The 57505-nt window shown below is 49.9% G+C and carries 59 protein-coding genes (2 of these 59 only partly in view); 25 read left to right on the top strand and 34 right to left on the bottom strand.

The genetic code is table 11. The features are described 5' to 3' along the window. From PV02_RS01440 to PV02_RS01490, 9 genes are all read left to right on the top strand, one after another. Positions 1-916, top strand: partial view of a transglutaminase-like domain-containing protein gene (locus tag PV02_RS01440; RefSeq protein WP_256621595.1) — the 3' portion only. The gene continues 14 nt to the left of window position 1, outside the view; 916 of the gene's 930 nt are visible here — the last part of the coding sequence; its start codon lies off the left edge, out of view; it ends in the stop codon at positions 914-916. Positions 917-1473: 557 nt separating this feature from the next. Beyond that, the gene (locus PV02_RS13185; protein ID WP_305891097.1) at positions 1474-3891 is read left to right on the top strand and encodes a PGF-pre-PGF domain-containing protein; all 2418 of its coding nucleotides are present in this window, start codon (positions 1474-1476) and stop codon (positions 3889-3891) included. A 450-nt stretch (positions 3892-4341) separates the two neighbouring features. Further along, complete coding sequence (locus PV02_RS01460; protein WP_256621597.1) at positions 4342-4788, top strand: MarR family winged helix-turn-helix transcriptional regulator; 447 nt, start codon at positions 4342-4344, stop codon at positions 4786-4788. Between the two features lie 54 nt (positions 4789-4842). Next, a complete protein-coding gene (locus tag PV02_RS01465; protein ID WP_256621598.1) occupies positions 4843-6186 on the top strand; it encodes an MATE family efflux transporter in 1344 nt (447 codons plus the stop codon). A 95-nt stretch (positions 6187-6281) separates the two neighbouring features. Further along, complete coding sequence (locus PV02_RS01470) at positions 6282-6596, top strand: Rieske (2Fe-2S) protein (protein WP_256621599.1); 315 nt, start codon at positions 6282-6284, stop codon at positions 6594-6596. A gap of 35 nt (positions 6597-6631) precedes the next feature. Continuing rightward, entirely contained in the window at positions 6632-6937 is a 306-nt protein-coding gene (locus tag PV02_RS01475; RefSeq protein ID WP_256622126.1) for a Rieske (2Fe-2S) protein, read from the top strand. A 6-nt stretch (positions 6938-6943) separates the two neighbouring features. After that, entirely contained in the window at positions 6944-7201 is a 258-nt protein-coding gene (locus PV02_RS01480; RefSeq protein ID WP_256621600.1) for a glutaredoxin family protein, read from the top strand. A gap of 6 nt (positions 7202-7207) precedes the next feature. Continuing rightward, the gene (locus PV02_RS01485; RefSeq protein WP_256621601.1) at positions 7208-7561 is read left to right on the top strand and encodes a ferredoxin-thioredoxin reductase catalytic domain-containing protein; all 354 of its coding nucleotides are present in this window, start codon (positions 7208-7210) and stop codon (positions 7559-7561) included. A 97-nt stretch (positions 7562-7658) separates the two neighbouring features. Beyond that, a complete protein-coding gene (locus PV02_RS01490) occupies positions 7659-8255 on the top strand; it encodes a nitroreductase family protein (protein ID WP_256621602.1) in 597 nt (198 codons plus the stop codon). A 43-nt stretch (positions 8256-8298) separates the two neighbouring features. On the opposite strand, the gene PV02_RS01495 is transcribed toward PV02_RS01490, so the two are convergent. From PV02_RS01495 to PV02_RS01540, 10 genes are all read right to left on the bottom strand, one after another. Continuing rightward, complete coding sequence (locus tag PV02_RS01495) at positions 8299-9717, bottom strand: nitrogenase component 1 (protein ID WP_256621603.1); 1419 nt, start codon at positions 9715-9717, stop codon at positions 8299-8301. Further along, the gene (gene nifE, locus PV02_RS01500) at positions 9714-11222 is read right to left on the bottom strand and encodes a nitrogenase iron-molybdenum cofactor biosynthesis protein NifE (protein ID WP_256621604.1); all 1509 of its coding nucleotides are present in this window, start codon (positions 11220-11222) and stop codon (positions 9714-9716) included. Before nifE ends, PV02_RS01495 begins: the two co-directional genes overlap by 4 nt. 31 nt (positions 11223-11253) lie before the next feature. Further along, on the bottom strand, positions 11254-12624 hold the full coding sequence (gene nifK / locus PV02_RS01505) for a nitrogenase molybdenum-iron protein subunit beta (protein WP_256621605.1): 1371 nt from the start codon (positions 12622-12624) through the stop codon (positions 11254-11256). 25 nt (positions 12625-12649) lie between these two features. Further along, positions 12650-14224, bottom strand: coding sequence for a nitrogenase molybdenum-iron protein alpha chain (gene nifD, locus PV02_RS01510; protein ID WP_256621606.1), 1575 nt, complete (start codon positions 14222-14224; stop codon positions 12650-12652). Next, a complete protein-coding gene (locus tag PV02_RS01515) occupies positions 14221-14601 on the bottom strand; it encodes a P-II family nitrogen regulator (protein WP_256621607.1) in 381 nt (126 codons plus the stop codon). Before PV02_RS01515 ends, nifD begins: the two co-directional genes overlap by 4 nt. A gap of 20 nt (positions 14602-14621) precedes the next feature. Further along, entirely contained in the window at positions 14622-14939 is a 318-nt protein-coding gene (locus tag PV02_RS01520) for a P-II family nitrogen regulator (protein ID WP_256621608.1), read from the bottom strand. A gap of 10 nt (positions 14940-14949) precedes the next feature. Next, a complete protein-coding gene (nifH, locus tag PV02_RS01525; protein WP_256621609.1) occupies positions 14950-15771 on the bottom strand; it encodes a nitrogenase iron protein in 822 nt (273 codons plus the stop codon). 481 nt (positions 15772-16252) lie between these two features. Then, the gene (locus PV02_RS01530) at positions 16253-18304 is read right to left on the bottom strand and encodes a methyl-accepting chemotaxis protein (protein WP_256621612.1); all 2052 of its coding nucleotides are present in this window, start codon (positions 18302-18304) and stop codon (positions 16253-16255) included. A gap of 621 nt (positions 18305-18925) precedes the next feature. Then, positions 18926-19264, bottom strand: a complete 339-nt coding sequence (locus PV02_RS01535; protein WP_256621614.1) for a P-II family nitrogen regulator — start codon at positions 19262-19264, stop codon at positions 18926-18928. Positions 19265-19270: 6 nt separating this feature from the next. Continuing rightward, on the bottom strand, positions 19271-20680 hold the full coding sequence (locus PV02_RS01540; protein WP_256621615.1) for an ammonium transporter: 1410 nt from the start codon (positions 20678-20680) through the stop codon (positions 19271-19273). Between the two features lie 259 nt (positions 20681-20939). Here PV02_RS01540 and PV02_RS01545 point away from each other — a divergent pair, with 259 nt between their 5' ends. Beyond that, positions 20940-21917, top strand: a complete 978-nt coding sequence (locus PV02_RS01545) for a DNA-methyltransferase (protein ID WP_256621616.1) — start codon at positions 20940-20942, stop codon at positions 21915-21917. Between the two features lie 21 nt (positions 21918-21938). Here PV02_RS01545 and PV02_RS01550 read toward each other — a convergent pair whose 3' ends face one another. Both PV02_RS01550 and PV02_RS01555 read right to left on the bottom strand, forming a co-directional pair. Then, positions 21939-22916, bottom strand: coding sequence for a DUF128 domain-containing protein (locus PV02_RS01550; RefSeq protein WP_256621617.1), 978 nt, complete (start codon positions 22914-22916; stop codon positions 21939-21941). 82 nt (positions 22917-22998) lie between these two features. Beyond that, positions 22999-24678 carry an ABC1 kinase family protein gene (locus PV02_RS01555; RefSeq protein ID WP_256621618.1) on the bottom strand — a complete coding sequence of 560 codons (1680 nt, stop codon included), beginning with the start codon at positions 24676-24678 and terminating at the stop codon, positions 22999-23001. A 199-nt stretch (positions 24679-24877) separates the two neighbouring features. On the opposite strand from PV02_RS01555, the gene PV02_RS01560 reads away from it, so the two are divergent. Further along, positions 24878-25147, top strand: coding sequence for a DUF3303 domain-containing protein (locus PV02_RS01560; RefSeq protein ID WP_256621619.1), 270 nt, complete (start codon positions 24878-24880; stop codon positions 25145-25147). Positions 25148-25168: 21 nt separating this feature from the next. Here the strand turns inward: PV02_RS01560 and PV02_RS01565 are convergent, their stop codons facing one another. The 5 genes from PV02_RS01565 to PV02_RS01585 form a co-directional block, all read right to left on the bottom strand. After that, positions 25169-25783, bottom strand: coding sequence for a hypothetical protein (locus tag PV02_RS01565; protein WP_256621620.1), 615 nt, complete (start codon positions 25781-25783; stop codon positions 25169-25171). A 27-nt stretch (positions 25784-25810) separates the two neighbouring features. Continuing rightward, positions 25811-26176 (bottom strand): phasin family protein, encoded by a 366-nt coding sequence (locus tag PV02_RS01570; RefSeq protein ID WP_256622127.1) that lies wholly within the window; start codon positions 26174-26176, stop codon positions 25811-25813. A 116-nt stretch (positions 26177-26292) separates the two neighbouring features. Next, on the bottom strand, positions 26293-28011 hold the full coding sequence (locus PV02_RS01575) for an ATP-binding cassette domain-containing protein (RefSeq protein ID WP_256621621.1): 1719 nt from the start codon (positions 28009-28011) through the stop codon (positions 26293-26295). 64 nt (positions 28012-28075) lie between these two features. Beyond that, entirely contained in the window at positions 28076-28819 is a 744-nt protein-coding gene (locus tag PV02_RS01580) for a phosphoglycerol geranylgeranyltransferase (RefSeq protein WP_256621622.1), read from the bottom strand. 9 nt (positions 28820-28828) lie between these two features. Next, the gene (locus PV02_RS01585; RefSeq protein ID WP_256621623.1) at positions 28829-28978 is read right to left on the bottom strand and encodes a 50S ribosomal protein L40e; all 150 of its coding nucleotides are present in this window, start codon (positions 28976-28978) and stop codon (positions 28829-28831) included. A gap of 219 nt (positions 28979-29197) precedes the next feature. On the opposite strand from PV02_RS01585, the gene PV02_RS01590 reads away from it, so the two are divergent. Next, positions 29198-29548 carry an ArsR family transcriptional regulator gene (locus tag PV02_RS01590; RefSeq protein WP_256621624.1) on the top strand — a complete coding sequence of 117 codons (351 nt, stop codon included), beginning with the start codon at positions 29198-29200 and terminating at the stop codon, positions 29546-29548. Between the two features lie 94 nt (positions 29549-29642). Here the strand turns inward: PV02_RS01590 and gatB are convergent, their stop codons facing one another. From gatB to gatC, 3 genes are read right to left on the bottom strand one after another with little or no spacing between them, the layout of a single operon-like run. Then, entirely contained in the window at positions 29643-31064 is a 1422-nt protein-coding gene (gene gatB / locus PV02_RS01595; protein ID WP_256622128.1) for an Asp-tRNA(Asn)/Glu-tRNA(Gln) amidotransferase subunit GatB, read from the bottom strand. Continuing rightward, a complete protein-coding gene (gatA, locus tag PV02_RS01600) occupies positions 31064-32494 on the bottom strand; it encodes an Asp-tRNA(Asn)/Glu-tRNA(Gln) amidotransferase subunit GatA (RefSeq protein WP_256621625.1) in 1431 nt (476 codons plus the stop codon). Before gatA ends, gatB begins: the two co-directional genes overlap by 1 nt. Positions 32495-32503: 9 nt before the next feature. Then, positions 32504-32785: an Asp-tRNA(Asn)/Glu-tRNA(Gln) amidotransferase subunit GatC gene (gene gatC / locus PV02_RS01605; protein WP_256621626.1), complete on the bottom strand. Its 282-nt coding sequence runs from the start codon at positions 32783-32785 to the stop codon at positions 32504-32506. Between the two features lie 216 nt (positions 32786-33001). Between gatC and PV02_RS01610 the strand changes: the two genes are divergently transcribed. The 3 genes from PV02_RS01610 (at position 33002) to PV02_RS01620 (ending at position 36291) form a co-directional block, all read left to right on the top strand. Beyond that, entirely contained in the window at positions 33002-34312 is a 1311-nt protein-coding gene (locus PV02_RS01610) for an erythromycin esterase family protein (protein WP_256621627.1), read from the top strand. Positions 34313-34450: 138 nt separating this feature from the next. Beyond that, positions 34451-35548 (top strand): hypothetical protein, encoded by a 1098-nt coding sequence (locus PV02_RS01615; RefSeq protein ID WP_256621628.1) that lies wholly within the window; start codon positions 34451-34453, stop codon positions 35546-35548. Between the two features lie 53 nt (positions 35549-35601). Then, positions 35602-36291 carry a class I SAM-dependent methyltransferase gene (locus PV02_RS01620; protein WP_256621629.1) on the top strand — a complete coding sequence of 230 codons (690 nt, stop codon included), beginning with the start codon at positions 35602-35604 and terminating at the stop codon, positions 36289-36291. 36 nt (positions 36292-36327) lie between these two features. Here the strand turns inward: PV02_RS01620 and PV02_RS01625 are convergent, their stop codons facing one another. Continuing rightward, on the bottom strand, positions 36328-36933 hold the full coding sequence (locus tag PV02_RS01625) for a DNA-3-methyladenine glycosylase family protein (protein WP_256621630.1): 606 nt from the start codon (positions 36931-36933) through the stop codon (positions 36328-36330). Positions 36934-37252: 319 nt separating this feature from the next. On the opposite strand from PV02_RS01625, the gene PV02_RS01630 reads away from it, so the two are divergent. Both PV02_RS01630 and PV02_RS01635 read left to right on the top strand, forming a co-directional pair. Continuing rightward, positions 37253-38056, top strand: a complete 804-nt coding sequence (locus tag PV02_RS01630; RefSeq protein WP_256621631.1) for an ATP-binding protein — start codon at positions 37253-37255, stop codon at positions 38054-38056. Positions 38057-38070: 14 nt separating this feature from the next. Continuing rightward, entirely contained in the window at positions 38071-38271 is a 201-nt protein-coding gene (locus tag PV02_RS01635) for a CooT family nickel-binding protein (protein WP_256621632.1), read from the top strand. Positions 38272-38422: 151 nt separating this feature from the next. Here PV02_RS01635 and PV02_RS01640 read toward each other — a convergent pair whose 3' ends face one another. Genes PV02_RS01640 through PV02_RS01650 form a run of 3 tightly spaced genes read right to left on the bottom strand, consistent with a single transcriptional unit; the run spans position 38423 to position 41479 of the window. Then, on the bottom strand, positions 38423-39118 hold the full coding sequence (locus PV02_RS01640) for an ABC transporter ATP-binding protein (RefSeq protein WP_256621633.1): 696 nt from the start codon (positions 39116-39118) through the stop codon (positions 38423-38425). Between the two features lie 2 nt (positions 39119-39120). Then, positions 39121-40323, bottom strand: coding sequence for an ABC transporter permease (locus PV02_RS01645; RefSeq protein ID WP_256621634.1), 1203 nt, complete (start codon positions 40321-40323; stop codon positions 39121-39123). Continuing rightward, positions 40310-41479, bottom strand: a complete 1170-nt coding sequence (locus PV02_RS01650) for a COG1361 S-layer family protein (protein ID WP_256621635.1) — start codon at positions 41477-41479, stop codon at positions 40310-40312. Before PV02_RS01650 ends, PV02_RS01645 begins: the two co-directional genes overlap by 14 nt. A gap of 130 nt (positions 41480-41609) precedes the next feature. Here PV02_RS01650 and PV02_RS01655 point away from each other — a divergent pair, with 130 nt between their 5' ends. Next, on the top strand, positions 41610-42449 hold the full coding sequence (locus PV02_RS01655) for a TrmB family transcriptional regulator (protein WP_256621636.1): 840 nt from the start codon (positions 41610-41612) through the stop codon (positions 42447-42449). Between the two features lie 40 nt (positions 42450-42489). Here PV02_RS01655 and PV02_RS01660 read toward each other — a convergent pair whose 3' ends face one another. The 3 genes from PV02_RS01660 to PV02_RS01670 all read right to left on the bottom strand — a co-directional run bounded on the left by PV02_RS01660 (position 42490) and on the right by PV02_RS01670 (position 44878). Further along, on the bottom strand, positions 42490-43296 hold the full coding sequence (locus PV02_RS01660) for a methyltransferase domain-containing protein (RefSeq protein WP_256621637.1): 807 nt from the start codon (positions 43294-43296) through the stop codon (positions 42490-42492). Positions 43297-43342: 46 nt separating this feature from the next. Then, a complete protein-coding gene (locus tag PV02_RS01665; protein ID WP_256621638.1) occupies positions 43343-43636 on the bottom strand; it encodes a hypothetical protein in 294 nt (97 codons plus the stop codon). 81 nt (positions 43637-43717) lie between these two features. Then, complete coding sequence (locus PV02_RS01670) at positions 43718-44878, bottom strand: Coenzyme F420 hydrogenase/dehydrogenase, beta subunit C-terminal domain (RefSeq protein ID WP_256621639.1); 1161 nt, start codon at positions 44876-44878, stop codon at positions 43718-43720. A 78-nt stretch (positions 44879-44956) separates the two neighbouring features. Between PV02_RS01670 and PV02_RS01675 the strand changes: the two genes are divergently transcribed. Both PV02_RS01675 and PV02_RS01680 read left to right on the top strand, forming a co-directional pair. Then, complete coding sequence (locus PV02_RS01675; RefSeq protein WP_256621640.1) at positions 44957-45184, top strand: hypothetical protein; 228 nt, start codon at positions 44957-44959, stop codon at positions 45182-45184. After that, complete coding sequence (locus tag PV02_RS01680) at positions 45181-46164, top strand: radical SAM protein (protein ID WP_256621641.1); 984 nt, start codon at positions 45181-45183, stop codon at positions 46162-46164. Before PV02_RS01675 ends, PV02_RS01680 begins: the two co-directional genes overlap by 4 nt. Positions 46165-46192: 28 nt before the next feature. On the opposite strand, the gene PV02_RS01685 is transcribed toward PV02_RS01680, so the two are convergent. The 5 genes from PV02_RS01685 to PV02_RS01705 form a co-directional block, all read right to left on the bottom strand. Beyond that, a complete protein-coding gene (locus PV02_RS01685) occupies positions 46193-46435 on the bottom strand; it encodes a hypothetical protein (protein ID WP_256621642.1) in 243 nt (80 codons plus the stop codon). 22 nt (positions 46436-46457) lie between these two features. Beyond that, on the bottom strand, positions 46458-49229 hold the full coding sequence (locus tag PV02_RS01690; RefSeq protein ID WP_256621643.1) for a heavy metal translocating P-type ATPase: 2772 nt from the start codon (positions 49227-49229) through the stop codon (positions 46458-46460). A gap of 41 nt (positions 49230-49270) precedes the next feature. Further along, positions 49271-49480 carry a heavy-metal-associated domain-containing protein gene (locus tag PV02_RS01695; protein ID WP_256621644.1) on the bottom strand — a complete coding sequence of 70 codons (210 nt, stop codon included), beginning with the start codon at positions 49478-49480 and terminating at the stop codon, positions 49271-49273. Between the two features lie 96 nt (positions 49481-49576). Continuing rightward, complete coding sequence (locus PV02_RS01700; protein ID WP_256621645.1) at positions 49577-50602, bottom strand: restriction endonuclease; 1026 nt, start codon at positions 50600-50602, stop codon at positions 49577-49579. Continuing rightward, complete coding sequence (locus PV02_RS01705) at positions 50599-50805, bottom strand: hypothetical protein (protein WP_256621646.1); 207 nt, start codon at positions 50803-50805, stop codon at positions 50599-50601. Before PV02_RS01705 ends, PV02_RS01700 begins: the two co-directional genes overlap by 4 nt. A gap of 171 nt (positions 50806-50976) precedes the next feature. Here PV02_RS01705 and trxA point away from each other — a divergent pair, with 171 nt between their 5' ends. Together trxA and PV02_RS01715 are read left to right on the top strand one after the other, a co-directional pair. Then, positions 50977-51369 (top strand): thioredoxin, encoded by a 393-nt coding sequence (gene trxA, locus PV02_RS01710; RefSeq protein WP_256621647.1) that lies wholly within the window; start codon positions 50977-50979, stop codon positions 51367-51369. Positions 51370-51378: 9 nt separating this feature from the next. Beyond that, positions 51379-52809 (top strand): methanogenesis marker 14 protein, encoded by a 1431-nt coding sequence (locus tag PV02_RS01715; protein ID WP_256621648.1) that lies wholly within the window; start codon positions 51379-51381, stop codon positions 52807-52809. A gap of 403 nt (positions 52810-53212) precedes the next feature. Here PV02_RS01715 and polX read toward each other — a convergent pair whose 3' ends face one another. Together polX and PV02_RS01725 are read right to left on the bottom strand one after the other, a co-directional pair. After that, a complete protein-coding gene (polX, locus tag PV02_RS01720) occupies positions 53213-55003 on the bottom strand; it encodes a DNA polymerase/3'-5' exonuclease PolX (protein WP_256621649.1) in 1791 nt (596 codons plus the stop codon). A gap of 4 nt (positions 55004-55007) precedes the next feature. Then, the gene (locus PV02_RS01725; RefSeq protein WP_256621650.1) at positions 55008-55679 is read right to left on the bottom strand and encodes a DUF166 domain-containing protein; all 672 of its coding nucleotides are present in this window, start codon (positions 55677-55679) and stop codon (positions 55008-55010) included. A gap of 95 nt (positions 55680-55774) precedes the next feature. On the opposite strand from PV02_RS01725, the gene PV02_RS01730 reads away from it, so the two are divergent. From PV02_RS01730 to PV02_RS01740, 3 genes are all read left to right on the top strand, one after another. Continuing rightward, positions 55775-55903 carry a hypothetical protein gene (locus PV02_RS01730; protein WP_256621651.1) on the top strand — a complete coding sequence of 43 codons (129 nt, stop codon included), beginning with the start codon at positions 55775-55777 and terminating at the stop codon, positions 55901-55903. 48 nt (positions 55904-55951) lie between these two features. Next, on the top strand, positions 55952-56557 hold the full coding sequence (gene tmk / locus PV02_RS01735; protein ID WP_256621653.1) for a dTMP kinase: 606 nt from the start codon (positions 55952-55954) through the stop codon (positions 56555-56557). Positions 56558-56710: 153 nt separating this feature from the next. Beyond that, positions 56711-57505: the 5' portion of a sensor histidine kinase gene (locus PV02_RS01740; RefSeq protein WP_256621655.1), read on the top strand. Its footprint extends 723 nt past the window's final position; the window shows 795 of its 1518 coding nt (coding positions 1-795); it begins with the start codon at positions 56711-56713; its stop codon lies beyond the right edge, outside the window.

A 57505-nucleotide genomic window follows, 5' to 3' on the forward strand; every position in this document is an offset into this window, starting at 1 on the left:
ATTGTCTTTCCTGATGGCAATGATCTTACTATGTTCGGTCTACACGATCGCGCAAGAACAAGCCACAGCAAGCCAATTGATTGCAGATGAATTCTCCTCTGCATCATTTCAGGGCAGCCACAGGGCCGCACCTGGTTCAAATATGCAAAGCATGCATCAGTCCCGCAATAGCAGGATACCGGCTCCGGGTAACTTTCCAGATTCAGATGAAAAGAACGGCATTATCCGACAGCCTGCAGTGGTTGTGCAGGATAGCATGCTCTACAGGGAAGAACTTGCAGATTTCCTGAAGTGGAACGCTCCCCGGATGAATGGCATCTCATACTTCCAGGAGTATGTCACTCCGTATGATGATGTAATAACCTCCTATCTGGAAGAGGAAGGCCTGGAAGACAAATATAGTATCTATCAGGCTGCCGTTTCATGGATATGGGTGTCTGATATGACCCTTACGGGAAAGCAGGAGACATGGCTGTATCCGTCACAGTTCCTGTACGAAACTCCGTCCAGCAGAACCAATCCTGTTCCGGGTGCCATAGTAAGCGACTGCGAGGACCAGGCCAACGCACTGGCTTCACTGCTGATAGCATCAGGTGAATATGATGAGAGCACCGTCAGGGTTGCCGTAGGGGAAGTGAGTCTTTCCGGCATGAGCGGAGGTCATGCCTGGGTGGAGGTTTATGAGAATGACGACTGGTTCCCTCTGGATCCTACTATAGGGCCTTACTACGATGATGAAGCCGGTTGTGTTGCAGGTACTGATGAGTCTAATTCAGACTTCTATTACTTCAGGGACAGGCAGTATTCTGTCAAAAGCCTCTGGTACTACTACAACAACGAGTATTTCATCGATATGGTTGCCGGAAAAGGAAATGCTCCCGATAGCTGGAAGGCACAGCCTTCCAGTTATTTCTGATTTTCCGGCCCTTTTGAATACTTATAGCTTGGTTTTTACCACAAGAGTTCACAGAGGACACAGAGAATGAAGTAGTTTTCAATACCCATCTGTGAACTCTGTGGCCGAGGTTTAGTATGCTTCATGAGCATTTCTATAGAACCGGTTTTCTATCTCTTTTCAGGATATTCCAGCAAGCATTCAAATAAAGGATGCACAAGGATTGTTTTTACGCTATGGGATATTGATGGCAGGTCCATGTGTTTTTGATATTTCCTTTTATGCAATGCAAAGTATATATGTTGTAATATTATATTTATAATAGTATTTACAGCATTATTAGAATTGTTACTGCATGTTCGAAACTTGTGGTATTGACGCCGCCACTGTGGATGTGGTTTCGGTACTCACATGTTGCAGACCATGAACATTAACTGTCATCAGGATGCATATTTATGATGGGATTACAGAGACATTGCATAATTTCAATACTTTTTGCATGCATATTACTAACATGCACAGGAACAGCTACAGCAGTCGCTTACTCCGGCGGCAGCGGGACTAATGGAGATCCGTATTTGCTTTCAACTGACAGCGATATTGATACATTGTCATCAACTTCCGCTGACTGGGGCAGTTACTTCAGACTTATGCAGAACATCACGCTTGAGGGAAATCACACTCCGATTGGTAATGGCACCATACGTTTCACCGGCAATTTTGACGGAAGCGGATTTGTAATAAAGAACCTGACTATTTATCATACCACTGACCATGCCGGGCTCTTTGGCTATGCAAACGATGCTGATATCTATGATCTTGGAGTAGAGACAAGCCTCGATGGTGTTGTTTCAACAGGAGACTTAGTCGGCGGTCTGGTTGGCTATATTGCATATAGCAATGTAAGGAACTGTTATGCCACCGGCAATGTCACCGGTCGTTACGATGTCGGTGGTTTGGTTGGTTATATTGAGAGTTCCACTGTGAGCAACAGTTATATCATTGGTAATGTCACCGGTGATTCCGGTGTCGGTGGTCTTGTCGGATCCAATTATGGTGGCGCTGTGAGCAGCAGTTATGCCACTGTTAATGTCATTGGTGCAAGCTCTGTCGGTGGTCTTGTCGGGTCTAATGGCGTCGGTACTGTGAGCAACTGTTTTGCCACCGGCAACGCCACTGGTACTTACTATGTCGGCGGTCTGGTTGGCCGTATTGAAAACGGTGCTGTGAGCAGCAGTTATGCCACTGGCAATGCCATCGGTGATTCCTATGTCGGTGGTCTTCTCGGGAGTAATGGTGACACTGTGAGTGTGAGCAACTGTTTTGCCACTGGCAATGTCATCGGTGATTCCTATGTCGGTGGTCTTGTCGGGCTTAATATCAGCGCTGTGAGCAACTGTTATTATTCCGGCACTCCGGCTTCTGGTGCTGGCATTGCTACTTCCTATGGCAACTTCACCAGTTTCACATTTGTTTCCGGAGATACGGGCCTTGCCTGGAATGCAGGCGGCAATATCATTACAACGGCTGATAATTCCGTTTTCGTCTGGAAAATAGATGATGGTTTCTCTCTTCCGTACTTCCAGAATCAAAACATTCCGGGTACCCTTCCTGTGAACTCATCGGTAAGTGGTGCATGGGTTTATGTAAATGGTACCAATCAGACGGTGCAGACCAACACAATCCTTAGCCTAAGGCCGGGATACTATAATATAACGATAATGAAGCAGTATTATGAGACACCTGCCACCCAGACGGTGAATGTAACTGAGGGTGAAAATACAGGAATTGAATTCACTCTGGTTCCTTCTCTGCCGGTTACAGGCTTTATGTCAAATGTAAGTTCCGGTATGGCCCCGCTATCAGTTAATTTCACAGACCAGTCTGTGGGTATTGTAGATTCATGGTTCTGGAACTTCGATGATGGCAACACATCAACCGACCAGAATCCGACCCATATCTACATGGATGTAGGCACTTATGATGTCAGCCTGACTGCAACAAACATTGCTGGCAGTAATATCAGCACTCAGCTCTCGTACATCACGGTTGCCATTGCCCCGGTTGCCAACTTCACGGCTTCCGCAACTTCAGGGACAGCACCGTTTGCGGTCACTTTCACTGATAATTCAACCAATACCCCCACTTTATGGGCATGGAACTTCGGTGATGGTGCGACCTCTTCGGTTCAGAACCCAAGCCACACCTATACAAGTGCAGGTACATACACTGTAAGCCTGAATGCGTTAAATGCAGGTGGCTATAACATAAGCACGCAGACCGTTTACATCACTGTTGCCCCGGGCAGTTCAGGCAGTTCCGGTTCAAGCACCCGTGTCTCTGTTAGCCCCGGCCAGCCTCCCGAGAGCGTCACTTCCACCTACACAGCAGTAAAACATGTACTGGGCGGCTCAAGTGTTGAGTATGATCTCTCCGGCACCGGCAGTCCGGTAATTGGTATCAGCTTTTATGCAAAGGACAATGAAGGTCTTGTGGTTGCAAAGGTACAGGTGCTCTCAGACAAGCCAGAAGGCATTCCCAACCCGCCAGGCAACTCATACCAGCTCATGAGCATCGATGTGGGAAGCCAGGGTACTATATCAATCCATAATGCAGACAACATCCTGATCCTTTTCAAGGTTAACAGGCAGTGGATAGAGGAGAACAACATCGACGTATCTACTATCCGCATGACCAGATTCCACGAAGGTCAGTGGAATAATCTGCCTACATATAAGGAGAGAGAAGAAGACGATTACATCTACTTCTATTCTGAAACACCAGGATTCTCTATTTTTGAAGTTGTAGGGGACGGCATCTATATACCACCTGAGGATGCTCCTTTTCATGTGAAGTCTCCTGTATCTTTTAAAGAGGAGACACCTGTTGAGGATAAAGACGGTTTCGGATTTGCCTACCTGATACTCGGTATCATGGTCGTGATAGGTGTTGGGTATGTGGTAATGAAGAAACAGAAAAGTGGTGGGGAGCAATAAGCTCTCATCCTCTCCTTTTATTTTATCTCTGCATTTTTATAACCTTATTTGACTGTCAAAGTGGGGCTAAGTGTCCTGCCAACCGTGACAACTATTTATATTTTTCAATACATGCTTTCTCGTCGGATGCCACGACAGACTCGTATTATGACGGCGAGACAGGCAGTGTTGCAGGTAACGACTTATAAGCTACTGGTTTCTTATTACTTCAAGGACAGAAACTACTCTGTTTCAAAACAGTGGTATTACTGCAGCAATAACTACTTCGTTGATGTAAGTTCAGGAACATGAAATGCACCCTATAACTGGAAGTTTGTGCCTTCAGGTTGTTCTTATCTTTGACTTTTTCAGGACACTTATGATACTGGATATGGCAGGAGTCTTTTTATAATAGTTTCACGTTAAACAGTTTTGTTTCAGATGAAACTATTATATTCACAGGTGCATTCCATGATACCGCCCGAGACCATCGGCAAAAGGATAGGCTTCATCGCCTCACATAACCACCTCTATATTGACAGAGTGCTTGAACCCTATAAGCTGAAAGGGCCGATGTTCGCATTCCTGCTGACGCTTTCCCGCTGGGATGGATGCTCACAGGAAAGCCTCGCCAGGCATCTGAACCTCAGCAAGGCTACTGCAACAAGAGCTGTCAGGGACCTCGAAGGTGAAGGATATGTCACCCGCACGAGGGACAGGGATGACCGCAGAATATACAGGGTTTTCATTTCTGACAGTGGAAGGCAGCTCATTCCGGTGATACATAAGGCTCTCAGCAAGTGGAACGGGGTCCTCCTGTCTGCTTTTTCGGAAGGCGAAAAAGAGATGTTTGCCAGGCTGCTTGACAAGGGCCTGGCTACCCTGGAGAAATTTGATATAGGCTCTGATACGGAATAAGCAGAAATCGGCATCTCATCTCAGGATATCTATATGAACGGTAAAAGCGAATTTTTGGGAACTCAAAATATTAACAGCCTGCTCTGGAAGCTCTCCGCCCCGGCTATCATAGGCTTGCTGGTCCATGCATTCTATAATCTTGTGGATACCTTCTTTGTGGGAAGGGCTCTGGGCGAACAAAGCGTGCTGGGAATTGCGGGCATATCCATTGCTTTCCCTCTGCAGATGATCATCATGGCAGTGTCTATCGGTATAGGTGTCGGAGGCTCTTCTGTGATCTCGCGGATGCTTGGTGCAAAGGATGTGGATAAAGCCGAGAAGACCTTGGGAAACGTCTTCCTCTATACCCTGGCGGCCAGCATACTTCTTCCGATCCTGTTCTTTTCCAATGTGGATGCCATCCTGAATCTGTTTGGTGCAACAGCGGACAACCTGCCCTATGCAAGGGATTACTCGGTTGTCATACTTCAGGGCACTTTCGCTTTCACTTTCGGATTCGTGCTGAACAACCTGGTACGGGCGGAAGGCAATGCTAAAGTTGCCATGAACAACATGGTGTTCTCCGGGCTTCTTAACATAGTCCTTGACGCCATCCTCATATTCGGTTTTGATATGGGCATCCGCGGCGCTGCCATAGCCACAGTGCTCGCACAGCTGGCAGGCACGGCATATCTTGTGCACTACTACATTGCAGGCAAGAGCCCCTTAAAACTCAGAATGCGCAATATTGTTCCTGAGTATGTGGCACTGCGGGAGATCACATTCATCGGCTTCGGTTCCTTTGTCATGGGTGCATCGAGCAGTCTTATGATGCTGGTGCTGAACAACGTGCTCGCTTTTTACGGAGGGGACCTGTCTATTGCCGTATTCGGGATAGCCAGCCGTATGCTGATGCTTATTCTCATGCCCATCATAGGTGTCTCCCACGGACTGCAGCCGATAGTGGGCTATAATTACGGGGCGCAGAATTTCACAAGGGTCAACGAGTCAATAAAGCTGTCACTGAAGATCACTACAGTGATCGGTTTTCTTGGATTTGCCGTGCTGTTCATGTTCCCGGGGACATTCTTCAGGATATTCAGTACGGACACTGACCTGATAACAAACGGGGAGACCGCCCTGAGGATAATGGTCCTCGCAACCCCGGTGATAGGGATGAATGTTATCAGCACCACAGTGTTCCAGGCTATCGGGAAAGCAAGGCCTTCATTTATACTCTCCATGTGCCGTCAGATACTTTTCCTCATACCGCTGGTGATACTCTTGCCGCGTTATCTGGACCTTTCCGGCGTGTGGATGGCTTTCCCGCTATCCGACATCATGGCAGGTCTTCTGAGTGCTTTCCTGATCACGAAAGAGTACAGGCATTTCCAGAGTAAGGCAGGTCATTTATCCTGACCGTGTTCTGCTGGGCACCTTGAAATAGTTGTCCTGTTAAACCACGACAATTATTTATATTTTTGACTCCCTGCTTACCTATGGGAGGTTAACGTATGCCGGAGAAATCCTGGTTCTTTGCGCTAAAGGAAAAAGACCTGACTGACAACAGCATAGAGTTTGTCAGGGTAAAGGATACTCCCATAATTCTGTTCAGGAAAAACGGGAACATATATTCTCTTTATGGCAAGTGCAGTCATATGGGCTGCCGGCTTTCCAAGGGCGCCTTCATCGACGAGCACACTCTGAAATGCGGATGCCATGGATGGGAATATGATACAAGGACTGGTAAGCACCCCGGAGACAAGGATGCGACCCTTGAGACATATCAGAACAAGGTCGAAGGAGGAGAGATCCTTGTCATGGTTTAATGGAAGGTGCCCTACTGACGGAGGTATCAGGCTTGGTGTGGTTCTTCGCAATAAATGAAAACGAGCTGGATGATGGCGGAAAGAAGCCTTTGCTGGTGGAGGGGGAAAAACTGCTGCTGATCAGGCAGGAAGGCGGTTTCTATGCAATATCCAACAAATGCCCTCATATGGACTGCCCTCTCTCGAAAGGAAGCCTTGAGGGGTTTGTTATAAAATGTCCCTGCCACGACTGGCTCTTTGACATACGCAGCGGTGAGTTTCTCAATGCCAGGGAGATAAAGGTCCCGGCCTACGGTACGAAGGTGACCGAAGGCAAGGTTTACGTTAATATGGAACGGTGAGTTTCAATGAAGAAAGTGGTAATGTACACTCTCAGCACCTGTCCCTGGTGCATGAGGGCCAAGAAGTTCTTCAGGGAAAGAGATATTCCCTTTGAGTACATCGATTATGATAAGGCTGACGAGGAGACACGCAGGTCTATCCGTGAGGATTGCCTGTCCCATGGGGAGGAGATGTCCTTTCCCTTTGTCAAGATAGGGGAGGACGTGGTAGTGGGCTACAATCCCCAGAGATATTCCAGTTTGTTGAATCTCCCTGAAAGGTGAGTGTCCATGGATACTGAGAAGCGTATGCAGCAATTCAGGACAATGTTCCAGAGGGTCATCGACCCCCTTGGATATAAATTCAGTCCGGACACGGAACTCGTGGATTTCCTGCTGGAGCAGGAGGTCATGCTGGAAAAGGAGAAGGGCAGCCCTTATTGTCCCTGCCAGGGATTGACGGGTGAGCGTGAGCACGATATGCAGCTGGTATGCCCGTGCATACCCTTCCACAGGGAGCACTTCGATGCGATGAAGCGCTGCTGGTGCGGTCTTTATGTCCACAAGGATGTGGATGACCCCGATTCACTGGTGCAGATCTCGAAAAAGGAATTCGAGGCATCGAGAGATAAAGGGCAGGCATAAAAGGTCCCACGTTAAGAAAGGTAAGGGCAGGGGAAGTACTAAGCCGATGATGATAAAACGAAAAAAGAGAAGTTAAGGAATAAAGAAGAGTAAGTTTATGGGAGTGAGGTCAATGGCGGGGGAAGACAATGAGATCATACGTAATATAAAAGCACGCCGGAGCGTCCGCAATTATCTTGACAGGCCGGTGAGCGAGGAGTCTGTAAAAGCGATAATCGATGCGGGAATTTACGCTCCCACCGGATTCGGGTCGGAGCCATGGTTCTTTGTCGTGGTGCAGAACAAGGAAATGATGAAAAGGATGTCAGACTACTGCAAGCCGAAACTGCTTGCACAGCTTCAGGACATACCCAACGATAATGTGACCGATTTTAAAAAACAGCTGTCACACGAGGATTTTGATGTATTCTACGGAGCTCCTATACTTGTCATCGTGCTTGGCAGTAATGCCGGTTTCACTACCGATTACGACTGTGCCATGTGTGCCCAGAACATGATGCTTGCAGCAACATCACTGGGTATCGGAAGCTGCTGGGTGGGTACGGCATGCTTTATCCAAGATAATGTGGAATTCATGAGCGAGCTGGGGATACCCTACGACTACCGGGTCATTGCACCGATTGTGTTCGGGTATGAAGGAAAGGCTGCGGGGAGGTCCCCCAGAAAGGAGCCCCGGGCAGTCTGGATAAGGTGATCCCTTATCCTTTTTCTATCCATTCTGCCTGGCCCAGTATTATTCATGCCTCTGCTGAGTGAAATGTATCCTCGCCGAACGGAACGTAGCTTTCCGGTTCGGACCATTTTTCAGCAAGCTTCTCCTCCTGAGCTTCCAGTATTGTATTCGTGATCCTGTCCAGCATGTTCATTGCCCCGAGGTACCCAAGGGACAGTATCCTCTGGGCGCCCACCCTGTCGTGTATGGGGAAACCCACCCTCACAAGTGGTATACCCATCTCCTTTGCAACATACTTCCCGTTAGAGTTGCCAATGAGCATATCGGGCTTTGCCTTTTTCACTGCATCGTTAAAAGTATCAAAGTCAACATCCTCGAGGATGGTTACATCGCAGTCGGGCTTTACCTGCCTGACCCTCTCCATTGCATGCCCGGCAAATCCCGGGGACTTGCCGGAAGCTGCCACAAGGACGGGATGCATGCCATTCTCAAGTGCAAGAGACAGCATACCCAGTACATTGTCGGGGTCCCCGTAGATAGCTACCTTTATACCGTAGACATACTTATGCGAGTCCACCATGGCATCTATCAGGCGGCCCCTCTCCTTCTGGTATGTTTCGGGCACGTCTATCCCGGCTGTTCCCGATAAAGCGGCCAGCAAACTGTCGGTGTATTCCAGTCCGATGGGAAGTGGCAGGTCCTGCGATGGTATGTCGAAGGCCCGTTCAAGATATCTGACAGCCTTGTTATTATTGGCTATCCCCAGCCCGATGGTCGCAGCGCTGTTCTTCATGTCCGCTATGGCGGAATGAGGCGTCCCTCCGGAGAAGATCTTCTGCAGTTCTCCTGTCATTGGAGCATCAAAGGTTTCCGAGATGTCAGGCAGGAGTATGAAGGAGTTGGGACCAATTATGTCTGAGAATATCCTCCTGAGTTCCCTTGTATCTTCCGGTGACACATTCTCCGAGAGCACCACATTGAGCTTGTTATTGAAAATGCCGCTTCCATGTATTCCACCGGCAGTGAATTCCTTAACAATGGCCTCCACTGCCTTGATGTACCCGCTGTTATGGCTATCCTCATAGCTCGGTGTCGGTACGGGAATGATCATTACGTCGTAAGCAATGTCCTCTTCCTCCCTGAATTCCGCAATGATGCGCCCGATATCGTCCCCGATGGTCTCGGCAAGACAGGTGGTGGAAACACCGATGACCTTGGGATTATAGCGCAGGATCAGGTTCTTGAGTCCCTTCTTGAGATTCTCGCTTCCTCCATAGACAGCTCCCTTCTCGCTCAGGGAGCTTGACCCGATGTCCACAGGCTCCCTGAAATGATGGGCAAGGTGCAGTCTCATGTAAGTGCTGCATCCCTGTGAACCATGGAGCATTACCATGGAGTTCTCTATTCCCTTGAATGCCATCACACTGCCTATCGGCTGGCACATGACACAGGGATTGACTGTTGCGTAGTTCCGCTCGGTCATGCTACCGACTCCTGCAGTGTGGCGGTGCTGAGATCATGCATGTTCTTTGCCTCCCTGGCTGTCGCTTCAATTCCTGCTCCTTGCCGGGTTTTTAAGCCGGCTTCATTCTTCCTCGCTGCATCAACTGCCGGCTTAAGCCTGCTTCCATGGAATTTCCATACGGGACTGTTCATGGAAGCGTCCAGTTCCCTTGCAAAATTGAGGAAGCCGTCATAGCCTTCAAATTCTATTACCCTGTCATGGTTGAAGTCGCAGAAAGCCACTCCCAGCTTGTATGCGAGGAAGCGCTCCTTGACGCCTGCCACCATCAGGTCCGCCTTCTGCCTTACCAGCAGTTCGGCAAGCTCCAGGGGATTGGCATCGTCAACTATTACCGTCCCGTCCTTTACCTGGTAGCTGATCTGCCTGTAGTCTTCCTGCTTGCCGGTCTGCGTGCCGATGATCACCACTTCCATTCCAAGCTCACGGAAACCCTTGATCAGAGTAAGCGCCTTGGCTGCACCGCCCATGTAGATGGCTGCGGTCTTTCCTCGGACACGGCTGCGGATGCTCCGGATCTCGGGCATTATCCTCCGGGTCTCGCTCTCGATAATTTCCTCGGCGATTCTCTTCATTTCCCGGGAACCGAAGAACTCTGCTGTTTCCCTCAGGGCGGTGGCAATATCCTCTATCCCGAAGTAGCTGACCTTCCTGAACGGGATATCGTACTCCTTCATCATCCACTTAGCAAGGTATGTCATGGAGCCTGAGCACTGCACCAGGTTAAGCTGGGCACCGTGTGCCTTTGAGATACTGTCCGCTGTTGCATCTCCTGTCATGGATGTTATGACCTGTATACCCATCTTCTCAAAGAGGGGCTTGACAAGCCAGACATCCCCTGCCACATTGTAATCTCCCAGGATGTTGATCCTGTAAGGGGAACTTATCTCAGGTTCCCTTGTTCCGATAAGCTGCATCAGGGCATTGCAGGCTGCCTTATAGCCGTCGGACTTGGTACCTTTGAAGCCTTCAGACTGTACTGGTATTATGGGTATATCGTGCTGCAGGCTTGCTTCCCTGCATACTGCCTGAAGGTCGTCGCCGATTATACCGACAATACAGGTGGAATATACGAAAACCACTGGCGGCCTATAAAGTGCAATCAGCTCGTCAATGCACTTTGACAGTTTCTTCTCACCGCCAAACACCACGTCCAGCTCCTTCATATTACTGGAAAAGCTTGTACGGAAAGTTTCCTTCCCGCTGGACAGGCTGCCCCTGATATCCCATGTATAGCTTGCACACCCTATAGGTCCGTGGACAAGGTGCACTGCGTCGGTCACAGGATTTAAGGCAACACGTGCACCCGAGTACACACAGGCCCTCTGGCTCATGGAGCCTGCTATGGATGTATTGTCACAGGCAAGCGTCGTATCCTCTTTCTTTACCTGCTTGAGGGCTATGTATGGCTGTCTTTCATCCAGCGTGCTGATCACGTTTCTCACCACGCCTGTTATTTCCGGCATATTGATCCTCCATAGGTGGTTTATGAGGCCGTTACTGCACGACCTCCAGCTCTTCTTCGGGAATTGTCCTGTCCTTTATGTCAAGGAAAGTGTTGCCTATCCACTCGACCATCCGTGCTGCTCCCGCATAGCCCATCACAGGGAAATGGTGCAGGTTCGCCCTGTCCATTATCGGGAACCCTACCCTGATCAGTGGTATATCCTCGGCAAGAGCAATGTGCTTACCATAGGTGTTACCGATAAGCATATCCACCGGCTCGTTCTTGATTATCTGGTGGAGCGTGAACAGGTCCGCTCCTGTGAGTATGTCTGAATCAGGATAGAGAGGGTGTATAAGCTGTGACGTCTCCTCCTCGAAAGCCTTGCCCGCGGTACCGGAAAGTACCACGGTCGGCTCCATTCCCATCTCAAGCACCAGGCTGGTCAGGCCCTGGATGATGTCAGGGTCACCGAAGATAGCGACCTTCTTCCCGTAATAGTGCGGATGGGCATCGGTCATCATGTCCACTACCCTGGCTCTCTCCTGTTCGAGCTCCGGGGGGATAGGAACATTTGCAAGCTCGGCAGCCTTCATGATGAACCTGTCAGTGTAGCGCACCCCGATAGGCGCCGGGCCGGCCTGCACGGGCATCTTGAACTTGTTCCTGAACACCTGTGCCGCTGCGCCTCCTGCCATGCTGCATAATGCGATGGTTCCCACAGAGTTTGCGCTGTCCTCGATATCCCCGATGGGCGTGCCTCCCTTTGCATAAAGTGCCCCGTCTCCCGAGAGCCCTGAGTCGAACACGTTGGTCTGGTCAGGGAACACTATTGCAGGGATCTTCATTATGGAGAGTATCCTCTTGATCTCACGGATGTCTCCCGGGTCCACGAAGCCGGGTATGACGTTGAGCTTGCCGTTTGGCTTTGACTTCCCGGCAAAGGTAGTGACGAATGACTTTACCATGTTGTCATAGCCAGTGACGTGGGATCCCACATAGCTCGGAGTGGACGCCGCACAGAGCTTGATGGAAGGGTCGATAAGCTCTTCCATCTTCACGTCCTCGATTATCTGGTTCACGTCATCTCCGATGGTCTCAGCCACACAGGTCGTATGTATGGCTACAACTTCCGGCTGGTAGACGGCCTCTATATTGGAAAGCGCCTGCTTGAGATTGGATGCGCCTCCGAACACTGCGGTCCCTTCGTAGAAGCTGCTGCTGGTCGCTGCAGTAGGCTCACGGTAATGCCTTGTCAGGCACATGCGCAGGTATGACAGACATCCCTGTGACCCATGACTATGGGGCATACAGTTATGTATTCCCATTGCGGCATATACGGCACCTATAGGCTGACAGATCTTGGCAGGGTTGACCACCAGCGCATCACGGTGCACCTTTTCCTTTGGTGTGTAATCTAGCATTCTTCTTCCTCCATTCTCCATATTGTTACGCCTTCCATGGTACCTTCATCAGGCTCCATGTGGGGTTGTTCACCGCCATGTCCACATCCCTCGCGAAGTTCAGCACGCCGGAGAATCCTGTGTAGCGCCCGCTGTAGTCGTAGGAGTGTATCTGTCTTGAGGGAACTCCCATCTTCTGGGCCATATACTTGTCCTTGATACCCGAGCAGAACAGGTCCGGCTTGAGTTCCCTGATGAGGAACTCGGTCTCATAGTGGTTCAGGTCATCCACAACGATGGATCCGTCCTTCATCTCGGGGAACATTCCCTCGTAATCCATGAGCCCGAGCTTCTCCTTGAGCTCCTTCATACGCTCGTCGCTGATTGCCGGCTTGTAGCCTTCCTCAAGTTCGTAGTGGAGATCCTCAAGTATGGAGCTGGAAGCCTTTTCCTTCATGCCTTCAAGGATCTTTCTACCCTCATAATCATCGCGGTGGGCGAACTGGTATCCCGCCACCAGCACCTTCATCCCCAGATCATCGAACAGGTTCTGGTAGTGGTGCGACCTGGAGCCGCCTGAGTATATGAAGACCTTCTTGCCTGCAAGCCTTCTCCTGTATTTTTCAAGTTCAGGCCGGATCTTTGCCATCTCCTCTTCGATCACTTCCTCAGTCTTCCCTGTCAGTTCGGGGTCATCGAAGAATTGTGCCATCTTTCTCAGTGATTTCTTCGTACCCTCTATTCCCACATAGTTGACCTTGAGCCAGGGAACCCCGTACTTCTGCTCCATCATACGGTTAGTATAGTTGACCGACCTGTGGCAGAGCAGGATACTGAGCTTTGCCCGGTGGGCCTTTGCAAGATTATGGTATGAACCGTCCCCTGTGAAACTTGAGACTATGCGGTATCCTATCTTCTCGAACAGGGGCCTTACTTCCCAGAGATCACCGCCGATGTTGTATTCTCCAAAGATATTGATGTCAAAGGGAGTCGGGTCCTCTAGCTCCTCGGTACCGACCACATGTTCCATGAGCACGTTGCTTGCAATGTGGTGTCCTGCAGACTGGCTCACACCCCTGTAGCCCTCGCAACGAAGTGCCATGACCTTGACACCATGCTCCTTCTCTGCCTGTCTTGCCACTGACTCGATGTCATCACCGATGAGCCCCACCGGGCATGTTGCGCAGATGGAGATGGCACCCGGCTTGAAGATCCTTACAGCATCATCAATGGCTGCCTTGAGCTTTTTCTCGCCTCCGAATACTATATCGGTTTCCTGCATGTCTGTACAGAAGCTGTACTGCATGTAGTTATCTCCGCCGTTCTCTGCCTTTGCCATATTGCGCCTGGTCCCCCATGTGTAATATGCGCAGCCGATAGGCCCGTGGACGATGTGCACCATGTCCTTGATCGGCCCCATCACCACACCCTTGCCGCCTGCAAAGGCGCAGCCGCGGTTTGTCATGATGCCGGGTACCACCTTGCTGTTGGCCTCGATATGCTGCTCGGCGGAACAGTTCCTTACGACCAGATGTTTTCTCCTGTCCCTTGCAACGTTCTCCGGATACCTCTTCATCATCTCATCGACGACGTTCTGTGTTGCCTCGATCTCAGAACTCATAATGATTCCCCCTCTACAGTAACTTCGCCTTCCTCTCCGGTGCGTATCCTGACCGACTCAGGTATGTCTGTCACGAACACCTTTCCGTCTCCAGCGTGTCCCGTACTGTTCACTTCTATTATCTTCCGGACAATCTCATCGGCTGCCCTGTCATCGACAACTATTGTGAACATCCTCTTGGGCACAAAGGGTATGCAGTTTTTAGAGGAAGCATTCTCAGGACTTGGGAGAGGAGGTTCGAATTCATAGCACAGGCCCTTTTGCTTACCCCTGCCCATGACCACCTGGACAGTAAAAGAAGGATATCCGCAGTCCGATAGGGTCTCGATTGTCTTTTGGACCTTGTTCATACGGATTATCGCTGTTATCTCCTTCATTTTCATACCTCTTCAGCTTCTTACAGTCCGCATTCGCCGGTACGTATGGTGTATGCGCTCTGTACCGGATTCACGAATATCTTCCCGTCCCCGTACTTGCCTGTGTGGGCCGACTTCTTGATGATATCTATGACCCCGGATGTTTTCCCATCCTCGACGACCATCATGAGCATGGTCTTTGGCAGCTCGTCAAAGTGGATATCTGCCGTGTGGACACCTCTTTGCTTACCTCTGCCGAAGACATCTATCTTGGTGAGGGAGACAAATCCTCCCTTCTCAAGTTCTTCCACAACCTCTGTGACCTTGTTCGGCCTTATAATTGCACGGACCATCTGCATTCCCATCACCTCACAGCTCAATGATCCCGAACTCCACCATCATCGACTCAAGATCGTCCATTTCCAGCGGCTTTGGTATCACGAACATGTCATTGTTCTCGATGTTGTTTGCCAGCGTCAGGTACTCCTGCGCCTGCTGGCAGTCCGGGTCAAAGTCTATCACGGTCTTCTTGTTGATCTCTGCACGCTGGACAATGTTGTCCCTGGGTACGAAGTGTATCAGCCTGCTTCCAAGCCTCTGTGCAAACGCTTCGAGAAGCTCGCGTTCCCCGTCCACCTTCCTGCTGTTGCAGATGATGCCTCCCAGACGTGCTCCACCCTTGGCGTACTTCTGGATACCCTTGCAGATGTTATTGGCTGCGTAGATCGCCATCAGTTCGCCGCTGGCCACGATGTAGATCTCCTTTGCCTTCCCTTCACGGATAGGCATTGCGAATCCCCCGCAGACGACATCTCCCAGGACATCGTAGAACACATAGTCCAGATCATCCTCGTATGCCCCCAGGTTCTCCAGGAGGCTTATGGAGGTAATGATTCCCCTGCCTGCGCAACCGACCCCTGGTTCCGGGCCCCCGGACTCGACACACTTGATGCCTCCGAATCCTGGCTGGAGCAGGTTGTCCAGCTCGACTGACTCATCGCCTTCCGTCCTTAATGTATCGAGCACTGTCTTCTGGCTGAGCCCTCCAAGAAGCATCCTCGTTGAATCTGCCTTCGGGTCACATCCGACAAGCATTATTTTCTTGCCAAGTGTTGCAAGTGCCGCTGTGAGGTTCTGTGTGGTCGTTGACTTGCCGATTCCGCCTTTTCCATAAATTGCTACTTGTCGCATGTTCTTTCCTTCTCTTGTTTGTTGCTTGTTCTGTTGTACTCTCCGGAGCTGCCTATCCCAGTAGTACAACGGAATCCTATGTACTAGTTCTAATATATAAGAATTTCTACATGCTTCATACAAGCCATTTTACATTAATTACAGGAACACATGTCGGGAGACCTTGAACACTCAAATTGAAATAAACGGTCGGCATGTCTTTTTTGATCATACTTACTTGTAAACCGGCAAAAAGCATGTCAAAATCAGTCCTTCATTTATATGCGTAACATTTTTTGTAAGCTTTCTCATGGGGCAGGGCAGACATCGTTAATTTTAATATACTGCTACCCCTACGATGAAATCAGCACTGGCTGAACAGAAACAATAACCGGACAAGTTATCAGGGGACCCGGGAGAATATAATGCAAGGAGCAGGAAGCATGAAAAATGAGGAGAAAGGGAAATACAGCGGAAGATGTCAGAAGGGGGCCCCTTCTGATCACTCCGAGAGATACTTGGCCACCATCTGCTGCATTTCGACGGCCATCTGTGAGAGTTCCTGTGAACTCTTTGCCAGCTCAAGCATGGATGCGTTCTGCTGTTCCATGGCGGCCGAAGTCTCCTCGGTTCCTGCTGCAGCTTCCTGGGATATGGATGCGACCTCGTCCACTGTTGCAGTGATCTCCTGTATGGAGGCGGACTGCTCTTCTGCAGCGGCTGCAATGTTCTGTGCCATGAGGGCTACCTTATTGCTTTCCTCGACTATCTTCTGCACTGCTTCAACAGTGTGATTCAGGGCCTGGACCCCGGAAGATACTGTCTGCGTGCCTGTTTCCATTGAGGAGACTGCTGCATGGGTTCCATCCCTGATCCCGATGAGCAGGCCGGATATCTGTGCTGCAGCCTTTCTTGAGTCTTCAGCAAGCTTACGAACCTCATCGGCAACCACGGCAAAACCGCGCCCGTGCTCGCCAGCCCTTGCAGCCTCGATGGCAGCATTGAGGGCAAGCAGGTTGGTCTGGTCCGCAATGGTAGTAATAAGTTCTGCGATTTCTCCGATCTTCCTGGACTTGCCTTCAAGGTCTTTTATAACGCTGGCAGAATCGTTGGTTGCAGTCTGTATCTCTGACATCTGGATGAGCATGTCCTGTGACTGTTTTCCGACATTGCGGATAAACTCGCTTGCAGCCATTGCAGCTTCTGCAGCCTGCTGGGCATTGCTGGCAATATCCTGGACGCCTATGGTCATGTCGTTCATTGTATGTGCAACCTGGTCAGCCCTGCCGGACTGTTCCTGCGCTCCCTTTGCGATCTCTCCTACGGTTGTGGATATCTGTGTTGATGCAGAGGTCATTTCCTCAATGGATGCAGACATCTCTTCTGCTGTTGAGGCCACGGTGTTTGCGCTTTTGCTCACCAGGTTGATGACCTGCGTCATCGAGTCCAGTATTTCGTTCAGTCCTTTGGGGATTGCAGTGAAATCAATGTCCACGTCAGTTTCTGCCCTGGTATTGATCTTACCTTTCATCGCGTCATCTGATATCTTCTTGAAGTCTGAGACGATCTTCTGAATGCCTCCGGAAATGGACCTGCTGACCAGGAACGCAACTCCGCCTCCTATGACAACAAAGGCCAGGACCGCTGCTATTATACTGTTCCTGATGGCTGCCACAGGAGCCTCGAATTCGTCAATGTAAGTACCTGTCACTATATACCAGTCATTTGGCTCGTAGTAGGTATAGCTCATCATCTTGTCGCGGCCATTCCATTCGTAGACTATGTTCCCCTCTTTCCTGGCGATGATCTCTTTAGCAAAGTAGTTGGAGTAAATGCTATCTCCTTCGAGCTCAGGGTGGATTATCAGCTTGCCTTTTGAGTCCATGACGTACATGTACCCGGTTTCGCCGATCGTAATGTCCGACATCTGCTCTTTAATGAGCTGTCTGTAATGTTCTTCCGGGAGGCCGATGAAAAGGACACCAATGGTCTTGCCGGAGTTGTCTTTTATCGGCTCGTAAACGGTCAGGTACCATTCGCCCAGTACATCAGCCCTTCCCCTGAAGGTCTGCCCCCTGTTCACAACAGCGTTGTATATCTCGTTTGGCAGGCTCGTGCCTATTATGCGGTTCCCTTTCTCGTTGGTAAGGGTCGTGGATATTCTGACCGCTGAACCGTCTTTGACCTGGAATATGGTTATATCCGCTCCCGTTTCGCCTTTGATCTTATCAACGATCGTGTAGTCGTTATTGACTATGTACTCCTCTCCAAGCATCATTTTCCCATCGGTGATCGTAGGGTTTCCACGGTCCTGTAACTGGCTGTGCGCAATTTTTATGCCGATATCAAGGCTTTCCTGGGCGCCAGTGAATATGGCTTCAATATACTGTTCTTCAAGGAATGCCTGGTCATCAAGCCTCTCATTCAGTTGAATCCTTATGGCAGAGGCTGTTTGTTCGTATGCATAGAACCCTACTATTGCAACAGGTAGAATTGTCAGCAGTAGTGATACTGCAATTATCTTCTTACTGATAGTGATGTTTGTAAGTTTCATTTTAGTACGCCCGCATCTGTATATACATTTCAAGACTTGGCCCTAATATTTATATATAGTTAATAATCATTCTTGTTTAACGGAAAGGCAATATATATTTAATTAATATATAAATATTACTTATTTTTTATTTTTCAGATAGCGACGAATCATTTGGGCATACTATTGGTTTGCCAGTCCTTCTTGTTGATATCTCAGTAAATTGATTCAGTTTATTTCCGCGATTTCATCTTTTACACACCGCAGTCTTCTGCTCATGTTTTGTAAAAGTAGGATATTCCATGCCCTCAAAAGATCTTTTTTTGTATATATGAAATACAATCATGGAATTATGTATATCTGCATCTCAGGGCAGGCTGGCTTGCTTTGGCGTCTTGAAGGTCTCTTTTCAGCAGATGTTGCGGATGAGCAAGGTTATTCAGGTTTAGTAGTCAGTCGGTTCGTTTGTTCATCCTGTTGTTGCCATCGAGATCACAGTATAGATGGTCCGCAGGAGAGGAACCTGGATATCAACTGAGGCGTTGCCTGGGGTAATGCATGTTCCCTGCAGGTTTTAAAAACTGATGGGTTTTAATGGGAAAACAAAACAATGACTTTAAGAAGGAGGTATAGGAAATGCGCTTAGAGCGCATCTCCGTCTGTTTCACCGGTGCGTATCCTCACGATCTTTGCGATTGGGTATATGAAGATCTTACCGTCGCCGATGGACCCGGTAGCTGCTGTCCCTGTAATGATGTCGACGACCTTGTCCACATCATGATCATTGACAACCATTTCCATCTTGATCTTTGGCAGCAGATCGACACAGTACTTGCGCCCTCTCCACTGCTGCATTACTCCCTTCTGCTTGCCGCGGCCTTTTACATCGGTCACGGTCACGCTCTCAAATCCGGCTTCATCCAGTGCGTCCTTGACCTCGTGGATCTTTGTCGGCCTTATGATCGCTTCTATCTTCATCATTTTACATCACTCCTTCAGGATCATGAACTCTGGGTATGCACTGATACCATGTTCGACTATATCCAGTCCGGCAATCTCGTGTTCCTCTGATACGCGCAGTCCTACGGTCCAGTCAAGTATCTTGAAGATTATGAACGAGATACCGAAAGCCCATACTATGCTCAGTATAACGGCAACTACCTGGATAAGGAACTGCTGGTATCCTCCGTAGATAAGGCCCACACCTTCAGCTGCATACACTGCATCTGCAAGTATGCCGTTACCCATGCCTACCGAGAATATGCCCACAGAGAGTAATCCCCAGCTTCCTGAGTATCCGTGTACTGCGATGGCACCTACCGGGTCGTCCAGCTTGAGCACGTTCTCGTTGAACATCACTCCTGCATATACTATGATACCGCCTACAATGCCTATGACTATTGCTGCCCAGTTCTCCACAGAGCCGCATGGTGCGGTTATTGCCACAAGGCCTGCAAGAAGTCCGTTTGCCGTAAGGGACGGGTCCGGCTTTCCTGTCTTCATCCAGGTGATCGCCATTACAACTATGGCCCCTGCAGCGCCTGCCAGAAAGGTGTTTGCGATCACGAGGTTGACATAGGGGTCGTTCCCGTCAAGGGTACTGCCTCCGTTGAATCCTACCCAGCCGAATGCCAGTATGAGCGTACCGAGGAATGCCAGCGGGAGGCTGTGACCCGGTATTGCCACGGGCTTGCCGTTCCTGAACTTACCTATCCTTGAGCCTACCAGGAGCACACCTGCAAGGGCCGAGTATCCTCCTATCGAGTGTACCACGCCGGAGCCTGCGAAATCATGGTGTGCAACACCGATAGCATCAACAAGGAATCCGCTGGTCAGTATTCCTGCACCGCTCCATACCCAGTGCCCGTATACGGGATAGATGAGTGCTACCATGAGTACTGTATAGATGAGGTATGCCTTGAAGTCCGTCCTTTCGGCCATTGCGCCTGAGACTATTGTGGCACCGGTCGCTGCGAATACCATCTGGAACCACCAGCTGTTCCAGAGGGCGTTGTCAGCTCCCATGAGGAAGAACTGATCGATACCTATGAGGCCCGCATAGTCTGCACCGTACATGATACCCCAGCCCACTGCCCAGTACACTATTACGCCCAGACAGATGGTCATGAAGTTCTTCATGAGGATGTTGGCTGTGTTCTTGGTGCGGGTGAGCCCTATCTCTACAAGTGAGAACCCTGCATGCATTAAGAACACTATGGCTCCTGCTATGATTAGCCACAGGAAGGTAAGTGCGGTCTGCAGGTTCTCTATAGACTCTGCGTTCTCTTCAACCGACTGTGCTGAAACAGGCACGACAATTGCCATAAATATGACACTGATAAGCAGCAGGAACTGCAATATCAGTCCGGGATTGATTTTTGGTAATGCTCTTAACATGGAAATACACCTGACTTGCGCCTAACTAGGTAGACGGATACCCAGTGTAGAGTTAATAATATTTATAGCTTTTGGTAACTTTTGATTTTACTTTTTCCTGACTGGTAACACATACTGGTGGCAAGGAAGATATTTTGTGCAGATCTTGGTGCTAAGCCCTGCATGATGCTGATTTTATTGGAACGGCACAATATCTGTTTAATAAAATATTATAAAAATATCAGGGGATATATATACTGCAAATGCATATTTTGCCCGGATGAAAGATACTTACTACAACATGGATTGTATTGCAGGTGCCAAGGCACACATTCCTGACGGGGTGGTTGACCTTGTGATCACAGACCCGCCTTTTGCCATAGAAGGTGACCAGTTGCATAGGCTCTATAACAGGAAGGAGGAGCATGTTGTGGAAGGTTATGTAGAGGTTTCCCGGGAGAATTACAGGGATTTCTCCTTCAGGTGGATGGAACAGGCAAAAAGGGTCCTGAAAGATACAGGCTGCATGTACATCGTTTCCGGCTGGACCAACCTGCTGGATATCCTGCTTGCCATTGAACATAATGGCCTTGAGGTCATCAACCATATAATCTGGAAGTACAGTTTCGGTGTAAGCACGAAGAATAAGTTCGTAACCTCACATTATCATATCCTTTACTGTAAAAAGAGCGGCTGTGATGTCAAGTTCAATCCATATTGCCGCTTCGGTGCCGCTGAAAAGGACCAGGAAGGATCTTCAATGCTTTACTGTGACCTGGAAGACGTCTGGGTCATCGGCAGGGAGTATAAGAAAGGAAGGATAAGGAACAAGAATGAGCTTCCGGTGGAGCTGCTCAAGAAGATGATACTCTATTCCTCGGAGGAGGGCGACCTTGTGTGCGATTTCTTCCTTGGCAGCTTCTCAAGCGCAAAGGTTGCCCGCTCGCTGGGCAGGTACTCCACGGGCTTCGAGATAAACGAGTCGGCATACCTGCAGCAGGTAGGGCATATATCCAACATAGAGCGCGGATGGATGCTGGCAGGCCTGAGATCAAATGAAGGCAATCCTCATTTCAATCAGAGGAAGCGCTGGACAAAAGAGGAAATGGGCAGCGTGGTGGAGAGATACCACAACATAAAGCGCACAGGTGTAACCGACAGGCAGGCCTATGCAATTCTCTCGCAGGAATTCGGAAGAGGCTATTTTTCGATGATGAACATTATAAAGAAAAGCAAGAGTGCGCGCTCTCCTTATTAGGGCGGGAGCATGTGGAAGAATTCAGAACTCTTTCATCCGCCTGAATTCCATGACCGTTGATACCGGCAGCGTCTCTGCGCGAATGCCGGCTTCCTCTACGGCGGCTACTGCATTGATTCCTGTCATTACGGGAATGCCTACCATCCCTCTTGAGACGGGCGCATAGAACACCTCTGCTCCGGGTTCTCCAATGCAGATATGTCCCTTTATATCCGCCTTCCCGGCAAGCTCAAGCATCTCCAGGGCCTTGGGAGCTGCAGCAGCCGGTATTTCCCTCACGTTAGCCAGCATCTTCCCGGTGCCGGTATCAAATGTCTGGAGGACGGAGGTGGCCTTTCTCCTCAAAAACAGTTTGATGGGGTCAATTGAGGTGCCGTTATAGGATATGAGGTCGACAAAACCCTCAGGTTCATGGTTCTCCACCTGCATCAGGCCTCCGTAGAGCGGGGACACAGGTATCCCGCTTTTGAGCAGCAGCCCGTCGAAAGTTATACTGCAGACTGTCGCCAGCGCCACCTGTCCCTCCGGCACATAGATATCGAACTCAGTGGAATCCTCTTCAAAGATGCTGGCCTTGGAACTGATCGTTGCCCCCTGGGACATAGCATAGCGTATGATGTCCGCAGCATTGTCGAAATCATCCTTGTCAATATAGGTGATGTTCACAATGACGTTTCCCTTACCTGTGTTAAGGTCATAGTCTGTCCTGTAGATGAGTTCCTCGATCCGTGAAATGATAAAGCCGAGCCTGTCACTGATAAGTGCGTCGCTGAGCTCTTTTTTACCTCGTTCGGTGATAGTGCGTCCTATGTAACCGTGCTTTTTGGTGAAGCCCCTTTCATCAAGTATCCTCAGATGGTATCTGACAGCCCTCTCTCCTATGGCATAGCCGCGGTTGTGAAGCTCGTCGGCAATAAGCCGTGCACCTACCGGTTTATCACTTTCGCTGATGATGCGCATAATTTCGACAAGTTTTCTCTCAACATTAGGGTCTGTCATTTTTCTCACCGTTACCGGCCTCAAGCCAGTCATGCTAATGATAACTAATAGACTGCGCCTCTTATTTAAGATGTCGTATCCCTCAGATGCGCCCTGTGCGAAGTATATACACCACAAGCCACATCCCCAGAAGGCCCGCCATTACAAACCCGATGACGCCCAGCATGGGCATACCCCATATATATGGTTCCAGTCCGGTCTGGATTATGAGGGACGAGCCAACTATGATGGCAGATATGATAAGGCTGAATGCAAGGCGATTGCTTGCCGCATCAAGCTCCGCCACTATCCTGTCAAATCCGTGGGGATCGAACCTGAGCTTCAGGTATCCCTTTTCTGCCACGTCCAGTATATGGGATATCTTCATGGGCGCCCGGCGCATCACCCTCGACCAGTTGTAAAGATCACTGTATGCCCCGCCTGCAATACTGCTCAGCTGGAAGCGCTTCTTCATGGCTTTTCTGGCGTAGGGTTCCGCGATCTCGGCAATGTTCATCTCAGGGTCCATGAGGGCTCCGAAGCCTTCCACGGTCATGGCACCCTTTGACAGCAGGGCGACATTGGATGGTACACGTACCTGATGCTTCCTGAGCAGCCCCACCATTTCCTGAAGTATGGCGGCGGTGTCCAGCTGCTTGACAGGCCTTCCGTAATACCTGTAGAGCAGGTGGTCAATATCGATCTTCAGTGAGTGGATGTCCACCTCCTCCCCTATGGAGCCCAGGTCCCGCAGGATTTCTATGTAGAGTTTAGTGTCGCTTTTTGTGATGGCTATCAATTCATCGATAAGCAGGTTCCTCATGTCGGGTGAAAGGAAGCCCGCCATCCCGAAATCCAGCAGGGCTATCCGGCCGTCCTTCATAATGAATACATTGCCTGAGTGCAGGTCCGCATGGAAGAACCCATCCTCATAGACCTGTTTCATGAAAGACTCAACAACGGCCCTGGCTATGCTCTTCCTGTCAATACCGAGTTCTTCCGATCCCACGAACAGGCTGCTCTTCACCCCGTCTATGTATTCAAGGGTCAGGACCTTGGAACTGGTGTAATCCCAGTAAACCTTCGGGATATAGGTAAGTGGGTCGTCCACGAGGTTGTTCGCAAAGCGCTGAGCGTTCCTGGCCTCCTGTGTATAGTCCATCTCGTTGATGATGGTGCTCTCGAACTCCTCGATGGTCTCCCTCGGGCGGTACAGGCGCGCCTCCGGAATGTGCTCTTCCGCAAACTCTGCAAGGCTGTACATAATATCGAGGTCAGCATCAATGATCTTCCTTATGCCTGGGCGCTGGACCTTGACAGCTACCTCTTCGCCGTTCTTAAGTCTTGCATAATGGACCTGTCCCAGGGATGCTGCTGCGATCGGCGTTTCTTCAAAGTACTCGAAAACGTCTTTTATCTCAGAGCCCAGCTCTTCCCTTATGACCTTCCTCACGTCCTCGAACCCGAAGGCCTGCACATCGTCCTGCAGCCTGGAGAACTCCTCGGTATATTCCATTGGGATAAGGTCCTGTCTCATGCTAAGGATCTGGCCCAGCTTGATATATGTGGGTCCAAGTTCTTCCAGCACCATCCTTACCCTCCCTGGGCGCGACATGGTGCCTGCAGGAGTATGTTCCCTTTTCCGGAGCCTTGAGCGCAGAGGCCTGAATTCGCCTATCTTCAGTCGGTCCACAAGATACCCGAACTCATACTTTATCAGTGTGTCAATGATCTTTCCATATCTCCTGATCATCGAGTACCTGTTCAGCTTGCGGTTTAGCATGTTTGTCTCAACTATGATTTTATTATTTGCTAGTTCTTTTTATGAACCGGATTCATATTAAATTATGGCCCACCACCACCACTCTTTGTGAACACGGGGAAATGGTTAAATAATCTTCCAATCCAATCTGTAATAAGTGGGGTAGGGTAGAGAATGTCAGCTTCATGCTCTGCCTACAATTAAAATCAGGAGTGAGAATATGTTATTTTTAAGCACAAGCACGTGGCAACCAGAGAACAGCCAAGAGGTCATTGACCATTTCAAGAAACTGAGGCCGCCCGCAGGCGTGAATATCAAGAATCAGTGGGTAGATATCTCCGGCGGAAGATATTTCATATTGTACGAGACCGAGGATTCCAAGGCATTTGCGGAGTTCAACCTTCCGTGGTCTGACGTATGTTTTATAGACAGCTGCCCGGTCATGGAATCCACAGAATTTGTCAAGCTGATGAGCTCAAGGGAAGGATGATTCCCTTCTTGACTTTTTACCTCAGCCAGCTGGTCCTAAACTGATATTCTTTTCTGAGCTTCCGAGGCGCACTGTGAAATCACCGGCCGCAAGTGCTTCTGTTCTATAGTTGAGGCTGAAATTGCCTTCGGTGTCAGAGCGGACGCTCTGCATGGCTGCAAAATCCAGCCTTACTTCCTTTTCACCTTCTTCTGCCTTCCCGTTAATGAGTATGTCGTATGTTCCGTGCGGGACGTTGTCTTCTGCAAATTCGGCAACACCTTCCCTTGCATCAAAACTACGTTTAAGGTCAATGAACATCTTCACTATGAAATTCAGGTCCCTTACCTGCCGGGAAGTGACTGTAAAGCGGTTCCTGCCCTTTGGTATCTCTATTCCCTCAAAGACATACTCATAAAGGCCATCCCGGACAGGCACCAATCTTGAGAATGAGACTTCGATGTCCAGTGTACTGTCCGGCTGTCCTGCCTTGCCCCTTATCGTAAGGGTGTCTCCCTTCCGGGGTTTCTCCGGCAGGATACTCCACTCTGTCACCTTGCTCCCAGTCTCTCCCCTCTTTTCCTCCGAAGGTTCCACCAGTGAATAAATGAACTTGGCAAAAAGAAGGAATAGATTCTCTCCCTTACTGAGGACCACACTCCCTCCCCCGGGCCTCTGGTATCCTTAAAGATCGTCTTCTTCCTTGCTTACGGAGGCTGCGTCTGGTTCATGCACGGCTTTCTCCCTGTTGACCAGCATGTCTATCTTGCTTTCCAGCCCCCGGATGGTTTCTTTCAGGTCCTTTACCTCTTCCTTGCTTGCGTAATCCGCCCTTTTGAAGGTTTCCTGTACCCTGGCAGTGATCCTGCTCTCCATCTCTTCTTTCTGCTTTCTCTGCTCATCCATGAGCTCACGCACGAACTTCTTGCCCTCTTCCTTTTTCATCTCGCCATTCTCAATGAGCTCATCCGTGAAATCCTGTATCTTCTCTTCAGTGAGGGCCCACATACCAATACCGAACAGAGTCGCTTTTTTCCATAATTCTGTCATGTCTCTCAATTCCAAACCTCCAATGATTAATTGGTAGGTGTTATGATAAATATGTTCTCATGCGCTGTTATGAGAGGCCTGCTTAAAAATGAAGGAATGGAAAAGTAGGGGAGGTTTTACTCTGCAAGCTCTTTAAGGTCATGCTCTAGATACCTGGCATGGCTCATCCCAGCAAGGCGATTGCAGACCTCTTCAGGTTTCCCGTCCATTATTATCTCTGCATTGTCTACAAGTATGGCCCTGTGTGCCACTTCCCTGACAAAGTCCATGTGATGGCTCACCAGCACAATGGTGGTGCCCATTCTTTTGTTTATCCTCTTGAGGGAATTGGTCACATCCCTGAGCGTGACAGGATCAAGGTCCCCGAAGGGCTCGTCCAGAATGAGTATCTCAGGATATGTGATAAGTGCAAGGGCTATGTACGCGCGCACATGTTCCCCGCCGCTTATCCGGCAGGGTGTCTTATCCAGTATCTCAAGGGGCAGGTCAAGGGCCTCGAATATGTCCTTTGCGTAATCGTCCACATCCTGCTTTGTGATGAGGGGAAAAAGCCTTGCATAGATGTCCGCCGTGATTTTCATCTGCCGCATGAGCGCTTCTTTCTCGTCCTCTGTCATGTCGGGAAGGCTGTACAGTGTGTCCAGCACCTTGTCGGATATGCCGAGCTCAGCAGCCTTCTCCCTGGCATACTCCAGCGACCTCTTGCCTTTGAGGCGGAGCCTGAATGCCAGCTGCTCCCGTATGCTCGAATGCGGAGAGAGGGTGAACTCCTGATGCATGATGCTGATCCTCTTACGAAGGTCAAGGCGCTGCCGTGTGAATTCCAGGATATTGAGCCACTGGCCATCATGCAGGTAGCATATATCCCCTTCCTTTGGCACCCTCAATCCCTCTATCATCTTGAGCAGGGTCGTCTTGCCTGCTCCCGACTGGCCTATGAGTGCAGTTATCTCTCCTGCATTGATGTCCATGGAGAGGTCCGTGAATTTGAGGACTTCGCCTACCCTTATGAGGGCAAAGCGGTGTGACAGGTTCCTTACCTTGATGACAGGCTCTTTTATTTCTAGGTCCGCGAGCTCTTCCTGTTCGCTGATGTCCTTAAGGAAATGCCTGAGCACCTTTTCAGGCTCTCCGGTTTCCAGGAGCTTTCCTTCCTCAAGGTATGCGATCCTGTCGCAGAGGTAGAGGTGGACTTCAGGAAGGTGTGATACCACAATGATAGGTATGTTGAGCTTTGCCTTGAGGTCCTTTATGACATCAAGCATCTCCTGCTTAGTGCCCGGCCCTGTCATGGTGACGGGTTCGTCCAGAAGCAGAAGCCGGGGCTTCGCCGCAAGCTGGCGGGCAAGTATAAGTCTCTGCTTCTCTCCCCCGCTGAGCAGATTGGCAGAGTGCAGGGCTTTGTGTCCGAGGCCTACAAGTCTCATATACTCCATTGCTTCTTCCCTGAGCTCGTCATAATTGGGGGAGTCGGGCTCCGGAAGTCCCTCATTTCCGGTTTCCAGGGCGTTGAGCCTGCGGACTATGTTCTCAAAGGCCGGCCCGTTCCACAGGCCGAAATTGCGCTGCAGGTGGATGGCACTGAGGGACTGCAGGCATCTCATCCCCTCCTCCCCTGAATCAGAAGTGACCCTGTTTCCATCGAGTGTGATAGATCCCTGTTCAAAAGTCTCTATTCCCCTGAGGATCTTCAATAGGGTGGTCTTCCCGCTTCCGCTCTTTCCAGTTATCCCAAGTATCTCCCCATCTGCAACAGAGAAACCGATGCTGTCCAGAACACGCTTTTTTCCGCTGTCGGAGTCATATTCTTTTACGATGTCAGATACCTCAAGCATTGTCAACACCTCTGATTGGAATTAATTGAAATAGGAGTAAAAAAGGAAGATCGGGCCTGGCTCATCAGTTCTTGATGGCTGATACCAGTTCTTCGATCTTTGCGGTGACATTGGAGCTCTTCTCAACCACCGTACCTGTGACGATCATATCCGCTCCGGCAAGCGCACAGCGCTTTGCAATGGCAGCATCGCGTATGCCTCCGCCGACAATGAGCTTGTTGTCTCCGAGGACATGCTTGACCGCAGCGATCATCTCAGGCCTTATGGGCTCGTCGGCTCCGGAGCCTGCCTCGAGGTAGGTGTAATGCATCCCCAGGAACTTCCCTGCAAGTGCATAGGCCACCGCGATCTCAGGCTTGTGTTTTGGAATGAGCTTCGCATCCCCCACCCAGCCTACGGTGCCTCCGGGCTCCACGATGATGTAGGCCATGGAGATGGGCTCGATGCCGCTCTTGTAAACAAGGGGAGCTCCCATTGCCTGGTTGGTGGTTATGAAACTGATGTCCCTGGAGTTCAGGAGGCTCATGAAGAATATCGCATCTGCGTGCCTGCTGACGCCTGAGGCGTTTCCGGGGAAAAGGATGGTTGGCTTATCTGTCCGTTCTTTTATCTGGAGGAGCGTCTGGTCGAGCAGCACTCCTCCGGCTCCTGTGGAGCCTCCGACCATGATGGCGTCCGTTCCTCCTTGTGCCGCAGCAAAAGCTATTTCTGCTGCCTGCTCGGGAGTCTGGGATGCGGGGTCGATGAGTGTCAAGTGAACCGTACCCTCGCGCTCTGCGATGTCGTTCAGGTACTTTTCCACTTGCATCAAGAGCGATCAGCCACCCTTGGCTTCCTTGGATTTCGGGCGCAGGCTTTCACTGTTGCATTTTCTGCATCTGGTTGCACGGGACGCGTTGCGTGCGTTACATTTCATACAGATCTTCTTATTGAGGATCCTGTTTTCAGCTTCTGGGAATCTTGCCATGATCTTCACCTTTATTATCGTGATCTTTTGTAATATGATTGATTAGAATAATGGTAGGCTGCTTACATGAAGGTCAAAACATATAACTGTTTTGCCAATAGGTACCTATAGTATCCGCTTGCACAGTACTTACTGCAAATCCGCTTTTTTGGATTTATTCTTTGTCCTTCCCAAGCAAAGACTATTTAACATTATCATCATTAATAATGATTGATTGTTATGGCTGACGAAGAACTCATGAAAAGAAGCGATGAATGGTACGAGAAGGCAAAGAAGGAAGGCAAGCTCAAGGCCAATCCCACCGAGGACCACAGGGCAGGACTCGAGGCTCTCCAGAACCCTCTGCGCAGGAATATCCTGAAAAGACTTAGCCTGGAGGGCAGGATGAGCTACGAGAAAATAAAGGAAGAGTTCAGGCTGGATGACGTACATGCAAAATTCGACATGGGGATGCTTGTAGACACTCTCTATGTAGAAAAAGAGGAAAAGGAAGGCAGGTCCGAATACTACCTGACCCCTCGCGGCGAAGCATTCCTTGCAAACGTGGAATCCAAGCACACGCTCAAATGAAACTTCTTTTTTGAGATTTAGATGATTTTCTATTACAGGTAAAGCGGGGCAAATGCCCCGTCACACATCAGGGCCTATACGGGGCCCTTAGCAGTTATTTGCTAATCCTTGCAAGCACTCTCTCCCTGGCCTCGCGGGCATCGGCGCGTCCTTTTGTCTTTTGCATGACCTTGCCCACGATGAAGTTGAGGGATTTTTCCTTGCCTGCGAGGTAATCCGCCACAGCTTCAGGACTCTCGGCAACTGCCTCTTCCACCGCCTTTGCGACAATATCGTCCTCGACCTTTAGCAGGCCCTTTGACACTACTATGTCCTGAGGTCTGCCGCCTTCGTCAAGGACCGTGCGGATGATCTGGACACCGCTCTGTTCTGTGATCTTATCCTCTTTGACCAGGCCGATGACTGTAACAATGTCCTCCACCGTGAACGCATCAATTCCAATATCACGGTAGTTGAGCTCTCCCTTGAGGATATCTGCGACCCACACTGCAGCAGTCTTCGGGTCTACCTGTGATGCAACCTCCTCGTAGAAGTTGGCAACCCTGATCTCTGTGGTCAGCGCCCTGGCGTGCATGTCCGCAATCCCGTACTGGCTGATGAAGCGCTCACGCTTTGCATCGGGAAGTTCCGGCAGCGCCTTGAGTATCCCGGGTACCCTGTCGGCAACCCTCATGGGCACGAGGTCAGGCTCGGGGAAGTAGCGGTAATCGTGCTCTTCTTCCTTGGTACGCATGGAAATGGTGACACCTCTCGCCTCATCGAAATGCCTGGTTTCCAGGACGATCTTCCCCCCACGGCGCACATGGTTCTTCTGTCTCATTATCTCGTAGAGCAGGGCTCTCTCGGCACCTTTGAACGAGGATATGTTCTTGACCTCGACACGCTCGCCGTTGAAGACGGAAACGTTGGCATCCACCCTCATAGCACCTTCCAGGTCGCCGTTGAAGACATCCAGGTAATCCAGTATGCTCCTGAGCTTGTCCAGGTAACGCCTGGCCTCCTTCGGGCTTCTCATGTCAGGCTCGCTGACGATCTCGATAAGCGTCATACCCGAACGGTTGTAGTTGATGAGCGTACCCTTGGACTTCTCTATAGTACCGATATGCTGCAGCCTGCCGGGATCCTCTTCCATGTGGGCGCGGGTAACCCTGATGATGCGTTCCCCGTCCTCTCCCTCGATGACGATCTTTCCCCTGCTTGCTATGGGGTAATCGTACTGCGTGGTCTGGAAGCCCTTTGGCAGGTCAGGATAGTAATAATTCTTCCTGTGGAACTGTGTCTGCCCCACTATCTCACAGTTGAGAGCGAGTCCGATCTTGATGGCAAACTCGACTGCCCTTTCGTTGATCACGGGCAATGATCCCGGAAGTCCCAGGCATACGGGGCATACGTGGGTGTTGGGCTCGTCGTTGTGATAGTCTGTAGAGCAGCCGCAGAAGAGCTTTGTGTTGAGCCTGTTAAGCTGGACGTGCACCTCAAGTCCTATCTTTACTCCGTCGGGGTTCTCGTATACCATCATGCCACCTCCCCTGGTCTTACTTTGTGATGACCGGTGTTCTGCTCGAAACTGTATGCAGCGCGCAGAATGGTGTTCTCGTCAAAGGGCTTTCCCATTATCTGCAAACCCACGGGCATCCCGCCTGAGAATCCGCAGGGTACGGATATGGAAGGCACGCCTGCGAGGTTAATGGGGACCGTGTTCACGTCCGCAAGGTATAGTGAGAGCGGGTCGTCTATCTTCTCACCTATCTTAAAGGCCGGTGTGGGCATGGTGGGCGCCATGAGCACGTCCACATCAGTGAATGCCCGGTCGAAGTCCTGCTTGACAAGGGTCCTGACCTTGAGTGCCTTGAGGTAGTACTTGTCGTGGTATCCTGCTGACAGTGCATATGTACCAAGCAGTATCCTGCGCTTGACCTCGGCGCCGAATCCTTCTGCCCTGGTCTTTGAGGCCATTGTATGCCAGTTCTCTCCCTCTTCTGCCCTGAGACCGTATCTTGTGCCGTCAAAGCGCGCAAGGTTGGATGATGCTTCGCTCATGGCGATAATATAGTAGGAGGCCAGCGCATATCTGGTGTGGGGCATCGAGACTTTTTTCCAGGAAGCTCCCATCTCCTCATACTTGCCTATGGCATCCCAAACGGCCTTCTCGACATTCTTATCGATACCCTCGCCGAAATATTCCTCGGGCACGCCTATCTTCAGGCCCTTCACATCATCTTTCAGGGCATCACTGTAGGTGTTCTTCCTGTTGATGGATGTACTGTCACGTGAGTCATAGCCGCCGATTACATCCATGAGAGTGGCGATATCGGTGACTGTGGTAGCCATCGGCCCTATCTGCTCAAGGGAATTGGCATAGGATATCAGCCCGAATCTTGAGACCACGCCGTATGTGGGTTTCAGCCCGACCACACCGCAGAAGGCTGCGGGACATCTGACAGATCCGCCGGTGTCAGAACCAAGGGACACGGGAGCCTCACCTGCCGCAACGACTGCAGCACTGCCTCCGGATGATCCTCCGGGAACCCTTTCCGTATCCCAGGGATTGAGCGTGGGTCCGTAATGACTGGACTCGGTGGATGTGCCCATGGCAAACTCGTCCATATTGGTCTTTCCGAGGATGACGGCACCTGCCGCCTTGAGCTTCTCTATAACGTGCGCATCGTAGGGCGGCACGTAGCCCTGCAGTATCTTTGATGAGCAGGTTGTGGACAGTCCTTTGGTGGATATGTTGTCCTTGATGGCAACAGGTACTCCTGCCAGCGGTCCCTTGTGCCCGCCTGCATCTATCTCCCGGGCAGCCTTCAGCGCCTTGTCCCATATGGCCACAAAGCCGTTGATCCTGCTTTCTTCTATTGTTTCAAGGTATGAGGCGGTCACTTCCTCCGCAGAGCTTGCCGCTATCTGCTGCTTAACGCCTGAAATGTCTTTCCATGATGCCATGTGCGTACCTCACATTATCCTCGGCGCCTTGAAGTTACCTTCCTGCTTGTGCCCGGTGTTTGCGAGCACAACGTCCTGTGGCATGGATTCCCGCACCTCGTCCTTCCTGAAGACGTTCACAATATCCATCACATGATATGTGGGGGCCACGCCCTGCGTATCGACTTCGTCAAGCTGCCCGAAATAGTCCAGCACAGAGTTAAGCTTCTCTGCGTATGCATCGGATTCCTTCTCTTCGATCTCGATACGTGCGAGCCAGCCTATATGTCCGACCTTCTCTTTAGTGATCATCGCAAGTTCCTCGTATATGAAAAGATAGTTTTATGTCTCTATTTAACCTTAGAAAAGCAAACGATTATATTAAAAATGTTGGTTTAAACAGTGACCATATTTTGTTTTATCCTTCCATGCCACTCCATGCATACTCTATTTTCTCCCTTTGATTACAGGCCTGTACGGATATAATGGTCATAACACATTTATCCTGAAGGCACAACACTACAGTTTATGTCCGATCCCAGTTACATCCGCACAACTCTTGATGAATGGGTTGCAAAAGAGGCAATACCGTTCTCTGTAGACTTGCCGGGCAGTTTCAGCACTGCCGTCGACAAGATGATCGCCTCTCTTGGAGAGAGGATGGAGCTGCTCGGCCTGGGAGAGGCGCTTCATGGCGGGGAGGATATCCTGGAACTCCGCAACCGGTTATTCCAGTACCTGGCAGAGGCGCATGGTTACAGTGCCATTGCCATGGAAAGTAGTTTCCCCAGGGGTTTCATCGTGAACGAGTATATCGCCGGCCGCGGTCCTGCGTGTTACGATGAGGTACAGGAAGCCGGTTTCAGTCATGGTTTTGGCCGGCTGGAGGCCAACCGGGAGCTTGTGGAGTGGATGCGGGGCTATAATGCTGATCCGTCTCACGCTGTCAAACTCCGGTTCTACGGCTTTGACAGCCCCACCGAAATGATGTACGCGGACAGCCCGGGACATCTCCTGCGCTTTGTTCTCGATTACCTTGCTTCGGTTGACGTTGCAGGTGCAAATGAAAGCCGGGAGCGCATAGGCCAGTTGCTCGGTCCGGATGCCCGATGGGAGAATACTGCCGCGGCAATGGACCCCACGCAATCTGTGGGTCTGTCACCGGCCGCAACAGCGCTAAGGATCGAGACCGAGGATCTTATCTCGGAGCTGAGTGAACGGCGTCCCGAACTGATATCCAAAAGCGGGGAGAGCCGCTACACTGAGGTGGTGCAATACGCCACTATGGCCCGGAAATTGCTGAACTATCATGCAGTGATGGCCCGGGAGTCACCAGACAGGCTGCTCAGGCTTCTTGGAATCCGCGATGCGATGATGGCGGACACTCTGGAGTATATAGTATCAAGGGAGCATGGCCGGGGAAAAGTGCTGGCCTTTGCCCACAACAGCCACCTGCAGCGCGGAAAGGCCCATATGCAGCTAGGACCTTACTCACTGGCATGGTGGCCTGCAGGATCTCACCTGGATGTGATGTTCGGTCCGCGCTACGCCGTTATCGGCTCAGGGGTTGGCATATCTGCTGCCAACGGTATCGGCAGGCCCGAGGCCGGTACTCTGGAAGCACGTCTGACAGCTGCTCCCGGACCTGTGCGTTTCATTCCCACCCGCAGAGGACAGGGTCTTGCGGACCGGGAAACTGAGTCTCTTCCGATCCGCACAGGCAGTATGAAGAACCCAACCTACTTCGCACTGACTCCCGGGACCATCAAGGATTTTGACTGGCTCGCTGTCCTGGATTCAACGGCATACAGCCGTGGTGGACCACCGTTGCAATATTAATTATATAATATCAGTCTTATTAGCATGATACAGACACAGACATCCGTTACATTGGACCTGCAGATGTAGAACAACTGCCTTTATAGTGACAAAAACAAAAACCATGAGGAGATCAGTATTATCGATAAGGGCAGGTTTATGAGATTCATACATGAAAGGGACAATTACATCAAAGGCTTACCTGATGTTGAAAAGAAAGCATTTGTCGCATCAATAGAGAAGCTTAAAGACAGCAAGGACAAGGTTGAAAGGCTGTTGTTGAAGAAGGGATCTAGTAAAGGTGTCGATGAGATCCTTTTATCCTTCGAGGACCTTCCCCTTTTCGGAAAAGAGTACTGGTTCATGAAGTTCACGGCCAACGATGGCTCACGATCCCAGTTCTTCCTCATGTTCGGCAGGTCTGCGGGGGATATAGAGGTAAACGGCAGGTATGTGGAGACCAGCCGGGTGATCGACAGCAGAACAGAAGGATACTGTGTCTGCTGGGGCTATGATGATGTTCAGAGAAAGTTTACCGATCATTTTGGGACCATAGAGATGAAAAATGACGGAGTGATATGTTCCACTGAAGACATCCAGGCAGATTTCCACGGCTCCTTCCCGGAATACACTCTGGACATATCAGACGGTGACAGGGATATTTGCAGCCTGCACATAACAGAGCCTTCAGATGATGAGAATTATAACACGGAGCTGACAGAGAACTTCAAGGGCCTGTTCGGGTACAGGCTGGCCAACCTTTATTTCGATTTCAGGGGTACCTTGCTTGAGAGGGACTTCTCAGGCAAGTGCTATGTCCAGAAAGTGATAGTCGTCGGTCCCCTGCTCCCCTGGAAGTGGTCGAGGATCATTTTCAGGAACGGGTCTGTCCTGACATACTATATCCCGAATATTGAGATAGCCGGACTGGAATACAATATACGCAACTTCATGAGCTTTTACGATGCCTCGACCGGAGAGATGCACTATTTCAGAAAGGCCAGGGTGCGCGAGTACCCTTCTGAGAGAGGGGATAAAAGGTGGGTTATCAGTTCCGAGGACAACAGGGTATTCGTAGTGACAAAAAGCTACTGCAGTGAGTCTTTCAATTTTACGAGGAACTTCAATTTCAGTTATATCGAGAATCTCGTGGATGTAATGGACCTGAAGATCGAAACCGACGACAAGGTCATAACACTGGAAGAGACCGGCAGCGGACTCGGGATGGTCGAGGATACGTCCGGATTTGTAATTTAATATGTTAAGAGCCTGATAGATTCTATAATGATAAAAGGAGTTTCCAACAGAGGATGAGCAGGCAAATAACCCCCTGGTCCTGCCTTAAGGGGAAGGATATCCCGGCAACCATTGAGCTGGACAGTGTCATTTACGGGTATGCTTATCCCGGCTGCCGCATCCTCGATATCGGGTGCGGTACAGGCAAGGCCAGCATTCCGATGGCATCACACGGCTTTTCAGTAACGGGCATTGATATTAATCAGGAGGCTCTGAGGATTGCCAGTTCATCTTCCAGATCTTCCTGTCCAGCCAGCATACCTTTATTTGTCCATGCTGATGCCACAAGCATGCCTTTTCCGGATGGATCCTTCGATCTTGCCTTAATGCAGGCCTTCCTGACCACAATAAGCACAAGAGAAGACCGTGCCACCATTGTAAAGGAAACATGCAGGGTACTGAAACCAGGCGGCCACCTGTACCTTGCCGATTTCGGGCAGACCTGGCACTCAGGGATATATCGCGAGCGTTACATCCATGACCTGCCGGTGACGAAGGAGGATGGGTCCATCATTGCCTATGATCCTGAGACCGGGGAAGTGGCTTACATCGCCCATCATTTCACTGAAAAGGAGCTGGTTTTCCTGCTGCTTGAGAACGGTTTTGAGATAGGTTTCTTCAGGAATGAAGAATTTATGACCAGAACCGGTAACAAAATCAACGGCTTTGTGTTAGTGGGAGTAAAGATTGGTGACCGCACCTGAAAATTATGCGTTTCGCAACATATCAGGTCCCCTGGATCAAACGTCAGGCGGTAATCTCCACAGGTAGAGTGATGCCACCGACCCGTAAGGTGAATAGCGTTCCCTGTGCTCCTCGAACTGTTCCCTTGTTAATGTTTTCAGGCCGTAGAGCCTCATCATTCCCTGGCGTATGCCGTAATCTGTCCAGCTTACCACATCGGTGCGCTCCATGGAGAAAATGAGGAGCATCTCCGCAGTCCAGACCCCAATGCCGTTCATTGAGGACAGGCGCCTGATGACTTCCCCGTCGGGGAGTTCGTGCAGTTCTGACAGGTTCAGCTCCCCATTTACCACGGCCCTGGCAATCTCCTTGATAGAGAGCGCTTTGCGCATGGATAATCCGCATTTCCGGATATCTTCGGCACTGGCTGAGTGGATTATCCCGGGCGTGATATCCCCAAAGTATCCACGCATTTTCCTCCAGATGCTTGAAGCCGCTTTGGTGGATATCTGCTGGGTGATGATACTCTTCACAAGGCCTGCGAACAGGTCGGGTACTACCTCGAATTCCAGCATCCCCACCCTGTCTATGACTGCGCCAAGTGCCTCATCCCTTTTCTTAAGATAATCCAGCTCCTTTTTTCCATACCTGAAGACCCGCATACTTTCCCTCCCCCTCAGAAGTATTGGTGTATCTGTATTATGACTGTTTGACTTGGTCATTATCACTTGATGATCATCTATAATTTCATTTGACCATTTCCGGATGCATCTGAAATCATGAAGCAGAGTATCATGGGGCGTCTCGCGCTCGTTAAGTTGTACTTAATTAAATATTTAGTCTTATTTTGATGTATGTTCTTAATACGAAATACATTTAAGTTATGATGCGTTTTCATAAATTACGTTTCCTGAATATGCAGTATAATTAAAGTGGTCTCATCAGCGACGAGCCACTTCAGTCAAAAATGGAGAATATATAATGAGGAAGATCATAGCCACCGGCAAAGGAGGAGCCGGAAAGACCACCGTCGTAGCCACCCTTTCACGCCTGCTTGCCCGGGAGGGATTCCGGGTGATGGTCATAGACACCGACCCGAGCATGAACCTGGCAATGTCCCTGGGAGTGCCTTTTTCTACTGTCAGGACACTTGCGGAGGACAAGAAGGAGATACGCGAGCAGCTCTACGAGGATGACTTTGACGAGGAAGGGGAAGGACACACCCACAGCTCGAACATAAACATCGACGCATTCCTTGAGAAATATCAGGTGACTGCGAAGGATGACGTGAAGGTCGTTGTCATGGGCACAATCTCGGAGGGCGGCGGCGGATGCATCTGCTCCTACATCTCCATTGTGAAGAGGCTCATCGATTATCTTGCGCTGTGGTCCGACCAGTACGATATCGTAATAGTTGACTCACAGGCAGGCTCGGAGATATTGGGCCGGGGCCTGGCTGTGAACTACGACCACAACCTTGTGATCACCGAGTCCTTCCCCAAGTCCATGGAAGTTGCAAGGCACGTGCTCAAGCTGGCAAGGGATCTGAAGATAAGAAGGCAGCTGGTCGTTGTTAACAAGGTGCGCCAGGGGAAGGAGCTGGACCTGGTGGCAGATGAGCTCAGCCTCAACGGAGAGAGCATCTATCCTGTCAGGTATGACGAAAAGGTCATCGAAGCCGACAGGATGGGCAGCCTTATACTTGACATGGCGCCTGACTCCCTGGTCCTTGAGGATATAGGGGACATAATGAGAACGATACTGACAGATTATGAGAAGACTTAAAAGAGGATGCTGATATGTGCGATTTTACTGTCTACCTGGAAGAGAACGGCGAAAGGACCATCGTGGCAACGGACGTGATCAAGGCAAAGAAAAAGGACGGTACCGTCTTCCTCATGGATGCCATGGGAGATACAACCAGAATAGAGGCGGTGACTATCGAAATTGCCGATGCGATGATGCAGGAAATGGTGCTTAAAAAGGTCGAGTGCAATTAAGGTCCATTTTTATACGCCGGATGCTTCTATCTACACTTTTAAATTATTCCCTTTTATTCCCGTTTAAGTGATGCATCCATCTCAATATTTCAACTTTCCGTGCAGCCTCAGCTTCTGCGGAAGTGCAGCGCATGAAGGAAGAAAGGGGCCTTCAGATGCCTGCCTGCCTGTCCATATCCAGTAGCCCGTCCTTTACCCATATTATCCTGTCTGCCTTCTCGCCTTCATCTTTCTCATGTGTGACCATTACTATGGTCTGCCCGATCTCCTCATTGAATCTCCGGAACAGGTTTATAACATCTTCTGAAGATGCAGAATCAAGATTAGCTGTTGGCTCATCTGCAAAAAGTATCTTTGGCTTATTGATCAGCGCCCTTGCAATGGAAACTCTCTGCTGCTGGCCTCCGGAAAGCTCTGAAGGGTAATGATGCATCCTTTCCTCAAGCCCAACTGCGGTAAGGATGTCCTCTGCCATTTTCTCGTACTCTTCTCTTTTAACATTGCGTGCCATTGCAGTGATATATACATTTTCCATGGCAGTAAGTTCGGGTATCAGATTGTATGACTGGAAAACATAGCCCAGTTCATTGAGTCTGAATATGGTCCTCTCTTTTTCAGAGATATTGATAACATCGCTTCCGTCTATGGTTATACTTCCCCTTGTAGGCTTATCCAGCAGTCCCAGCTGGTGCAGCAGAGTGCTTTTGCCACTGCCGCTTTTCCCCATGATGGCAACAAACTCACCCTGTTCTATCTCAATACTGATATCCCGAAGAGCATATGTCTTAACAGCTCCTGAGATATAGACCCTTTCAAGATGTTCCGTCCTGATTATCGTTCTTTCCATGTTCACCCTCCGAAGATCGCATCCAGTATGTTCTCATCAGCTGCCTTCCTGGAAGGGAAGAACCCGGCTACCACCGATGCCAGTATAAGCGTGGCACTGGTTGTCATAAGCCTTTCTGTGGTCAGAATAGGGATAACCGGGCCGATCGGCATGTTCAGGGGGCGCATCGACAGAAGGACCAACAGAAGTTTCATAACAATGTTCCCTATTACCACTCCTGTAACGCCGTAGGCCAGTGACTGCAGGACATACGATCCCAGGATTATCTGTTTTTTTATGCCGACTGCTTTAAGTATCCCTATCTGCTTCCTTTTATTCGTGACGTTGATGAATATTATGATGTATATGGTCGCAAAAGCGGTCAGGAGTCCGATGGTGCCTGTGATCTGATTAGTGATCTGCAGGCTCCCCACAAACTGGTTGACAGCTCCCATCTTTGTCTGCCATTCATTTATCTGTTCACTGACTCCAAGATCGATGATTTGCTCTTTATACGAGTCTTCCATACCTCTCTGAGGGAGCGCTATCAGTATACTGGATGCAATATCATCATCAGGGCCAAATATCAACTGGTACTGGTCAAAGTTGACTATTATCTTGTCATCCACAAGACGTGAGCCTGTTTTGTATATGCCCTTTACTCTATATTCTTTTGTAAACCCGTTGCTGAAACCCAGTGTGATCCGGTCCCCTACATCTACATCAAACCTTTTTTGAGTGTCCCCCTCCTGAGCATAGGATTCAACAAGATTTGCTCCTATGATCAATTCGTCCGTATCTTTCTCCGAAAGATATTCCCCTGCAATAACACTGTTCCAGTAATCAGATACATCTTTCTCGTTCTCAGGTTCTATAAAGAGGACAGGATTCCCTATCTCTATATTCTTATATCTGGCCACTGCACTGGCATCGAGCCTCCGTGCGGCGCCTACGACCCCGAGGATTCTCCGGACGTCTTTAACAAGGTCTGCGGAATCTGAAATAAAAAGCTCGTTTTCCTGAGGCTCTATCATCAGATGTCCTGTCTGTCCTCTGATCATGCCCTCTTCAAATTCGTATCCGAGACCGTCAATGATAGAGGCAAAGAATGTAATGGAGAGAAAGCTCATAGCCATCACGGCAACAATGACCATGAAAGTAACTTTGCTTTTGGTGAGGTTTTTGTATGCCAGGAAAAACATCACTTTGAGGTCATTGCTTTCCATCTTGACCCCGCCTTCTCCTGTATATCATGTAGGCTACGGGTATGGCTATTATTATCAGGAGGGCAATAAGCATGAGCACGTTCGTCCTTGGCCTTTCTACTGTCATTGGCACTGTCCGCCAGATCTCATATGAACCAAAATCGTCGGTATAGTATATGGTCAGGTTAAGATCCTTTTCACCTGCAGAACCCGGATCAATGTAAAAGTAGAACGGGGAGTCATCGTCGCTTCTCAGTTGTCCGATAAAGGACTTGTAAGTCCTGCCCTCGGCCTCCAGTTCCACAACAACTTCTTTTGCATCACCGTTACCTGTATTCTCTATAATGCCCGCAATGTTTACCTCATCAAGAGGCGTGATCGCAGTTGGCGTCACCTTTATGCTTTGTATCCCAATGTCTGCCCTATTGAGTATATTAATCCCGATGTTATAGGTCAGTGTATAGTTCCCTCCCTGTTCATCACTGTATTTGAGCATTATGGGGAATTGATGCGCATCAGGATCAAGTTCGTTCTTTACAATGAACCTGCATTCTATCTGTTCAGCCTCTGATGGCATTATCTGCTTGATCAGTTCAACATTGGATCCAAGCATCAATATGCTTTCAGACTCGGAGATTACCTTCACGTTCTTTGCCATGCCTGTGCCAATATTGTTCACGGATATATTTAGCGGGAATACATCCCCGGGAGCAACATTGTTGCTATAGGCGGCTTTTATTGTAAGGTCGGGTTTCCCGGTAACCTGTACGTACACTTTATTATCGGGTGGATTAATGATCACATCATTGGCATAAATATCAAATTCGATTGGATATATGCCGGAAATGGCATCAGGGTCTACCGTCAGGTAATAGGTATTATCGACAGACGAACCCACGCTTAATGTTCTCTTATTTTCGAAGTTCCCACTTTCGCTTTTCAGGTGGAACGGATATCTTACATCGATCCTAACTGAAAAGTCCTCTATTTTCTCCACACCTTCATTTGTGACCCTTATCTTAAGGGTCAGGTCGCCTCCCGGCTCCGCTGGCTGTGGCGTTACCTCCATGGCAGTTATCCCTATCCCGTTCATTTCTGCAGGATCGGCGACCGGGATGCTGATAACCGTCAGCAGGATCAGTAGGAGTAAATCCATCTTTCGTATACCTATCTTCATAAAGGGCACCTTGCCTTATGGCATTCATAAGTACGTTTTATGGCATGAGATATCACGCACATTATAAACAACTGTGTGGTTGTTTATATAGGGACTTTTACTCTATAGTAAACCTGAAAGTGGTTCTATTATGGAAAATGAACAACTATTAAGGAATATAGGGCTTAATAAGTATGAATCTGTTGCCTATCTGACTATGCTGAGAGAAGGATTCACAGATGCAAGTGTGCTTTCCAGGAAATCGAAGATACCCATGGGCAAGATATATGCAGTTCTCGATAATCTGGAGAACATGGGATTTGTTGAAGCTCAGTATTCCAGGCCAAAAAAATACCGCGCGATAGAAGCAGATGTGGCATTTGAGAACTTTTTCACAAGAAAGGAATCTGAAATGCACAGAGAACTGAATATACTGAGAAAGACAATAGACGAAATTAAAAGATCTTTATTCTACTACGCTGTCCAGGAAGAAACAAAGCAATGCTTCTGGTCGGCTGCAATGGGAAACAAAGAGGTCATGAGGATGGTCAAGAGTGTTTACCACGAGGCTAAAAATGAGGTATGTGCTGTTGTTCCAAGGGACATAAGATCAATGGAATCCGAACAATTCAAGGATATGTTTGCTTTAATGTTCCGTGATACTCTTCTTCCCTTACTGAAAAGAGGGATAAGGATCAGAATGATCGACCCAAACCCCGTATTGTCTAAAGTCCTGATTGAATGGCAGAGTTCTGCAAAAAGTGAAGATATAATACCTAACATCTCCGAATATCTAAAGATAAAATCGCTGGATACTCCTCACAGGTTTGTACTGATTGACAGGAATCTGGTCATATTGGAGATCAGTGATCCTCTTTCTGTAGGCAGGGTATTTGGTATGGTCAAAGTATATGACCGCGTACTGTCTGATGAACTGCACACTAAGTTCGAAGAATTGTGGCTAAACGGTAAGAGCCTGCCATATTTATAGGGGAGACCTTCAAAGACTGTAAGCCAAATACAATCCTTCTTTATTTCCTCCCCACACCCTTGAAGAACATATAGTTGAATGTCCCTTCCTCCCCTGCAGTCCTGTACAGGTCCGCTATTCCATGATCAAAAGTCGCCGCATCGATGATGCCCATCTCAATGGCGCTCTCCCTGACGCCTTCCACCATGGGGATGATGGTCCTTCTCACGAAGCCTTCCTCCATGTGCGGGCGGCTGGCATCGCTGTAGACCATGCGGGGGGAGACTGTGGCATTAGTGAAGCCTGCTCTTTTGAGGAGGGGATAGGTCTGCCTGCCAATGAGTGAGTTGCCGCCGAGCTTTGCCTGCACTTCCACAAGGCTGTTCCAGGTCTTGACTGCCGCTTCGGTCTCTGGATGGAAGAAGCAGGAGCCGTGGTCGCCTTCGATTACGGTGATAGTGCCGCCGGTCCTGAGTACGCGGCGCAGGCTGGCGAGGGCCTTTACCGGTTCCTTGAGATGCTCCAGCACAAAACATACGAACACATGGTCGAAGCTCTCATCCTCGAAGGGCAGGTCGAAAATATTCTCCACGCGGAACTCCGCGTTCTTTACTCCCTGGCCGGCGGCACGTTCTTTGGCTTTGTCCAGTGATTCCTCTGAGATGTCTATGGATGTTATCCGGGCCTGCGGGCTGTTCCTTGAGAGGATCACTGTCTGGGCGCCGATGCCGCATCCGGCCTCGAGTACCATGCTGCCTGCAGGGTACTTTGTATCGCTATGCAGGAGTTCTTCAAGCGTGTTTGCCTGGTCGCTGAGGCGGACAGATTCCCTTTCGGAGTAACCGTGGACGTAATAGTGGGAGGTCATGCTGAAATATTATGCAACTTCAGTTAAAAATACAGAGGTTCCTATTTCAGGGCTTGCCTTTCAGGATGCCTGCAATAAATGCAACTGCAAGACAGACAAAAGTGGTTATAAGTGCCAGTCTTGTCCTGTTCTCGCCGTGCCTGCCCATCTCAGGAGGGCTCGAGTGAGAGAACAATAGTATGAATATGGGCAGGCTGATTGGCATGAGCCAGAAAAAATACCTTACTTCTTCATAAGTCACTATACCGATGGCTGAGGCTGCTATTAATACGATCGTTGTCCATGCTATGATAAGAAAAAATCCGATGACTATCCCTTTTTTCAAAAAAGGGAGTTTCAAGGTCCTTACATCCGACACAACATATTATTTTCCACGCAATCTACAAAAATCTGCTGCATGTAGATGTGGCTACTACAGACTTCAGGCTTTCTTCCTGCGGCTGACCGAATATAGCTGGATCTTCTTCATCTTGGCAAGATTGAGCACGTTGTTCATCTCATTCGACTCAAGCAGGCGGGACTCGATGTATCCGTTATCCACGGCCTCGTTGAATATCTCATAGCCCAGGCCGGAGCGGGCGAGCACCGTGGTCCAGTTCCTGGGTGTCCCCACGCCGCCAAAGGAGAGATCGGCATTCTCTGCGGTAAGGTCGGTGCAGTACCTGCAGGAACTGCTCCTGTAGGGGTCCAGTTCCGCCAGGTCGAAGACCTTCAGTTCCTCAGGGGTCTGCATCTCCATCCTTCCTTTGCGGATCTTCATGGCTTCGATATCTTCCAGGCGCATGCCCTTGTTCAGGACGAACTCCCTGATGCCCTCATAGGAGAAGGTATCCATACAGAACAGCCCCATCTTCAGGATGTTGGCACGCATGAACAGGTGCAGGAACCCGTAGGGGCTCTTCTGCATCTTATACACGGCATCTATGTTGCAGCTCGTGCCGACAAAGGCGATGCTCCTCATGCCCTGCTTCACGGCACTCATCAATGGCTCTATGGTCATGCTGTGGCTGTAAATGCTTCCTGCAGCCTCCACGACCTCGTCATAAGTCTTTGCGATGACCGGCACAGGCTTCCAGGGCTCCTCGTCGGATTTCACAGTCACTATGGCGCAGTCGATAAGGCCCTCCTCAAGGCCGTAGGCAAGCATGGAAGTGACCACTGCCCCGTCCTGCCCCTTAAGGCCGGGTATTGCTGTCCTCGCGCTGTAGGCATTGCGTATTTTCCCGATAAGCCCCTCTTCGGTGGTTATCGTCCTGGGACACTGGTTGTAACATACGCCGCAGGCCGTGCATTTGCCTACCAGTCGTGGCTGTTCGTCTTCAATGGCGATAGATTCGCATGAAGCAGCGCAGGCTCCGCAGAGTGTGCATATGCCAGGCTTGATGATATCTCTCTTGAGATGCCCGAAAGAGATCTTGTCCTGCTCGGCAATGGACCTTTTAAGGCGTATGACGCTCTTTTCAAGGTGATCGAACTTTCTCTTGCACTCCGGTGAGCAGAAACGATATTTTTTCCCCCCGTATTCTGTGAAATAAGGAGTATCTTCCGGGACTTTGATCTTACATATGGGATCCATTGGCATACTTTTCCTGTTTAAGTTGGTTATTATGCCAGATAAATATGCCCTTCATCTATTTAATAAAATTCGAACCGTATAATCATGAAGGTTCTCAGCATCATGATTATCTATTATATTTTCTCTCTGCATGTCCACAAAGTCCTAAGTATTCAGGCATATATTGCCTCAACAGAAAATGACATAACGGATCAGTGTGCATTTGCAGGAACATATGGATCGTTTCAGGAAAAGGATAAAGTATTCCATGCAAGGAAGATAATCCATATATTATCCAAAGATCTCATTCTTTTGGCATCGGAGAACTCATGAAGCCAGAAACCAAAGCACAACTCATCTCGACAGGCTCCGTGAACATGGACCCTTCCCTCATCCACAGGCTGACCATCCCCACTGCGGGCCCGGGAGCCGGGAATGTAGCCTTCTTCTTCAATTCGGGAGGACACCGTGTCCGCCTTGCCGTCAAGAAGGAGTCCCCGCTGAAAGCTGAAATGAACGGCAGCGAGCTTGTCATCAGCAGGGATGGCACTGAGATCGCGAGGGGCAGCATTGAACCTGAGCTTATCCATTGCCCTGACCAGGCCTTTATAACAATGTGCGAGAAATGCATCTTCGACTGCAAGTTCTGCCCTGTCCCCAAGTTAGGCGGCAAGGTCAAGAGCATGGACCGGATGCTCAGGATGGTGGAAGAGTCCGGCAGTACCGGCAGGCTGCAGGCTATTTCCATAACCTCGGGTGTGGAGGAATCTGCGGAAGCTGAGGTCGACAGGGCTGAGGAGCTGATCCGCAGGCTCAGGGAAATATACTCAATACCTATCGGGGTTTCCGTGTATCCCACGAAAGACTCCACCCGCAGGCTTAAGGATGCAGGCGCCGATGAGCTGAAATACAATGTGGAGACCATGGACCGGGATCTGCATGCAAAGCTCTGCCCCGGGCAGGACCTTGGATCCCTGCTTGGTGCGCTCAGGCAGGGTGTAGAGATATTCGGCAGGAACAAGGTCTGTTCAAATTTCATAATCGGCCTTGGCGAGTCGGACGAATCTGCAAAGAAGGGTATCGAGGAACTGGTTTCCATGGGCGTGGTCCCCATACTGAGGGCTGCGGCCAGGCATCCCCTGAGGGAAGGAGAGGTCTTCATCGAACGCCCGTCCGCAGAGCGCCTGCTCATGCTGAACCGCTTCCTGCGGGAAAAGCTGGATGAGTACGGCCTGCGTGCGGATACATTTAAGACAATGTGCCTGCCCTGTACGGGATGCGACTTAAACCCGCATTCGGACCTTGAGCCTTGATCCAGGTGCAGGATACAGCAACCGCTGTTTAACTGCCCTTCATCCTTTTCTCTATAACTGCAGGCCACACCGAGGCCGACACGATCATGCTGAGCACGAAGACGAACACCATGCCTGCGATTATGTCGACCTGCGTATAAAGCGGCACTGACCTTGAACTGTTAACCGCTGCGGAGAGGACCGCAAAGAGGATCACCAGCAGGATGGATGTCACCAGGCTTGCTATAAGGGTGTATCTTCCTTTTTTCCGGCTCATGCTCTTATCGTTCATATATCTGGTCTCCGGTCTTGTTCTATTTTATTCTCTTTCTCTTCATCAGCATGGAGTTAGTGGTAACCGATACCGAGCTCATTGCCATGAAGGCGGCCGCAAGCTCCGGGCTGATGAGGATCGTCTTCACCACCGGGTAAAGCAGGCCCGCTGCCAGTGGTATCCCCAGGGTATTATAGCCGAAGGCCCAGAAGAGGTTCTGCTTGATCTTGTTCATCGTGAGCCTGCTCAGCCTGATGGAGGCGATCACATCCCGCAGGTCGTTTTTGATAAGTACTATCTGAGCGGACTCCATGGCAACATCGGTACCTGCACCCATGGCTATGCCTACATCGGCCTGTGTAAGGGCGGGTGCGTCGTTGATGCCGTCGCCCACCATTGCAACCACGCGCCCCTCCTCCTGCAGCTTGCGTATTTCTGAGGCCTTGTCTTCTGGAAGCACCTCCGCCAGTACCCGCGTGATGCCAATGTTCGATGCAATGGCATCTGCTGTCCTGCGGTTGTCGCCGGTGATCATAACGACCTCGATACCCATGTCGCGTATCTTCTCCACGGCTTCCTTCGAATTCTCCTTGAGGGTATCGGCAACTGCCACAAGACCCACGGCACGGTCGTCCTTTGCAGCTATCATGGCTGTCCTGCCCTGCGCTTCAAGGCTCTCCATGGTGCTCTCAACGGAAGCGATATCAATGCCGCTATCATGCATCAGTTTACGGGTTCCGAGCAGTATCCTGCTGCCTTCGATGCCCGCCTCCACACCTTTACCTGCGATGGACCTGAAGCTTTCGACATCTTTTAACTGCAGATTACGCTGTTCAGCACCTCTCACTATAGCTTCTCCGAGGGGATGCTCGGACCCTTTCTCGGCGCTGGCTGCCATAACAAGCACTTCATCGGAACTGAGATCCGCAACAGGCACTATGTCCGTGAGCTCGGGCTCTCCCTTTGTAAGCGTCCCGGTCTTGTCAAAGACGATTGTATCTATCTTGAGTGTTCTTTCAAGAGCTTCACCGCCCTTGATAAGTATGCCGTTCTCTGCTCCCTTGCCTGTGCCTACCATTATGGCTGCCGGGGTTGCAAGACCCACGGCGCAGGGGCAGGATATCACAAGCACCGTGATGGAGATGAGCAGTGCGAACAGGAAGGGACTTGCTATCCCTGAGTTCAGGGTCACGTCGTATCTCTCGAAGCCGATGAAGTACCAGAAGAAGAACGCCGCCAGTGCCAGTACGTGGACTATGAGTATGAAATGGCCTGCTACGACATCCGCTATCCTCTGTATAGGGGCCTTGGAGTTCTGCGCGTTCTCCACCAGTTCTATTATACGCGCAAGTGCGGTATCAGCGCCCACATTGGTGGCGCGTAGCTTCATGGCCCCGCTGCGGTTCAATGTAGAGCCTATTACCACATCCCCCTTGCTCTTGTCAACGGGGATGCTCTCTCCCGTGATCATGGATTCGTCAACTGCTGATGTCCCCTCGATCACAACGCCGTCGACAGGTATCTTCTCCCCCGGCCTGACAAAAACAATGTCATCGACCTCGACGCTCTCAACAGGCACCTCCTTCTCCTGCCCGTCTACGATTATGCGCGCAGTCTTTGCCTGGAGTCCTATGAGCTTCTTGATGGATTCGGATGTCCTTCCCCTGGCGCGGGCCTCCATGTACCTCCCGAGCACAATGAACGCAATAAGCATGACGGCAGTATCGTAATAGAGATGATGGTATCCCGGCCCCAGGTCCAGGTAGCTTGAAGCGACACTTATAACGTAGGCTGCTCCGGTACCTGTGGCAATGAGCAGGTTCATGTCGGTTACGCCGTGTTTCAGTCCCCTGTAAGTTCCCTCGAAGAACTGCCTTCCCGGGAAGACCATGACGATAGTTGTCAGCAGGAACAGCACGTTCCTGTCTGCAAAGATATCCGGCACGAATCCAAAGTAATCCGGAAAGACCGGCTTCAGGCTCCCCAACATGACCGGGATCGCGATCAGCACCGAAATTATCAGGTTGTTCCTCTGCCTGCGGATCTCATCTTCCCTTTCCTTCCTTTCCCTGTCCTCGGCAAGCTGCCGGTCCACAGGCATTGAGGCTGAGTAACCGATATCTTCGATGGCCTTTCTCATATCGTCAACAGAAACAACGGATGAATTGTATTCTATCCTGGCCTTGCCTGTTGAAACGTTGACATTAACGGAGCTGACCCCATTAAGCCTTTTAAGCACCTTTTCTACGTTCTGGGCACAGGAAGCGCACGTCATCCCTCCTACATCAAGGGTGATGCGGTCCCTCACCACATGATAACCCAGGGATTCGATCTCTCCTGCAAGTTCCCCAGGGCTGACCCTTGCAGGCTCGTACCTTACTGTGGCCCTTTCAAGGGGAAGGTTGACAGTGGCTGAGATAACTCCTTCGTGTTTGGTCAGGACGCCCTCGATGTTCTGTGCACACGAGGTGCACTTCATGCCGGATATCCTGAAAACGGCATCCTCTGTTGCGCCCGGCTCCGGCTGCTTCCTCACATCCTCGGCTTCATCGGGAATTATCCTGCATCCCTGTTCAGGCCCGGATCCCTCAGGCAGCCTGCACTGCTCTTCGCCTGCTTCGTATCCAGCATCCGTGACAGCTTTTCGTATGTCTTCAAGATTGGTCCTGGCAGGATCGAACTCTACAGTGGCACTCTCTTCCTCAAGGCTCACATCTACCGAGGAAACACCTTCAATGGCCATTATGGCATCTGTCACACGCTTGTGGCAGTGCATGCAGGTCATGCCATGCACTTTTATTTTTGTATTCATGTCTGATATCGAAAGATTGTCAATGTACCGACTGCCTGTTCTCAGTCCACGACCTTGTATCCGGCTTTTGTGACTGCGGATTGTATGGCTGCTGAGTCGGTGATGGCAGGATCATAGGATACTTCGGCCTGCTTGCTTCCAAGATTGACACTCACATCCTGTACTCCCTTTACATTCCGGATCGCTTTCTCCACTGTCATCTGGCAATGTCCGCACATCATTCCTTCGATCTTGATCGTCTCTTGCTTCATGGCATAGCTCCCGTTTGATATATTCTTCACATTAGTCTTTATAACCTCATGCTATTAAGGGTTTCTTAACAGTTAACAGCGTTAAAGGGTGTAATATCAGATAACCTTCACTCTCTCCTGAATAGCGCTTCTCCATTGAGCGGCATCGTCCACTTCAAAAGAGTATTTCCTGACTCCGTCGGAGGATGCGGAGACCAGTATCCTGTCCTTTTTGAAGAGTCCCCCTCCGGCTTCAACGGATATTATCTTCGTCAGGGGTATATCTTCCACCTGCCCCTTATCAATGTCTATCTGCGCCAGCCTCCTGTTGGTCAGGATAAACAGTGAGGAATTTTTCCGCGAGGACTTCAGGAGGTGTTCCCCGCGCACGTATTCAGGCCTGAGGCTATCAAGGAGTTCCAGTATCCTGTCCTTTCTCTTTACGGACAGAGGATATACTTTCAGGCGTTTCTGTCCGGCGATAAGGAACAGAAGCTGTTGCTCTGTATGTACGCCTGTCAGGTCCTTCAGCTCGATACGCAGTTCCACATTCTCTTTTCTGGAAAGCAGGCCGGATTCCTTTTTAAAGAAAATGTTCCTGCTTGTGATAAGCATGGACATCCTCTCCCGGCCAAAGCTCACGGATTCTTCAGCAAGCAGTTCCTCGCCTCGTCTCATGATAGTGGAAGTGTCCTGTCCGGCTGCATCCTCACGGGTCCCGGCCCCGACGACCTGGGATTGCTTATTTTCCCCTGGCAGGTAATGGTTTAGCATCTCAGCCAGGAGGTTCCCGTCAACCAGCTTTACGTTATGCTCGGCAGCCTCTTCCTGTCCCTCTTTTGTGAAACAGGAAGTTGTCACGATGATGACCCCATCCACCCGGTCCCTGTATCTAAGGCTGCTGTACTCCCTGACAGCTTTGACGCCTACAGGCTCGTTGTATCTCTTTGCCTGCACTATCCATGAGTGAGATAGTCCGAAGTTCAGTATCCTTACTATGAGGTCAATGCCCCTGTCATGGGAATACTGTGTCTCTTCCACCGCGTAGCCCATCCTCCTGAAAAGCTGTGCCAGGAGCTTTTCAAAATCATAGGGCTCGATCTGTTGTAACTGTGCAAGCGACCATCTGTCCAGTGTGCTCATTCATCCACCGTATATGATAAGCCGCATTCAGGGCAAAAATAAGTGAATGACCTCGCCCCGCTCCTTGCTATACTGACAGTTCTCCGCATCCATGTGCCGCAAGTGATACACTTCTGGTCAAAGATTGTCCTGTCATTATCAGGACTGTTTTTTGCCTTCCTGCCTGCCATTGTTATCAGCCACAGAGATCGATGGTTTGACATTTATATAAATTATCTATTACATATTATTATGGTTATGTGTGTTTATCGCACAACCATGCAAAACTTTAAGTTATCAAAGCATGTAACTACATACAGAAAAATATCAGCGCCTGGACAGCAGTGCTCTTACTTCCCGACCAGCCGTCCGGTTCTGTAGAGGCAGGTAAGCTAATGGATGAGATTGATATGATAAGGCAGAGAAAAATGGAAGGTCTGAAGAAGGAGCTTGAGAAGCGCGAATATCCTGCAGAGCCTCTGGAGGTCACAGATGCTGCATTTGATGAGTTTACCGCCAGGCATACGCTGGTCGTCGTGGACTGCTGGGCCCAGTGGTGCGGTCCGTGTCGCATGCTTTCACCCGTTATCGATGAACTTGCAACGGAGCTCCGGGGAAAGGTTATCTTCGGCAAGCTGAACGTGGATCATAACAAGGGAACTGCCATGAGATTTGCCATAACAAGCATTCCTGCACTCCTTGTCTTCAGGGACGGCAAGCTTGCGGACCGGATAGTAGGGGCAGTACCTAAACAGAAGATAATCCAGAGATTGCAGCCTTTGATGTGAGGAGTAAAAATGGGATTCAAACCACGAATTGCAGAAAGTCCGTCCGTACGCCTTATAGACCTCAAATCCAAACCTTATTTCATAGTGGCATCTGTAGAAGTAGGCAACACCACCACAAAATGCATACTCACCGCCACAAATCTTGAAGACGGCAAGACACGCCTTGTGACCAAGACCGTGAGCATGACAAGGGATGTCCGCCCTCCCAAGCCTGGAGAGGAGATATTCGGGCGGACCTTGAACGGTGTGGAACTTACACGCCAGTCCGTTGCCGAACTTGTAAGGGACACTCTCATTGGAGCCGTGAAACAGGCAAATCTTGACATCAAGGAAGATATCCACTTTGTTGTAAGGTCCACAGGTGTGGTAGCAGGCTTCGATACTCCTGACGAGGTGGGGGAATTCATCAAGGCCCTGGCCGATGGCTGCCTGATGGCCGGAGTACCGCCAAACAGGATGACTCCTCCCATGGGCATGGGCAATGTGCCCGAAAAGTTCCGCAAGCACACCAAGCTCGAGCAGGTGGTGTTCGACGGGGCCGTGGCCAGTGTGACTCCTCCCACTGGAGCTACAGGCGTTGAGATCGTGGCAAACGAGATGGAAGGCGAACTGGCAACCGCAGGGATCAAGGAAGGTGCCAAGTGGGTGGATGTGGACTTCCGTAACCCTTGCATTTCCATCGACTTCGGCACTACTCTTGACGGCAGGGTAATCAGCCCAGACCTTCCTTATGCAAAGACCATTGGAAACTTCTGCGGCTTCGCAGGTGCAATCCCGGATGCCATTATCAAAGGTACGGGGCTTGTGGACTCTAAAAAGGGAACTGCCCTTGATGTTGCAGACAAGACCTCAATGGATGCGCTCACTCTTAAACTGAAGGGCAAAGCCATAAAGGAATATGCAGAAAGGATACACGAATACATACAGATAGAGAGGGTTCCCAAAGGACGTAAGCGATACGGCAGCGTCCCGGTCAACTCTGAGGCCGCTGACGCCATAGGTGTGGTGCTTATCGGTTGCGATGTCGGCAACAACGGCACGGATATGGATAAACTCTCGGAGATCGGGGCTGAGATCTACAAAAAGCACAACCTCAAGGTACTCTTTGCAGTCATAGATGAGGTAATGGCGAAGGTTGTACAGCGCCTTGTGAAAGTGGCAAAGGATGAAGGCCTGGTGTATGAGGATACTGCCATCGGAATTACCGGCAGGGCCGGAATAACCGGTAATAAGCCGCGGCTAGTCCTTAAGTATCTGCACGAGCTCGGCATAAACCACAACATCGAAGAGAATGTCGTTTTTGTGGATGATGGTCTTGCGCGCGGTGCAGCCGTCATGGCAAGATGCATGAACTCCATGGGCACCCCGTTCAATCCGCTTGGCGGCCACAGGGGCGGAAAATGCATTCTTTCACAGCGTATTAAAATGCAAAAGAAATAGGATGGTCAGGTGGCAGGTCATTCCTGCCACATTGGGATTTTTACATCAGAATCAGAATTGCTATACCTACTGGAAATGAATCTGCATGAGGTCCTCAGAACCTGTTCCTCTTTTCCTGCCTTCTCATTTCTTTCTCGAACTCGATTTCGTGCTTCTTCGTTGCTCTATCATGCTTGTTAGCTTTCATATTTTTCAAGATTGCACCTCATGGGACATGAAATGGACAAATATTCAACTACTTACAGATAAAAAACAGTCAAGAAAATAACAAATGGTTCTTTCCGGTCTCAACCTCATTCAGTTTTACTGAAACATGTTGGATAAATGAAAATTTAAGCTTTTTGTCGTTAGAATCGATATAAAGTATATACTTTTTAACATCAGTATATATTTTATCTGAAACTTATACCCTTAATATGGAGCATATGTCCTTCAGGCTGAGCGTGTTCACAACATCTTGAGGTTCAAGCCAGGCCCGGCGGGCAACATCGATCCCATATCTGATGTTCTCGAAATGTGCAAGTGAATGAGTATCAGTATCGATGGCAACCTTTACTCCCATTTCCTTTGCCATCCTTGCATGCATATCGTTTAAATCAAGTCTTGACGGTGAGGAATTTATCTCAAGCACCTTCTCATTGTCAAAAGCAGTCTGCATGACCTTATCCATATCGACCTCGTAACCTGTGCGCTTCCCGAACTTCCTGCCTGTGGGGTGTGCAAGTATATCCACATGTTCGTTCTCAAGTGCAGCAACTATGCGCTGCGTCATCTTTTCCCTATCCTGTTCCAGTCCTGCATGTACCGCCACCACGACGATATCAAGGCTCTCCAGCAGTTCACTGCTGTAATCAAGCCTGCCATCGGATCTGATATCGCACTCAGTACCCGAAAGCAGCCTGATACCATCGATCCTTTCGTTGACATCCTCTATCTCACGTATATGCTCCAGCAGTCTTTCCTCTGAAAGGCCGTTTGCAATCCCTGTGGAAGGAGAATGGTCGGTGATGGCGATGTACTCATACCCAAGCACCATGGCATGCATGGCGAGCTCTTCGATGCTGTTCCTGCCGTCACTCCACCGGGAATGGACATGAAGGTCTCCTCTGATATCCTTGCGTTCGATAAGCCTGGGAACCCTGCCGTTAAGGCCGGCCTCTATCTCGCCCCTGTCTTCCCTGATCTCGGGAGGCAGCCAGCCAAGCCCAAGAACCCTGTAGAGCTCGTTCTCCTTTGCAAGATATCCGGCCCCGCCTCCTGCAGTTCCATTTTCCGGGATCCTGCCTGCACAGATCAGCCCGTGTTCACTGACACTGTATCCCCTGCCACGTGCCAGTTCCTGCAGGCGGATGTTATGTTCCTTTGAGCCTGTGAGATACTGCATGAGCGGACCGCAACGGGCTTCAGGGCTCACGTACAGGTCTACCCTGATATTGCCTTCATATACAATGGCTGCATGTGAGTACTCTCCCAGATCGTCCACACCTTCCAGCTCCCTTTCAGCTTTTTGCAGGTGCACGAATGAATCAATGGCTTTTTCAGGCTCCTCTGAAAGAGCGACGAGGTCGATATTGCCAACTGTCTCCTTTCTTCTTCGCAGGCTCCCGGCAATTGCAATTCTCTGAATGGAGGGACTGTTGTCCAGTTCCTCGATGATCTGCTGTGCGATAATGCCGGCAGCAGTCAGTGAACTTCTCCTGAAATCACTGCTTTCCACCCGGCTTTTAGCTGCCCTGAGAAGCCTTTCTTCCTGTTTAGGCCCCAAGCGTGGCAGGCGGCGGATGCGATGTTCTTCCGCAGCCCGGATAAGGTCTTCAACAGACTCCACTCCCAGTCGCTCATGCAGGCTTCTTGCGGTTTTCGGACCGACGCCTGAGATATTCATGATCTCATGGATTCCCGGGGGGATCTCTGCTAGGATCTGCTCATATTCTTCAAAGGTTCCGGTGGTCAGCATTTCCTCTATCTTGTCCTTGATCGCTTTTCCCACGCCGGGCACTGCAGGGAGCCGGCCTCTGCGATATATGTCGCTTAGTTCCTTTTCATAGGCCTTGACACTCCTTGAGGCTTTCTCGTAAGCTGCGATCTTGTAGGGATTCTCTCCCCTGAACTCCAGCAGCTTTGCCATGTGGCCGAGAATGCCAGCTATCCCGGCATTGTCCATCACAGCAGGCCTCTCTTGAGTTTGCTGCATATCCTCACGCCCTTTTCTCTTTTGAGCCCAGGGCTTTTTCAACGGCATTCTTATGTATCTCCGCAGACCGGTGTATGCCTCCGAGTGTTCCCCTCACGGCTCTGCACGGGTATTGCTGTATCAGCAGGCCTGCCCTGGCAGGAGCCTCTTCTGTTTTTGTACCCACAAGTTCCTCAGCCATCCTCCAGGTGCTTCCGCAGGGCGCACCGCAGAGCACCCTCACATCAGAGACCCTGCCATCCAAGGTATCGATCTCAAGCACGGGCCTGGACAGTCTTGAGGAGAACTCGCGTATTGCAGGATTATCGGAGAGCGTGCAGCAGATATCTTCAACTTCTATATATATCCCGTATTTCTGTGATATCTGATCAAGCTCCCTTAGAGGTGCTTTTGAAGCCCCTCCCGGGATTATGAGTCCCTTCACACCCTTCAGCGCTGCCTTATGTGCTATTGCTGCGGTGAGGTCCGGGTGGAGGGAGTAACTTATCATGATGTCCGACTCGAACACTGTATTATCCAGGGCAAGTTCTTCCAGGAACTCTCCCGGCTCATCAATGAAAGAGGGAAGTTTTTCCGGCACTGGTGCACGGACAACCTTCAGGTCCGTTCTTGCCAGCAGAGTCTCAACGAGCCTCATGCCGTATTTTCCTCTGGTGATCACTCCTATGGTCGTCATGTATCTGTCCTTTTCAGGAAATGTGTATCCTTTCTTTATATGCTTTGGCAGAGATTTTTATATTAATCCTCTATATGTATATGGGAGGTAAGCTTATGGATGACTATAACTCTTCAACCGTATACTTCAGATGCAATATATGTGACTTCCTTTTCCAGGAAGACCCGGAACGTTTCCCTGTAAGATGTTTCCAGTGCGGTTCCGAGAACGTATCACGTGCATGACCACTGGATGCAAATAGGCTAAATATTATCCCCTCTTTTTCATAGCACATGCCAGCAAAGGGAAAGCTCATAACTCTTGAAGGGATCGATGGCTCGGGTAAGTCCACCATTGCAAGGTCACTTGCTTCAAATCCTGAATTCAGTGATTTCGTATTTACCCGGGAGCCCACAGGGAGCTGGATAGGCGAAGCTGTGAACCGGGCTATCCACTCGGATACGGATCATCTTGCAGAGCTGTTCCTTTTTGTTGCAGACCATGCAGAGCATGTCTCCAAACTGATCCTGCCATCCCTGGAAAGCGGCAGGAATGTCATCTCAGACAGGTATTCTGCCAGCCGTTATGCATACCAGGGGATGACACTGCAGGACAGGTTCGGGGACTCGCTGCGCTGGATACAGGATATCCATAAAGGATGGACCGTAGTACCGGACCTGACAATACTTTTTGATATCGACCCTGATATCGCTGTTGCAAGATGCGGGTCCAGGGGCGACAAGACAAAGTTCGAGAAGGTTACTTTCCTTGAAGGGGTCAGGAGCAATTACCTGCGTCTGGCAGATGAGAGCCCCTCCTCCTTCGTTGTGATTGATGCAAATAGAAGTGTTGAAGAAATCGGGTCTGATGTGGTGGGGATAATCTCCTCATTAGTATAACCTTCAGTTCAAGGCTCCCGCTGAGCATATCATATCACTTTACTTATTTTATCATTTACCACTTATTAATATTTTATGTAATTGAGGAATGTATATATAGCATCTGAGTAAGATATCTATTCAAGTCCGTTTATCGTGAGAGTGGGTGAGCGATTGGATAGCACAGAACCAAGATTCTATCCCATGATTCTGCAGGATGCACCTATAGGAATATGTATCCTGGATAAGGATGATAATCTTGTTTTCTCCAATGAGAGGATGGGATCCATTTCTGGCCTGTTATCAGAATATGTGATCGGAAAGAATGTTTTTGAATCAATGCCAGAGTACCTGCTTGACGGGAAAGCAGGCTTCAGGCAGTTTTTTCTGGATACAAAGAGATCACTTCAGAGGTCTTTTCATGCGGAAGTGCCTATACTCATCCCTATGAAGGGTCTCAGCTACCAGTCGATATCCCTCGTGCCATTATTTGACGGGAACGGTAGTTATGATGGAATGGCCTGCTATTTTCAGGAGGTAAGTGACTATTGCCTCCGGGAAAAGGGTTTGCTTGAAAAGCTTTCAAGCATCAGCAGGCTTGAGTCAATATACTGGGAAGTTCCTGTGATTGTTTTCCTGTGGTCGCCGGAAAAAGGGTGGCCTGTTCGCTTTGTCTCGGAGAATGTCTCTTTGCTTGGCTATAGCAGGGAGGAGTTTCAGTCAGGGAACAAGCTCTATATTGACATCGTCCATCCGGAGGATCGGGACAAGCTTACCGAGGATGTGGCCCGGCTTTCCTGGGAAGGCGAGGAGTGCTTTTCCCATGAGTACCGGCTGTTGAAAAAGTCGGGTGAATCGCTCTGGGTCAGTGAGCTTTCCCTGCTCCAGAAAGATCACCAGGGCCGGCCTTATCGCTTTGAGGGAATCGTCATGGACATTTCCGACAAAAAGAGATACCAGCAGGAACTT

The organism is Methanolobus chelungpuianus, from assembly GCF_024500045.1.
GTDB classification, from domain to species: Archaea; Halobacteriota; Methanosarcinia; order Methanosarcinales; family Methanosarcinaceae; genus Methanolobus; species Methanolobus chelungpuianus.

Coding starts and splice junctions, on each gene's coding strand:
- PV02_RS01485 (WP_256621601.1), top strand. CDS start 7,208: ATGGATACTGAGAAGCGTATGCAGCAATTCAGGACAATGTTCCAGAGG.
- PV02_RS01645 (WP_256621634.1), bottom strand. CDS start 40,323: ATGGAAAGCAATGACCTCAAAGTGATGTTTTTCCTGGCATACAAAAAC.
- PV02_RS01615 (WP_256621628.1), top strand. CDS start 34,451: ATGAGATTCATACATGAAAGGGACAATTACATCAAAGGCTTACCTGAT.
- PV02_RS01655 (WP_256621636.1), top strand. CDS start 41,610: ATGGAAAATGAACAACTATTAAGGAATATAGGGCTTAATAAGTATGAA.
- nifK (WP_256621605.1), bottom strand. CDS start 12,624: ATGCTAGATTACACACCAAAGGAAAAGGTGCACCGTGATGCGCTGGTG.
- PV02_RS01585 (WP_256621623.1), bottom strand. CDS start 28,978: ATGGCAAGATTCCCAGAAGCTGAAAACAGGATCCTCAATAAGAAGATC.
- gatC (WP_256621626.1), bottom strand. CDS start 32,785: ATGATCACTAAAGAGAAGGTCGGACATATAGGCTGGCTCGCACGTATC.
- PV02_RS01725 (WP_256621650.1), bottom strand. CDS start 55,679: ATGACGACCATAGGAGTGATCACCAGAGGAAAATACGGCATGAGGCTC.
- PV02_RS01545 (WP_256621616.1), top strand. CDS start 20,940: ATGAAAGATACTTACTACAACATGGATTGTATTGCAGGTGCCAAGGCA.
- tmk (WP_256621653.1), top strand. CDS start 55,952: ATGCCAGCAAAGGGAAAGCTCATAACTCTTGAAGGGATCGATGGCTCG.
- PV02_RS01540 (WP_256621615.1), bottom strand. CDS start 20,680: ATGTTAAGAGCATTACCAAAAATCAATCCCGGACTGATATTGCAGTTC.
- PV02_RS01660 (WP_256621637.1), bottom strand. CDS start 43,296: ATGACCTCCCACTATTACGTCCACGGTTACTCCGAAAGGGAATCTGTC.
- PV02_RS01495 (WP_256621603.1), bottom strand. CDS start 9,717: ATGACCGAGCGGAACTACGCAACAGTCAATCCCTGTGTCATGTGCCAG.
- nifD (WP_256621606.1), bottom strand. CDS start 14,224: ATGAGTTCTGAGATCGAGGCAACACAGAACGTCGTCGATGAGATGATG.
- PV02_RS01675 (WP_256621640.1), top strand. CDS start 44,957: ATGAAGGTTCTCAGCATCATGATTATCTATTATATTTTCTCTCTGCAT.
- PV02_RS01690 (WP_256621643.1), bottom strand. CDS start 49,229: ATGAATACAAAAATAAAAGTGCATGGCATGACCTGCATGCACTGCCAC.
- PV02_RS01515 (WP_256621607.1), bottom strand. CDS start 14,601: ATGAAGGAGATAACAGCGATAATCCGTATGAACAAGGTCCAAAAGACA.
- PV02_RS01695 (WP_256621644.1), bottom strand. CDS start 49,480: ATGAAGCAAGAGACGATCAAGATCGAAGGAATGATGTGCGGACATTGC.
- trxA (WP_256621647.1), top strand. CDS start 50,977: ATGGATGAGATTGATATGATAAGGCAGAGAAAAATGGAAGGTCTGAAG.
- nifH (WP_256621609.1), bottom strand. CDS start 15,771: ATGCGACAAGTAGCAATTTATGGAAAAGGCGGAATCGGCAAGTCAACG.
- PV02_RS01610 (WP_256621627.1), top strand. CDS start 33,002: ATGTCCGATCCCAGTTACATCCGCACAACTCTTGATGAATGGGTTGCA.
- PV02_RS01685 (WP_256621642.1), bottom strand. CDS start 46,435: ATGAACGATAAGAGCATGAGCCGGAAAAAAGGAAGATACACCCTTATA.
- PV02_RS01635 (WP_256621632.1), top strand. CDS start 38,071: ATGTGCGATTTTACTGTCTACCTGGAAGAGAACGGCGAAAGGACCATC.
- PV02_RS01555 (WP_256621618.1), bottom strand. CDS start 24,678: ATGCTAAACCGCAAGCTGAACAGGTACTCGATGATCAGGAGATATGGA.
- PV02_RS01575 (WP_256621621.1), bottom strand. CDS start 28,011: ATGCTTGAGGTATCTGACATCGTAAAAGAATATGACTCCGACAGCGGA.
- PV02_RS01460 (WP_256621597.1), top strand. CDS start 4,342: ATGATACCGCCCGAGACCATCGGCAAAAGGATAGGCTTCATCGCCTCA.
- PV02_RS01590 (WP_256621624.1), top strand. CDS start 29,198: ATGGCTGACGAAGAACTCATGAAAAGAAGCGATGAATGGTACGAGAAG.
- PV02_RS01715 (WP_256621648.1), top strand. CDS start 51,379: ATGGGATTCAAACCACGAATTGCAGAAAGTCCGTCCGTACGCCTTATA.
- PV02_RS01730 (WP_256621651.1), top strand. CDS start 55,775: ATGGATGACTATAACTCTTCAACCGTATACTTCAGATGCAATATATGT.
- PV02_RS01680 (WP_256621641.1), top strand. CDS start 45,181: ATGAAGCCAGAAACCAAAGCACAACTCATCTCGACAGGCTCCGTGAAC.
- PV02_RS01705 (WP_256621646.1), bottom strand. CDS start 50,805: ATGTCAAACCATCGATCTCTGTGGCTGATAACAATGGCAGGCAGGAAG.
- PV02_RS01625 (WP_256621630.1), bottom strand. CDS start 36,933: ATGCGGGTCTTCAGGTATGGAAAAAAGGAGCTGGATTATCTTAAGAAA.
- PV02_RS01580 (WP_256621622.1), bottom strand. CDS start 28,819: ATGCAAGTGGAAAAGTACCTGAACGACATCGCAGAGCGCGAGGGTACG.
- PV02_RS01640 (WP_256621633.1), bottom strand. CDS start 39,118: ATGGAAAGAACGATAATCAGGACGGAACATCTTGAAAGGGTCTATATC.
- PV02_RS01700 (WP_256621645.1), bottom strand. CDS start 50,602: ATGAGCACACTGGACAGATGGTCGCTTGCACAGTTACAACAGATCGAG.
- nifE (WP_256621604.1), bottom strand. CDS start 11,222: ATGCCGGAAATAACAGGCGTGGTGAGAAACGTGATCAGCACGCTGGAT.
- PV02_RS01520 (WP_256621608.1), bottom strand. CDS start 14,939: ATGCAGATGGTCCGTGCAATTATAAGGCCGAACAAGGTCACAGAGGTT.
- PV02_RS01620 (WP_256621629.1), top strand. CDS start 35,602: ATGAGCAGGCAAATAACCCCCTGGTCCTGCCTTAAGGGGAAGGATATC.
- PV02_RS01490 (WP_256621602.1), top strand. CDS start 7,659: ATGGGAGTGAGGTCAATGGCGGGGGAAGACAATGAGATCATACGTAAT.
- PV02_RS01670 (WP_256621639.1), bottom strand. CDS start 44,878: ATGCCAATGGATCCCATATGTAAGATCAAAGTCCCGGAAGATACTCCT.
- PV02_RS01550 (WP_256621617.1), bottom strand. CDS start 22,916: ATGACAGACCCTAATGTTGAGAGAAAACTTGTCGAAATTATGCGCATC.
- PV02_RS01530 (WP_256621612.1), bottom strand. CDS start 18,304: ATGAAACTTACAAACATCACTATCAGTAAGAAGATAATTGCAGTATCA.
- PV02_RS01480 (WP_256621600.1), top strand. CDS start 6,944: ATGAAGAAAGTGGTAATGTACACTCTCAGCACCTGTCCCTGGTGCATG.
- PV02_RS01630 (WP_256621631.1), top strand. CDS start 37,253: ATGAGGAAGATCATAGCCACCGGCAAAGGAGGAGCCGGAAAGACCACC.
- PV02_RS01535 (WP_256621614.1), bottom strand. CDS start 19,264: ATGATGAAGATAGAAGCGATCATAAGGCCGACAAAGATCCACGAGGTC.
- PV02_RS01560 (WP_256621619.1), top strand. CDS start 24,878: ATGTTATTTTTAAGCACAAGCACGTGGCAACCAGAGAACAGCCAAGAG.
- polX (WP_256621649.1), bottom strand. CDS start 55,003: ATGCAGCAAACTCAAGAGAGGCCTGCTGTGATGGACAATGCCGGGATA.
- PV02_RS01650 (WP_256621635.1), bottom strand. CDS start 41,479: ATGAAGATAGGTATACGAAAGATGGATTTACTCCTACTGATCCTGCTG.
- PV02_RS01470 (WP_256621599.1), top strand. CDS start 6,282: ATGCCGGAGAAATCCTGGTTCTTTGCGCTAAAGGAAAAAGACCTGACT.
- gatB (WP_256622128.1), bottom strand. CDS start 31,064: ATGGTATACGAGAACCCCGACGGAGTAAAGATAGGACTTGAGGTGCAC.
- PV02_RS01570 (WP_256622127.1), bottom strand. CDS start 26,176: ATGACAGAATTATGGAAAAAAGCGACTCTGTTCGGTATTGGTATGTGG.
- gatA (WP_256621625.1), bottom strand. CDS start 32,494: ATGGCATCATGGAAAGACATTTCAGGCGTTAAGCAGCAGATAGCGGCA.